Genomic DNA, 57,671 nt, shown 5'->3' with positions numbered 1-57,671 from the left:
CAACAGCCCGAGCCGGAAGACCTGACCGGCACCGAATACGTTTCGGAATTACTGGAAGATCTTTCCGTGTTCCCCAACCCGGCCCAGGGCCAGTTTTGGGTCTCCTTCGCCACCGAAGAATCGGTACATTCCGTTAGCCTGGAGGCCGTGGACCTCACGGGGCGCACGATTTTACGGCGAGCGCAGGTGCCGCGGATATCCGGCCCCATTCCGGTATCCACCAGAGCCTGGCCCGCGGGGATCTACCTGGTCCGTTTACGGGCTCCCTCCGGGCAGTTGCTGGGCAGCACGAAGGTGATGGTTCAATAAGGTTCGGGGAGGATACGGGGAGAATCGCGTCTAAAATCATGGCGGGTTGTCCCATATTTTTGGTAGTCTTGCTTACCAAATATTGTCCAAATGCCCCGTATCCTCTCCTTTCTTCTCCTTGTACTCCTTGCCCAATCCTGCCGGCAGGCGCCCGACATTTCTTCCCTCGCCGAAGCGGAACGCCGGGAAGCCCAGGCCGCCAACGTAGAAATTATCCGCGATGATTTTGGCGTGCCGCACATTTACGGGAAAACGGACGCCGATGCGGTTTTCGGACTCCTCTACGCGCAGTGCGAAGATGACTTTGCCCGGGTAGAACAGAACTACATCTGGGCCACCGGACGCCTGGCGGAAGTGGAAGGAGAATCGGCAATCTACAGCGATCTTCGGGCCAATCTCTACATGACGGAAGCGGAGGCGATTGCCGCTTACGAGGTTAGCCCGAAGTGGCTCCGGGAATTATGCGTAGCCTTTGCCGACGGCGTCAATTACTACCTGGAAACGCATCCGGAGGTTAAACCCCGGTTGTTGACCCACTTCGAACCCTGGTTTCCCATGATGTTCAGCGAGGGGTCGATCGGGGGAGACATCGAACGCGTTTCCACCCGTGCCATCGCGGAGTTATACGGTGGCGCGGGGCGCCCCCAGTTGTCGGACATCCACGACGGCCTGATCCGCCTGCGGGATGAGGAGCCCCGGGGATCGAACGGTTTCGCCATTGCCGGTGAGCGTACCGCTTCGGGAAACGCCATGCTGCTCATCAATCCGCACACCTCCTTTTATTTTCGGGGCGAAGTGCACGTCGTCAGCGAAGAGGGGCTCAATGCTTACGGAGCGGTAACCTGGGGACAATTCTTCGTCTACCAGGGTTTCAACGAAAAAACCGGCTGGATGCACACTTCCACCGGCACGGACATCATCGATGAATTCGCCGAGGACATCGTCTCCGACGCGGGCGCCCTGAGCTACCGCTACGGGAAGGAACTGCGTCCCGTGGACAGCCTCCCCGTTACCCTTAGCTACCGAACGGACGCCGGCATGGAGGAACGCACCTTCATGATGTACCGCACCCACCACGGGCCCATCACCCACCGGGAGGACGGCAAGTGGATCGCCACGGCCCTGATGTGGGACCCGGAAACGGCCCTGATCCAGTCCTACACCCGGACCAAGACCAGTGGGCACGAGGAATTCCGGGAAATGATGAATCTGCGCCGGAACTCCTCCAACAACACCGTGTTCGCCGATGCTCAGGGGAACATCGCCTACTATCACGGTAACTTTATTCCGAAGCGGGACACCAGCTTCGACTACACCGAACCGGTGGATGGCAGCAATCCGGCCACCGACTGGCAGGGACTGCATACCGTAGACGAAAACATCCTCATCGTGAATCCGCCCAATGGCTGGATTCAAAACTGCAATTCAACCCCCTTCACGGCGGCCGACGAATACTCGCCCAAGGCGAGTAATTATCCCCGTTACATGACGTCCTTTCCGGAAAATTTTCGGGGCGTGCACGCCATCCCCCTGCTCCGGGAAGCGGACGACCTTACCCTCGATGGCCTGCTCGACCTGGCCTACGATACCTACCTGCCCCCGATGAAGCCCGCCATCGATGGCCTGCTGACGGCCTGGAAGGTGCACACGGATAGTGATCCCGCCCTCTTTACCGTGATGGACTCCCTGGAGCGCTGGGACCACCGGGTAGGCATCAATTCGGTAGCGATGACCGTAATGCATTTCTACTTCGAAAGCTACGTCCGCTCCGGCTACCTCCCCCGCCGGCGGATCAATCTGGAGACCCTGGAGTACATCAGTAAAGACAGTGAACTAGAAGAAAGGATTACCGTGCTCAATCAGGCGCTGGAACGCTTAGTGGAAGACTTTGGGCGCTGGGAAGTCCCCTGGGGCGAATTCAACCGTTTTCAGCGGCTGGATGGAGCCATCCGGCAACGATTTGACGACGCCAAGCCAAGCATCCCCGTGGGGATGGCTTCCGGCAGAGTAGGGGCCCTGGCGTCCTATGGTGCCCGCCGTGGGGAAGGCACCGTCCGGCAGTACGGGGTGGCCGGCAACAGTTTTGTGGCCGTCGTGGAGTTTGGTGAGCGGGTGCGGGCGAAGACCATGCTGGCCGGAGGCCAAAGCGGTGACCCGGATTCTCCTCACTTCGCGGACCAGTCCCAGCGGTACGCCGATCGGGCCTTCAAGGACGCTGCTTACTACCGCGAAGACGTGGAGGCCCGGGCCAGGAAACGGTACCGCCCGGGGCAATCCAATGAATAATTACTTCCAGTCGAGCTGGACGTATACGGGGAGATGATCGGAAACCCAGCGGCCGTTCTTACGTCGGTCGTCGATGTGTCGGTACCGACTGGCCTTCAGGTTTAGGGTGAAAATGTAGTCGATCCGTCGGTCCAGGGAAGCATCCAGTTGAAAGCCACTGAAGGTGCCGACCGGCCCGTAAATACCTTCGGGCCCGGGCGTAGCGGCGTCGTCCAGTTTCTGTTGCAGTAGGGTAATGGGCGGCGAATCGGGGGTGCTGTTCAGGTCGCCCATGACGATGACCGGTAGCCCTTCCCGGTTTTCCTCTTTGATGATTTGAAGGATCAGCCGGGAGCTGTTCTCGCGGGCGGCCTTGCCGACGTGATCGTAGTGGGCGTTGAGGACGAAGATCTGGTTACCGGAGGACAGTTGACGAAATACGCCGTAGGTGGCAATTCTTTCCATGGCCGCATCCCATCCGACTGAGGCCGTGTCCCGACTGGCCGACAACCAGGTGGTGGCCTGCCGTTCGGGGGTGAATTGACTGGCGTCGTAGTAGATGGCCGCAAACTCTCCACCCGCCTTACCGTCGGCGCGCCCGACGCCGATGCGCCGGTAGCCGGGGAGTTGCTCGTCCAGGTCCAGTAGCTGGTGCTCGAGTCCCTCCTGAATGCCCAAAAAGCCCGGGCGGTAGTGCCGGATGAGGTCCGCAACCGCTTCCCGGCGAAATTCCCAGCGGTCTTCTCCGTCATTCGGACTGGCGTAGCGGATGTTGTAGGACATGGCCGAGAAGGACTGGCCAGTGGCCAGTCCGTTCAGGAACAGGACGAGCAGCAACAATAGTGGGAGTCGGATGTGAGGGATGATTGGCACGGCGGAACGGGTTTCGATTTGGTGGTTAAAATAAATAATACAGTAGCGTAGGTAAGAATTTTGGCAAAATCGACATAGTAAATTGTTTTCTCGGGACACCAATCGATACGCCGAAGGTATCTCTAGAAGATATTTACTTTATTGGGCATCAAAAGAATACCTTCCTGCGGACGGCCCGACCTCCTTCCGGAAAGAAGGATAACTCCGTAAAGGGAATGCGAAATTTTTGACCATACATGAAAATCAAAACGAAAGCTGACGTGATGGCGCTGGATAATAAAATCCAGCAGGAACTTGGCGTTGACATCGGCAAGTACCGCGATGAAGAAGTCGTCGCTCGGGTAGGGGAGCTCATGGTTTTTCCGGTATACGTCATCCAGTGGGTGCTGCGTCCCCCGATCATCGCTCTGGTCCTTTTCATCGCCAGTTTTTTTGTGCTGGATCTTTCCCTGGTGGACTACGTTTTCTACGGAATCCTGGGGCTGGTGTTGTGGCTGATTGGTGGGCTGTTATCCGGGGTGCTACTGCTCACCTACCGGTTTCGGGAAGACCTTTCGGCCTTGTTAGCCTATTCCACCTCGATCCTGCGGGACGTGGTCACGGACGTGGATACCCTGAATGCGGGTACCACCAAGGAAAACCGGGGGGAGCGCCTGCTGTTGCTCTACCGCGGTGTATTACACCTGGTCACGATTCCGGTGGCGGCGGACGTCATCGGGAACAAGGTTCCTCTGGTCGGGGGAGTAATCGCCGGTGTGGTCCGGTGGGTGCTCACCGTGGCGGCCAATACCTTTGCGTCGAAGAAAAACGGTTTTACGGTGACCCCGACCGAAAGTGATGATCAGGAACCGGGAAAAATCCTTCCCGTCTACGTCAACTCCGTAAACCGCTTCAACACCGTCATTCAGCGGGCACTGGAAATCGGTATTCAGTTGGTGCAATTTCCCTTCAAGGTGGGACTGATAATGTTGGCCGCATTGCTCATGCTGTTAATCTACCTGGTGAATTAGCCCTTATGCCCACCGTAATTACTACCGACCGGATCATCCTGCGTACCTGGCGACCCGAAGATCTGGACGAAATGGCCGCCATTAATGATGACTCCAGGGTCATGCGCTACTTCCCCTCCCGGCGAACCCGCCAGGAAACCCTCACCTTCCTTGAGCAACAGAACCAGCAATTCGCGGAGCGGAACCATGCCTACTTTGCTGCCGAACGGATTACGGATGGCCGCTTGCTGGGTTTTGTCGGGTTGAGCCATCAGTCCTACGAAGCACCCTTCACACCCTGCGTCGATATCGGGTGGCGCCTGCACCCGGATGCCTGGGGCAAGGGATACGCCACAGAGGGCGCGCTCGCCTGCCTGCAATTTGCCCGGGAGGAGCTGAAACTGAAAAAGGTAGTGGCCGTAACGCCCCACAGCAACCTGCCTTCTGTAGCCGTCATGCGGCGGATTGGCATGAAGGAAGCCGGACTCTTTGATCATCCAGGTATTTCCGGGGAGAGTCCACTCAACCCCTGCGTCTGGTGGAGCATCGAGTGGTAGACCTTACTCCACCACCAAAACACCCCGCATCGTCTGGTAGTGACCGGGAACGGTGCAGACGAATTCGTACAGTCCCTTTTTGGTGGGCGCTTCAAAGTAAATGACGTCCTCCGATTCCGGTTCCACGAGCGCGGTGTGCACCAGCACTTCCTCGATGTCGGGGACGTAGTCCCTGGCCAGACCCTGAAGGCCAAGGTCGGCGGCGGCCCGTCCGACCTTATCGCCCATCTTGCCGCTCGTGAGGATGAAGTTGTGCTGCATGTCGTCGGGGTTACGGAAGGTCAGGCGGACCTTCGCCCCCGCCTTTACGGTGATGTAGGTTTGCTTGTACTTCATGCCCGGCTCGGTTTCTAGGGCGAGGTCTTCGTCGACCTGGCCGCCCCAGGCGGCCGGCATGGTGGTGGGCCGCTTGGGGGAGGCCCCCGGTGCCGTCACGGCCGCACCGGCGGCCACGGCATCCTGCGCGCCGTCGCCCGCACCACCTCCCGGCAGGGCGTTGAGCGTGTAGTAGCCAAAATCATGCAGCAGGGCCTTGCCCGCCGCACTACGCAGTCCACCAAGTTTGACCTCGAAGATGTACCCCGGTCGCATTCCCTCCACCGTCAACCGAACGGTCTTCCCGTCCGGCAGTAGTTCGGTATCTATGATGGCATTGGGTTGAATGTCCACCACCGGACTGCCGTAGTTGTGGTGGTAGAGATAAGTGAAATTTTGCAGGGTGAAATTGCTGGGCTTCACGGTTTCCAGGGCGACGGCTTCGGTGAAGGTAACGTCAAAGCCATCCTTTCGGGCGGTAATGGCGTACATCTCAAAGGGGACTTCCCCCGTCCACCGCAGCCGTTCCAGGGCAAATTCCTCTCCTCCCGTGGCCGCCCACCCACGGGCGGTCTGGCCGGCATACAGGGCATTGTCGCTGCCGTACTCCAGTCGGAGCAGCCCACTGGAAAACCCCTCCCGGAAGGGAAACACGGCCCCCTGGTACTCTCCGTCTACCTTCTCCAGGGATACCCGCATGATCTTGCTTTGCCCCTGGTCACTGACGAAAAGCTGGCCCGCAAAGGGACCAAAGGCGCCCTCGGTCCGGTCGGTGATGATGGCGGCCGTGGAAATGCCCAGGATACCGTGGGGAAACCATACGGCCGGGAGCTTGACGTTGCCCAGCGCCGCCCGGGCAGCATACATCGTCTTGAAGTCGTCGTGGATGTCTTCCTCCCGTAATTTGACCGGGGAACCCGGTTGGTCGGCCCAGCGGAGCCCCGCCGGGTGGCCGGCAAAATCACCCCGCTTCAGGTGGGTGATCCTACCGGATCCGATCCAGTCGCCCTGGTTCTCGGCTACAAAAATGTCGCCCTCCGCGTTGGTGCCAAAGCCCGCCGGAGACCGAAGGCCCACCGCGAAGGGAAGAAGTTCCTTTTCGTCGGGATCGTACTGCATCATCCAGCCCCGCCATTTGGAGTTGCTCACGCCCTTGCCTTCCCAACCCAGATTAAGGGTGGTCATCATGGTGCCGTCGGGCAGGAACATGGGACCGTAGTGGTACTCGTGGTAATTGCCGGTCAGGGGTAAGTCGTAGACCGTCTCAAAGTAGTCCGCCCGACCGTCCTGGTTGCGGTCCCGGAGCAGGGTGACTTCCCCCCGCTGGGCGACGTAAATGTCTTCCCCTCGGCAGCTGAGCCCGAGGGGTTCGTGGAGTCCCCGGGCGAACAGGGAATAGGCCGCGTCCGGGCCGGGATTACTGATGAGCCAAACCTCACCCCGGCGAGTACAAACCACTAGACGGCCATCGGGGAGGAAATCCATTCCGCCGACTTCCAACTCAATGAAGGTGGGAATGGAAACCTGTTCCAGCTGATAGTAGTCCGCTTCGGATTGGCCGTTGAGGGGGAGGCTAAGGGCCGCCAGGGAAAGTAGCAAGAAGCAAAGGGGACGGAAACGGGGAAGAAATTTCATTTGTTGTCAGTTTTGGGTTAGGCGGAGATTACCACTGGATACTGTATTGGAGGGAACCACCCGGTCCCATCTTGCTCAGCAGTCGATCTCCCGCTGAGCCACGTTGCAAAATCAATTCTCCTTCCAGGTTTTCGAGGATGCTGATGGTGGCCCCGGGGCCACGTAGGGAAAAGTTTCCGGGGCTGGTCTCCGTGATGCTGCGGGCAAAGGCAATTTGGGTATAAATGTCCCGGTCGCCGGAGAGGTGTTCGAGCTGGCGATCCAGTCCGCCGCTGGTGGGCGTAATCCGGTCCTTGAGTTCGTGCCCCGCCAGCTCATAGAAGAAAGTTGGTCTTCCTCCATCATTCAGTTCGTGGCGCTGGTGGTGGAAATTAGTCAGGGAATCCGGCCAGAGGCTGCGGTCGTCCTCCAGCAGCGCCCACTGCGGTGAGCCGTCAAAATAAAGGGCGGGGGCCAGCGGCCGGGCCACCTGGGGCTCTCCGCGGCCGTCCCACATGTCGTGAATGTCGACGAATTTGCCGCGCCAGGCCTGCAAGAGGGCGCCACTTTTGAGGTCAACGGTATAGTGTGGCCCGTCCCCTTCCCCCACATTCATGGCGTGGGTACGCTTCCGGGCGGTAGCGTACATGCGTGGTGCCGGGAAGTAGACGAAGCTTCGGAGCAGATAGGGGTAGTCATCCGTCGCCAACTCATTGGGGGTGGTGGCTCCGGGAGTAGCGACCTTTCCGTTCCCGCTCAGGGTGTTTAAGCGGCCCTCGGCCCCGCTGGGGCCGCGGTAACCGATTTCCACCCGGTTCCATCCGGTATTTTGTACGTAGTCGAGTCGGAAGCTGTGGGTGCCCTCACTCAACACCAGGCTGTCGGCTACGGAGCGCCCACCGTGCTTGCCACCGTTATCCAGCACCAAAATGTCATCAATATACATGCGGGCGGAGGCCGGGGAGAAGGTCCAGAAACGGTATTCTCCCCTCCGCGGAATCTCCAGGTCGCCGGAGAACCGCAGGGCGTAGTCGCGGGGCTTTTCCCGCAGGTAATTCAGGTCGATCACGGGGTGGAATCCTTCCTTGTCGGGCGTCAGTACCCCGAAATTCCTCACGTCACTGATGCCTTCCTCAAGATCATAGTAGGCGTAGCGCAGCTGGGGAATGTTCAGCACTTCTTCCCCTTCGTCGGAAAGGTAGGACGACTGTCCCGCCCGCGGACTGCTCGAAACATCGGCGAGGTCCACCGTTCCCGCTTCGGTGCTGAGGATCAGGGGGCCATTGGCGTAGCCGGTGCCGAGGGCTTCCTGGTAATACAGCAGGTTGCCGTTCAGGTAAAGGGCCGAAAGCAGGGCGGGGGTGCTCGAGGCGGCGGCCTGATAAACCAGTTCAACTTCCTGCCAGACCCCGGGACTCAAGCGGACTTCCCGCAGTGGCGTCAGCCCCTCCACTTCGAGGCCCGGCAGCCCGATGGCGTAGGCATTATTGAGCCGAACGCTGGCCTTGGCGTCGGCACTGGCCCGAAAGGCAAACCGCAGGGTCAGGTCTTCGTGGGTGCCGAGCAATTCCGTTCTTTTCGGCAGGGGCGCCTCCGGCAGATCAATGGCGGTAAATTCTACGGCTTCAACTTGCCCGTCTTCGATCTCCACCACGCTAAGGTCGAGGGGATCGGAGGAACAGGCACAGATCGTCAGCAACAGCAGGACGTAAGTAAGTTTTCTCATGGCAATCATATTCCGCAAACGCAGTGTACGTTGGGTGCTTTCAACAAGACGGGCGCGGACGCAGGATGCCATGAATGACGGTAGGGCCAGGCTTATGGGATTTTTCCCCGGACAGTTTTACCTTCACTTCAGCGGCCCGACTCCCACCTGCCGCAACCGGTTGTCCAATTCATCGATGGCGCTTTTGATGGCACTGTACTCCTGGTCATAGGGCTTCCAGCTGCTTTCCAGCGCTTCCCACCGTTCCTTCATGGCCTCCGTTACGTTCGGTACGTTGGTGCCCATCTGTCCGTTGAGGAAGAAGTAATCTGCCGTCAGCCCGTTGGGGAAATTGATGACGTCATCGTAACTCTGACTCTTCCGCTGGACCATCTTGGCGTCCCAGCTTTCGATGCGGTCCAGTAAATCCTGCGCACTTTTCTGAATGGATTCCTCCTCCACTTCGGGAAGCCGGTCCTGTAATCGTTCCGTGGTGGACTGCAGTTGATTGACCTTGCCGTGAATGTCGTTGATGCGTTCGGCGATTTTTTTCATCCAGGTGTCCTGTTCCCGGTAGGCTGCGGGAGCGGCGTCCACATCGGGGTGGGGGAGCACCCGTAACTCGGAGGTGCTGGACGTCGTTTTGTCGCCCAGGGTGTGGCGGAGCGTAAGCGTGTACCGTCCGGGGACTACCCGGCGACCGCGGTAGCTGCCCTCGATGTACACTTTTGGGGCACCCAGTAGGGTCGGATGTCGGAGGTCCCAGACAAACCGGTTTAGGCCGTCCTGACCGGAAAGGGTGGGGTCCGGCCCCGGGCCTCCCGGGTAAGCGGCAAAACCACTTTTCCCTTCGGAGAAGAATTCCCGGACAAGCTCACCGTCTTCATCGGTAATGGTCATCGTCAGGGTTCCGTCTTCGGCGGCCGGGGGCAGGTGATAATAAACTACCGCACCCCCCGCCGGGTTAACGCCACTCAGGGCCTGCGCCCCGTCAAACTTGTCGGTGTTGCCGTCCAGCGGACTGCCGGAGGCCGTCCGGTAGACCGCCGCTGGATCATACAGGGTTAGTTCGGTAGGTTCTCCTCCGTATTGCCGGATCGTTTCCAGATCGTCCAGCACCCAGAAGGAACGGCCGCTGGTGGCTGCGATCAGATCACCCCGATGTATGCGCAGGTCGGTGATGGGCGTAACGGGAAGATTGAGTTGAAAGGGCTCCCACGACGATCCACCATCGGTGGATAGGTAAAGTCCGGTTTCCGTTCCGGCAAAAAGGAGGGAGGCTCGTGCGGGGTCCTCCCGCACCACGCGGGTGAAGGCGTCGTGGGGAATGCCGCTATTGATGGCTTCCCAGCTTTTGCCATAATTGTCGGTGCGGTAGAGGCCGGGGCGGAAGTCGTCGAATTTGTACCGGGTAGTAGCCAGGTAGGCCCGGCCGGGTTGGGTTGGGGAGAGTTCAATGGCGTTAATGAGGCATTCCGGTAAACCCTTTGGGGTAATGTTGACCCAGCTTTTTCCACCATCACGGGTGAGGTGCACTAGGCCGTCGTCACTTCCCGCCCAGATTTCCCCGGGAGTTTTTTTGGACGCTACCACGTAACTCAGGGTACCGTAGTTTTCTCCTCCGGCTCCCTCGTTGGTGAAGGGCGCTCCACCAAGTCCCTGCTTTTGGTCCTCGTTCCGGGTAAGGTCCGGGGATACTTCCTCCCAGCTAAGGCCGAGGTCCCGGGTCCGCAGCAATTTGTTGCCGCCGTGGTAGAAGGTATTTGCTTGGTGGGGGTCGCGGATGATGGGAGCGTTCCAGTTGAAGCGGTAGCGCATATCGCGGGAGGGCATCGCGAGATATTGATTCGGGGAGGCCATGATCTGCCGGCTCTGCCCGGTTTTGGTGTCCAGTGCCTCAATGGTGCCCTGGTAGCTGCCCCCGAGTACGATGCGCGGATCGTCCGGGTCGAAGGCAAGGAAGGCGCTCTCTCCGCCAGCGCTGGCCTCCCAGTCGCGGTCGGTGATGCGGTAGCCATTTGGGTTGCGGTGGTTGATCCGTACGGAACTGTTGTCCTGCTGCCCGGCGTAAATGCGGTAGGGAAAGTGATTGTCTACGTTGATCCGGTAGAATTGGGCGGTGGGCATGTTGTCCTGGCGGGACCAGGTATCTCCCTGGTCAAAGCTGATGGCGGCACCGCCGTCGTTACTCAGTACCAGATGATTGCCGTTGTTGGGGTTGATCCACAGGTCGTGGTGGTCGCCGTGGGTGCCGGTCATGGGGCGCCAGCTCTTGCCGCCGTCAATGGACTTCAGCGCCGGAGCGTTCAGTACGTAAACGGTGTGCTCGTCCGTGGGGTCCGCAAATACTTCGGTGTAGTACCAGGCGCGCTGCACCAGGCGATGCTCCTTGCTCACCCGCGTCCAGCTGGCGCCGGCATTCTCACTCACGTAGAGACCTCCTTTTTCTTGCTGGCTGTCTCCCTCCACGAGGGCGTACACCCTGTCGGGATTGGCACCGCTAACGGAAACGCTCATCTTCCCAAGGCCGTCGGGCAGGCCCTCCTCAATCTTCTTCCAGGTCTTGCCCGCATCGGTACTCTTGTACAGGCCACTACCGGGACCACCGCTGATGACCTGCCAGGGTAACCGCCGGTGGTCCCACATGGCGGCGTAGAGCACCCGCGGATTCGTGGGGTCCATGGACAGGTGGGCCGCCCCCGTGTTCTGGTCTACGTACAACAGTTTTTCCCAGTGCTCTCCGCCGTCCATGCTCTTGTACACCCCGCGTTCCTTTGACGGACCGTGCAGTGCTCCCTGGGCGGCCACGTAAACGACTTCGGGATCGTTGGGGTGAATGATTACCCGACTGATGTGTTTGGTGGCCGCCAGCCCGAGGTGTTTCCAGCTGCGGCCGGCGTCGGTGGATTTGTACACCCCGTCGCCGTGGCTGGTCATCACGCCCCGCGGGGCGTGCTCGCCCATGCCTACGTACAGGACGTTGACGTCGCTGGGCGCCACGGCTACGGCTCCGACGGAGCCGGTCTTGAAGTACCCGTCCGAGACGTTGACCCAGTGCTGTCCGGCGTCGGTCGTTTTCCAGAGACCTCCCCCGGTGGTGCCCATGTAGGCCGTCAGCGGATCGTTGGGGAGGCCACAGGAGGCCACCGAACGGCCGCCCCGGAAGGGCCCGATGCTGCGCCACTTGAGGGGCGAAAAGTATTCCTCCGCCGGGGGTGCTGAAGGGGAGTTGGCATTTTGGGCGGACAAAACCTGACCGCCGAGAATCAGGAACACGAAAAGCAGAAGGCTGCGGTGCATAACGGAAGGGATTGAATGGACCCAAGGTAGTAAGAATCAGCAGTTTTGCGGCCTCCGCCTTGTCGGATAGGGGAGGTGGATCGGACTCGGTCTGGAAAGCAAAAAAAGCGAGAACTGATGAACCAACCCCACCGTTCACTACTTTCGCCCCTATGAGAATCGGAGCCGTTTTTTTCTGCTTATTGTTTTTCCCGGGATTTCTGGCTAGCCAGATCGAGGAGACCGTACTGGATACGCTGCCGGTAGCCACCGTGTCTTCCCAGAAAGACGTGACCATTGACCGCCTCCGGGCCATCGCCCCCCTGCAGACGATTGAGGCAGCCGAACTCAACCGCTACGATAATACTACCCTGCTTGCGGGGATGAATCGGGTGCCGGGAGTGCGCTTCGAAGAGCGCGCCCCGGGCAGCTACCGCATTAATATCCGCGGGGGGAGCCTGCGCGCACCCTTTGGGGTGCGCAACGTGCCGGTTTACTGGAACGGAATTCCCCTGGGCGAGCCGGGCGGCGACGTGCCCCTGAATTTCCTGGACGCCAGCAACATCGACCGGGTCGAGGTACTCCGCGGTCCCACCGGTGGCGATTACGGACCGGGCTCCAGCGGGGCGGTCTTGCTGCGAACGGAGCAACCGCTAGCCCAGCGGGGGATAAGTGACGTGGAGCTCCGCTCCGGTTCCTTCGGGCTGTTCCGGGCCCAGGGAAGGTATACCGGAGCGTTGGCGAAGAATCAGCTCCTTCAGGTGCGGTCGGGCTACCAACGCACGGACGGGCACCGGGACCACAGCGCCTTTTCACGGCTCACCCTCCAGTCCACTTTGCACCTGCGGGGACGCCCAAACGAAAATGACGGCAAGACCTCGTCGACCAACCTCCACGCCCTGTACACTAAGCTGGATTACGAGCTCCCCGGGGGGCTCAACCCGGAGCAATACGCCGAGGATCCCACCCAGGCGCGTCCGGGAAGCGCCGACAAGAACGCCTCCATTCACTACCATAACCTGCTGCTGGGACTGAATCACGTGGCCGAAAAAGATCGGTTGAGTAACGAAAGCACGGTGTACGCCACGGGCTTCTACTTTGACCATCCCTTCAATTTTGACTACAAGCGGGAGGCCAACCTTGGCGCCGGAGCACGGACGCGCTACCGCTACGCACTGTCCGATCGTTGGCGCATCGGCCTGGGCGGAGAACTTCGCCTGCAGTACCGAAACGGACAGAATTTTGAGAATCCCGACGCCAGTCCGGGCGCACTCAACTTTAGTGACGAGACCTACTCCCGCCTGGCCTTCGGCTTTGTGGAGGCGGCCTACGCCTACGCTGGCTGGACGCTGGACCTAACGGCCAGCACCAGCGGCCTGCGATACGCCGTGGACCGCACCTTTTCGGCGGACGGCAACACCGGGCTCACCGATTTCGAGGTACGCGGGACGGTGGCCAGACTGCGGCTCGGTCGCCAGCTGAACGAGCGGCATTCCGTAGCCATTTCGTTGGGCGAGGGCTTCAGTCCGCCCACCCTCGATGAATTTCGTACGAACGAAGGTAGTCTTAACGTAACACTACAGCCAGAGCGGGGTAATAACCTGGAAATCAATTACGGATACGCGGTGAATGAGGCGTTCTTGCTGCAGGTCAACGCCTACCAGTACCGACTCCGGGAATCCATTTCCAGTTTCCGCGACGAACGCGGAACCCAATTGTTCCGCAACGCCGGAAGAACCGTACAAAACGGATTGGAAGTCGCCGCCGACTGGACGATTCGGGAAACCTTTCCGAAGGTGAATCTCTTCACCAGCTACGCCTACACGGATTTCAGCTACAAGGAATACGAGCGGGACGGAGAGGACTTCAGCGGGCAGGCGATCCCGGGCGTAGCGCCCCATACCCTGAACCTGGAGTTAGGCACCCAGCTGAGGGGTGGTTTATACGCCTTTCTGATGCACACCTACGTGGATGAGATTCCGCTGAACGACGCGAATGACGTCTTCGGGGAGGCCTATCATTTGCTACGATTGACCCTTGGGTGCCGGACGGGGCGCTTCAACCTCTTCCTCAGCGGCAACAATCTGCTGGACGAGCGGATGAGCTTTGGCAACGACCTCAATCCACAATTCGGGCGTCGATTCTTTCAGCCCGCGCCGGGTCGCAACTGGCAGTTTGGGGTGCGGTTTCGGTAGGGAGAAAAGTTTAGGAGAAGGCTGAGGCTAAGGCTGAGGTTAGGGAAATATATCCGGAGGAGGCTTGCTCCGCAAGCCGGTCGTAAACGCTTTGGAGAAGGCTAAGGCGTGACGAAGGAGCTGACTGGTCGGCCGACCGGGGGGAGGGTGAAGAAGGAAGGGTGAAGAAGGAAGAGTGAAGAAGGAAGTAGCAAGCGAATGGATTTCCTGAGAAAAAGCCGTCAATCTAGGGCAAGCTTCACCTCCATTGAATCATTTGAACTTTGATCGCATCGCCGAACCTGAAGGCGCCGGTCCCAAGTTCCGCAACTCGTCGCGATCGCTGCTTCAAATTGAAGACAGCGAGGCGTGCCGCGAAGCGGGATTTTCGGGTCAGCGAGTGCGGGTGCCGGGTCATTCCGAAAAGCATAAATTTCCGGTTGCCGATCTTCCACTTATCTTACCCGACATGAAGAAGATTCTCTTTCCCCTCATTGCCCTGGGACTGTTTTTGAGTACCCTGACGTTTACCGCCGTGACCCCTTCCCCCGCCGTGGCGCGCTACGACGTGTACGTAGGGACCTACACCCGTACGGAGGGCCACGTAGATGGCAAGGCCGACGGCATTTACCGGATGCAGATTGACGAAGCAACGGGCCAGATTAAAAAGCATGAGCTGGTAGCGGAACTCGTCAACCCTTCCTTCCTTGAGAAAGTAGGGAATAACCTGTACGCCGTCAGTGAACTGGCGCAGGCGGGAGAAAAGACCGGTTACGTTCATGCTTACGCCATCCGGGGTAAGAAATTGAAATCCCTGGGCAAGCTCCCCACCAATGGCCGGGCACCCTGCCACGTCAGCCTGGACCGGACCGGGCAGCTGGTGTTCGTGGCCAACTACCTCGATGGGGTGGCGATGGTTTACCGTCGGGATGCATCGGGACAACTCTCCGTATCCGACCAGGTGACCATTCCCCACGCGGTCAACCAACCGGACCGGCAGCCGTGGCTGCATTCGGTAAACGTCTCCCCGGACAATCAACTGGTGGCCATCGCGGATAAGGGGCTGGATAAAGTATGGCTGTTCCAACTGGACGTGGCGACCGGAAGGCTACGCCCGCACGCTCAGGCCTTCATCGCGCTGCCCGCGGGCAGCGGGCCCCGGCACGCCACCTGGAGCGAGGACGGCCAGTTCCTCTACGTGATCAACGAACTGAGCAATACCGTTTCGGTGGTGCACAACCGCGAGAACAAGGAATTCAGGGTCCTGCAGGACATCAGCACCCTACCGGAAGACTTTGACGGAGCCAGCTACTGTGCTGATCTTCACTTATCGCCGTCCGGCCGCTACCTCTACGGTTCCAACCGGGGGCACAACAGCATCGTGCAGTATCGGGTAAATCCCATCTCTGGCGGACTCACGACCGTGGGTTGGACCTCCACCAAAGGTGATTACCCCCGCAACTTCGGGTTGGATCCTCATGGCCGCGTGCTCTACGCCGCCAACCAGAATACGGGAAATATCGCCGTCTACGAAATTGACGAAACGTCCGGCGTGCCGGGGAAGCTGCTGCAGGAGTACCAGATTCCGACGCCGGTGTGTTTGGAGTTTTGAGACTAGGATTACAGCGGCAATAAAACAACAACGTGCTGAATGTGGAATTAATTTACCGATGTCCTGACGGCTCACAAACTACTCCTTTACGGGTGAAAGCATTAGATCGAGCGGAGTTACAGCGGCGGTTTCCTGAAGGAGTTCCAGTTCAATGTGGCAAGAGTAGTTCTTCTCACCTTGTATCACCAAATGAAATATTTGCCGTTGAAAGCAAGATGTTTTTTCTAGTAGGACCTGTTGGAGTTATTCTTTCATTCTTGTCGGGTGGTGTGTTTGTTTATTCAAATTGGTCTAATGTTTTAGGCGATGATTTAGCTTTTTTGTTTTTGGTACCGATTATCATCCTAATTCCATGGCTTATTGCGTATACATTCATTAAAAATGAAAGAGCCAGAATCTCACTTTTTAATCGCCATTATATTTAGACTTTTCTACCAATGATTCATGATTTGACAGTCCCTTAATTCCCAAAGGTTCGCGCAACTTTACCCCCTTCCGCTACCGTTTCCTTCCCGTTATGCACAAGAAAAAGCTACGCACCAAGGATCTGGTTAAGCGGGGGTGGCCCAAACGGGCCGCAGGCCTGGCCATCAACGTTTTGCTGACCCACTTTCGGCGGGAGTCCGAGGAGTGGCGCACGGCGATCCTGGCCAACCTGTTGGCGAATCCCGACAATTTCGTCGAGGACGAAGCCTGGGGTGCCGTAGCCCTATCCCTCGGCGGGCAACCGAAGCTCGAAGAGGGAGACGTCATTTACCCGGAAATCCGCAAGTCGCCCGGTGACTTCACCATATTTGATTCCGAGGCCGGCATCGCGCCGAACGCCGTCCAACAGCTTTACGACGCCATGCGGCTGCCCGTCGCGGCGGCGGGTGCCCTCATGCCCGATGCGCATCACGGCTACGGACTCCCCATCGGCGGCGTACTGGCCACCGAAGGCTGCGTCATCCCCTACGGCGTTGGCGTAGACATTGGCTGCCGGATGTGTCTGTCCGTTTTTGACCTGCCCGGAAAGCTGGCCGACGAAGATCAGTCCCGGCTGTCCGATATCCTTTTGAAAAACACGGCCTTCGGCTTTGGAGCGCACAGGAACCCCGGCGATCACGAAGTGCTGGAAGACGAAACCTTTCGACTGCTACCGATGGCCAAAAAGCTGCGGCCCAAGGCCGCTGCCCAGCTCGGCTCTAGCGGAGGGGGAAATCACTTCGTGGAATTTGGGATCGTGCGGCTTAGCGAGGGTAACGCCTTTGACCGACCGGAAGGGGAATACCTGGCGCTGCTGTCCCATTCCGGCTCGCGTGGACTGGGCGCCGCACTGGCCAATCACTACACGCAATTGGCGATGCGGGAGTGTCGCCTGCCGAAGGAACTCAAACACCTGGCCTGGCTGAGCCTCGACCGGGATTCCGGGCGGGAGTACTGGGCGGCCATGAGCCTGGCCGGGGACTACGCCAGTGCCTGCCACGACGATATTCACCGGCGTATCACCCGAGCCCTGGGTGAGTCGGCCATGATCCGCGTGGAGAACCACCACAATTTCGCCTGGAAGGATCAGCTGCCCGATGGCCGGGAAGTAATCGTCCACCGCAAGGGGGCTACCCCCGCCGCAGAGGGTGAACTGGGCATCATCCCCGGATCGATGGCCAGTCCGGGCTACATCGTACGCGGACGCGGGAACCCCGCCTCCCTGAAGTCGGCCAGCCACGGTGCCGGTCGCAAATTGTCCCGTTCCCAGGCCAAGAAAACCCTGACGGGGTCCTCCATGCGCTCCCTGCTGATCGAGCGCAACGTCCACCTCATTGGCGGCGCGCTGGACGAGGCCCCCCACGCCTACAAAGACATCCGCGCGGTGATGGCGGGGCAGTCGGAGCTCGTGGACATCCTGGGAACCTTTCACCCGAAGGTCGTGCGGATGGCGTAGGGCTGGGGCCTGTGGCCTGAGGATTTAGGCTTCAGGATTTAGGTGCCAGGTTGAGGCTGAGGAAGAAGGAAAGAAGCTCGTCCGCCCAGGCGCGAGGTTCGAGCTGGCTGGCCGGCCGAGCGGTTTGGTAAAGAGGAGAAGGGCAGCTGACCAGCACCCTTAATCCTTTTCCGATAGCACTTTTCGGCTGTCGTTAATCTCGATCCAGTAGCCATCCAGGTCTTTGAAGTACACTTGGGTTACGCCATCCGGTCGACCGTTAGTTTGCATGGGGAGGCCCTGCCAGCTGTAGAATTGCAGGTTGATGTCACGCAGGTGCTGTACGAATTCCTCGAAGTTGTACACGGAAATGGAAAGGTGTACCCCCTTTTGCAGCCGGACCGCCTCGTTATCGGCTTCAATAACGTGGAGGGACATGCCGTTGCCCAGGCTGAGCCAGCGGATATTGTCTTTTTCGGTACCGTCGTAAATCTCCTCCAGGCCAAGGACCTTCTGGTAGAAGTCAACGCTCTGATCAACGTCATCGACGTTGATGGCGTAGTGGTCAAAGCTGGCCCGGAAGGGGCCGGTGGGGCTACCGAATGCCGATACTTTGGGGGTACAGGACGGGAGGATTAGTATTAAGGTTCCCAGCAGTAGGATGCTGGAGAAGGAACAACGGCTTTGCATGGATAGATGGTAAAAGGTAAAGAATGAGTTATACGTGGTAGTGTGGCGAGCGGAAGGGCAATATTAAAGTTGACTTAAGGCCAACATAATCTGGGATCGGGGGAAGGAAAGGGCATTACCTTCAAAGGTATAAAACACCCGTTGCCCATGACAAAAAGAATACTCCTGCTCCTACTAATCACGGCCACCGGCCTTCGGGCCGGGGCACAAGACACGACCCCGTTGCGGGGCAGAATACTGGATGAAGCGGACGGTACTCCCGTTTCCTTTGCCACCATTTATTGCCGCAGTTGTGCCTACGGTGGTAGCGTAACCAACGAAGAGGGATATTTCACTCTACGTGGAGGCGCTCCCGGCGATACGCTCCAGATTAACCATATCATGTATGGCCAACGATACCTTAGCTGGCCCGACGGGAGCACCACACTGGAGATTAAGTTAGAGCAGCTCGCCAGAAGCCTGCCGACCATCGTCGTTGACCCTACGGAGGCAGAAAAACTCATCCGCAGGGCCTACCAAAAACTAAGGGAAGGAAGTGACAAAGCTTTTTTGGGAGAAGCTTTCTACCGTCAGGTCACCGCAGTTGACGGGCAACCGAACGAAATCCTGGAGTCCTTTGCGGAAATCGGCCAGACCACCCAGGGCATCAATCGCTGGGAGCCCATCACGGGGCGTTACGGAATCGATCCCGCCTATGCCGGGTTTACGGCCAGGAATTTTTCCTGGCTCAGTCGGGGCTGGAAGGTATTTCGCGATGAGCACCGTAAGGGGGCTGACCGTCTCCTCCTCCCGCTTTACCCCCCGGACTTAGAGTATTTCGAGTTCGCCGTACGGGAGAAAATCAGCGACGGCCTCGGTGGAGATATTGCCGTGATCGAATTTTCTACCATTACCAATCCCCCGGGTGTCGGGACTGCCGGCAAGCTGTACATCCAGACCCGGGAGGCCACCATCAGAAAACTGGAAATCACTTACGATGCCCGGAAAAAAACCAATGTGGGCAAACGAATTAAATTAGAAAGCGCCGAGGTTAGCCTGACCATTGACTTTCACCTGGTCAACGGGATTCCGCTGGTCAGTCTCATGCGGGGTAAGCAGAGTATGCGGATGAACGTCAAGCGCGCGGGTACCTATAACATGACCATGAGTTCCATCATGCGTCCCCTGCAAATGGTACCCACGGAGACCTCCGCCGGGCGAAATTCGCACCGGATGAAGGACCTCAAGGAAGTGAAAAAGGCCGATTACGACCCGAGTTGGTGGGAAAAGTACCGCATCATGGTGGATACTCCCCTGGAAGCCGCGTTACTGGAAAAATTTACCGCTCAGGGAATCATGGGTAATTTCAACCAGTGAGTTGTCGTTAGCAGCCTACTTTGGTGGTGCTTTTGGATCCCCTGGTGCTCCCCACGAATCAATGCGGTATGCGAAAACTGATCTGGCTGTTGTTCTTTTCCCTGTTGGTGGCTGCCGTGGCCGGCGGCTAGTTGTACCACGCCCTGCATACGGAAGTGGCGCACGATGAAAATGACTACGTCACCATTGACTACGGTGCCTCGCCGAATAAAATAATCGCCACCCTGACGGAGCGGGGCATCATCCAGTCCCCCCGGGCGACCAAACTATACCTCCGGTTCATCAACCGTTCCGTCACGCTGCAGGCGGGGGATTACGTTTTTCCCTCCCCGGTGAGTCCGCTCGGGGTGATTGATATCCTGGGACAAGGAAGGAAAAGGACCGAGAACCTAACCATTCTGGAGGGATGGACCCGATTTGAAATCGCCGAAGCCATCGCGAAAAAGTTCCCCGATGAAACTGCTGCCGATCCGGCAGCGGTACTGGAACTGATGAATGACGCTACCCTCATCCGCGACCTTGACCCTAAGGCTACCTCCCTCGAAGGATACCTGTATCCAGACACCTACGCCATCGAAGTGGGCTCATCTCCGCGCGAGGTGATCAGGCGTTTGGTCCGGCAGTTCCGGGAGGTTTGGCAACCCGCCTGGAACGACCGCGCCCGGGAGTTGGGGAGAAGTCCCCGGGAAATCCTGATCATCGCCAGCCTGATCGAGAATGAATCCAAAGTGGATCGGGAACGCCCAGCGGTGGCCTCCGTGATCTACAATCGTTTACGTCAACAAATGCCCCTCGGCATCGACGCCACGAACGTCTACCTGGCCAAAATGCTGGGTCGCTGGGATGGCATCCTGCACCGGAGTGACCTAGAAATTGACCACCCCTACAACACCCGGAAAGTCCGGGGGCTTCCCCCGGGCCCCATCAGTTCCCCGAGTAAATCGTCCATCGAAGCGGCCCTCTATCCCGCCGAAACGGACTATCTGTATTACGTCCTCAACGTCGATACGGGAGACGGAACCCACCATTTCTACGCCACCGAAGAAGGTTTTTTTCGGGGGAAAGCCCGCTACCAGCAGTGGCTGCGGGAGCAGTAATTTACGGGTATTCAATTGCTCTTCATCGCTGAAATTCCTCACCTTAACCAGCATACCCCCGGTCGAGGAGTTCCACTCCGAGCCACGACCAGCTTGCGCTTGCCCGACCAATATCAATGGGGAGGGAAGCAAGCCTTTTCTGCACTCTTTCCTCAGCCTTAGCCAATGCCTTAACGACCAGCTTGCGCTTGCCCGACCAATCATCGATGGGGCGGGGAGCAAGCCTTTTCCATCCTGCACCCTTAGCCTTAGCCTCCGCCTTCTCCTTCTCACCGGTCGGCGGATGAGCCAGTTCGTTCCTCACGTCTCGGCCGGCGACCTGACATGCAACCAGGAACGAGCAACCAGCAACCACCGCTCCTTACCCAGATTTTTGCACCTGCGCTGTGGCGCCATTCGGGTCACCACAAACTTCTTGTTTACCTTCGCCCCATGCGCGGCTCTTCCATCGCATTGCTGGTTTGTTACGCCCTGATTGCCCTGGTGCATTTCGGCTACTATCCGAAATGGCAACAGGCCGGGGCGGAAGCCACCATCAGCTATGATGTCAGCGGATATTATATGTACCTGCCGGCGATCTTCATCTACGGCGACGTAAAACGCGTGGCCTTTCTGGAAGACGTCATCGAGCAATACCGACCTACTTCCGATCCCTACCAGGTCTTCACCCACGAAAGTGGAAATCGGGTGATGAAGTACAGCATTGGCCAGGCGGTGATGTACACGCCTTTTTTTCTGGTGGCCCACGGCTGGGCCAGTCTTTCGGCAAGCCATCCGGCCGATGGTTTTTCCCTGCCCTATCAGTTCATGATTTCCCTCGGGAGCCTCGTAGTGAGTTTCCTTGGATTGTACTGGCTCATGGTGCTGCTGCGATCCTACTTTCGCGACGGGGTGGTGGCGCTCACCCTGCTCCTCATCGCCTTCGGGACCAACTACCTAAACTATTCGGCGATCGACGGGGCGATGACCCACAACAACGTCTTTACGCTCTACGCCCTGCTGCTCCTCACCACGCACCGGTTTTACGCCAGTCCCTCTCTGGGGAAGGCACTCCTTATTGGGGCGTGCATCGGTCTGGCGGCCCTCACCCGTCCGACGGAAATCATCTCTGCCCTGATTCCGCTACTGTGGATGCTTGAAGTGCGCAGCCGACGGGCCACCTCCCTGCGGCTGCGGTTCTTCGCCGAGCACAAGTGGAAGCTGCTGGCCGCCATGCTGGTCACCCTGAGCATCGGGTCCATCCAGTTATTGTACTGGAAGTACGTAAGTGGCGACTGGCTGGTGTACAGTTACCAGGACCAGGGATTCGACTGGCTGAAGGCCCACATTCACTCCGGCCTGTTCAGTTACAAGGCGGGATGGCTGGTCTATACGCCACTGATGATCTTTGGCGTGCTGGGCTTTGTTCCCCTATTCTGGCGGCGACCCCGGATCGCCCCGGCATTGTTCCTGCACGCGGTGCTGTTCGTCTACGTGGCCTTCGCCTGGAGCGTGTGGTGGTACGGCGGCAGTCTCGGACAGCGGACGATGGTCCAGGCCTACGTCGTGCTCGCCTTCCCCCTGGCGGCCTTTATGGAGTGGGCGTTTTGGGCGCGGACGCAGGTGCCGAGCGATACGGTAAAGGAGCCAGGCCAGACGCCCGTATGGGTTAAGGTGGGACGGTTAGTACTCGCCGGGGTAGTGGGACTGTTCATTTACCACAACCTCTGGTTTACCCACCAGGCGCACCGTGGCGGACTCTTCCTCACCGAGCAAATGACCGAAGCCTACTACTGGCGGACACTCTACACCTACGGCAAGAATTACGACGACCGTCTGGCGCTGGATACCCCGGAGTTTTTCCCCGGCAGCCCCGCCAGGCGAGTCCTGCTGCGCGAAGAAGGCTTCGACAACCGATCCACGGACGCCTGCGGTATGGGCCCAATTTCGGGATCGGGAGCCCTGTGCCTGAAGGATAAGGAGCAGAATAGTCCCGACCTTGCGGTAGACATTGACCTGCCCCCCGGAACCTGGGTGCGGGCCACCGTGGCGGCCAAGGTGGATGCCCGCAGGAATAACCGGGACAACTTCGCCCAGATGCTGATCATCTTCCGCCGCAACGGGGAGGAGGTGAAACGACGCCTGATCCGGATGCACCGGGTGCTCAATCACGACTGGCGGCGGGACGTGCACATCGATGCCACCGTTCCCGACGAGGGAGCCGATCAGGTGGTGGTGAGCTTCTGGAACGGTGGCAACAGCCAGCCGGCCCTGGTGCTGGATGACCTGCGCATCGAGGCATTATACAAGTGATGCGCTAGCCTAGCGAATTTTCGCTCGCGCCTGCTTATCTTCACGGCCCTAAACCGTCGTGACATCATGCAATACATCTCAACCCGCAACATCCGTTTCGTCCTCAACGAAGTACTTGACCTGGATAAACTGCGCTCCTTTGAGCAGTTTCAGGACTTTGACGCCGAGGCCACCGAGATGAGCCTGGACGCGGCCAAGCAATTGGCGGACCAGTACCTTTTCCCCATGTACCGGGAAATGGACAAGCGTAAGGCCTACTATAAAGACGGCGAGGTACACGTGCTGCCCGAGGTGGGGGAGAGCATGCGGGCCATGGGCGAAAGTGGCTGGCTCAGTGCCGCCTGGCCCTACGAATACAACGGTCAGCAGATGCCCCTGACGGTACTTAACGCCGGTAGCCTGGTCTTCCAGGCGGCTAACGGTAACATGGCGGCCTACAGCTTCCTCACCACCGGAGCGGCCAACCTGATCCTGGCTTTTGGTTCCGATGAACTGAAGGCCACCTACCTGGATAAAATGGCCCGCGGGGAATGGCAGGGCACCATGGCCCTGACCGAACCGCAGGCCGGCTCCTCGTTGTCCGATATCTCCACCCACTACGAGGAGGTAGGCGACGGCAGCTACCGTATCAAGGGCCAGAAAATTTACATCAGCGGGGGAGACCATAACTCCACCGAAAACGTGGTGCACCTGCTGTTGGCCCGCAAGAAAGACGGGCCGAAGGGCATGAAGGGCGTCAGTCTCTTCGTGGTGCCCAAGCACCTCCCCACCGAGGGTGGGGAATTACGGGATAACCACGTCACTACCGCCGGCATTTATGGCAAAATGGGGCAGAAGGGCTACGTGGCCGCCCACCTGATGTTCGGGGAGCAGGGAGAAACCCGCGGCTATCTGGTCGGGGAAGAATTCCGCGGACTGAACAACATGTTTCAAATGATGAACGAGGCCCGCATCGGTACGGGGGTAATGGCCACCGGCACGGCTTCTGCGGCCTACTACGCGAGCCTCCAGTACGCCAAGGAGCGGCCGCAGGGCCGCCACCCGGGCAACAAGGACGTCAATGCCCCCCAGGTGATCATCGCCGAGCACGCCGACGTCCGCCGCATGCTCCTGTTCCAGAAGGCCGTCGTGGAGAGCAGCGTTTCCCTGCTCCTGCAGTGCTGCTTCTGGGAGGATGTGTCCAAGGCCAGTCCCGACGCCGCCGAGCGCGAGCGGGCTCACCTGTTACTGGAGTTGCTGACGCCCATCGCGAAGTCCTTCCCGAGCGAGTACGGCAATGAGTCCGTGAGCATCGGCATGCAGGTGCTGGGCGGTGCCGGGTACACGGATGACTTTCCCCTGGAGCAGTACTTCCGCGATATTCGGGTGAACTCCATTTACGAAGGCACCACGACCATCCACGGCCTGGACCTCCTGGGCCGGAAGGTGCTGATGAAGAACGGGCAGGCCGTGCAGTACCTCACGGAGGAGATGCAAAAAACCATGGCCGCGGCCATGGCCCACGACACCACCAAGCCTCTGGCGGAAACGCTGGGTAAAAGCCTGGCTGGGGTGCAACAGGTGATGGGCCACCTCCTGGGACTGGCAAAATCCGAAGACCCCAAGGTCTTCCTGGCCGACGCCACCATCTTCCTGGACTACTTCGCCCTCCACGTCATGGCCTGGATCATGCTGCGGGACGCCCTGGTGGCCACCCAAAACCTCCCCAACGCGGAAGGCAGCGAGGAAACCAATTTTTATCGCTCCAAAATCCAGACGGTCCGCTTCTACTTCAACTACATCTTCCCCAAAGTGTCCGCCCACAAGCGGACCCTGCTCAGTACGGATCGCGTAACCCTCAATACGGACGCGGATTTGTTGATTTAGGCTGGTTAGGTCGCCGGCCGAGACGTGAGGCACGAACTGGCTCGTCCGCCGACCGGTGATGTAGTAGAAGGCTAAGGCTAAGGAGAAGGTGGAGGAAGCAGGATGGATTAGGCTTGCTCCCCGCCCCATCGATGATTGGTCGGGCAAGCGCAAGCCGGTCGTAAAGGCGAAGAAAGCTAGTCGGTCGTTTAATGTCCATCCTTACCTACTTTGCGGGTGAGGTCGTCTTTCGGGGAAAGACGACACCAGGTGTTTGCTTTGGTTGCGGGGTGCTGGTTTGGACTCGGAGTGGAACTTCTCGACCGGGGGGTGTCCGGAAGAGGCTTGCTCCGCAAGCCGGTCGTGAAAGAAAGCTCGTGGGTCGTTTAATGTCCATCCTTACCCACTTTGCGGGCGTGGTCGCCTTTCGGGGAAAGACGACACCAGGTGTTTGCTTTGGTTGCGGGGTGCTGGTTTGGACTCGGAGTGGAACTCCTCGACCGGAGGCTGTCCGGAAGAGGTTTGCTCCGCAAACCGGTCGTAGCTCGGAGCGAAACGCCTCGACCGGAATCAAATTAAGGCAGGTCCGGTTGGCCAAAAATATCCGGTCGGGCGTAGTGCCCGACGACGTCAAAGTCCAGCTTGGCCCTGACGATGTCCTCCAGGTCCAGCTCGGCGAACAGGGCGCCCGCCTCGCCGAAGAGCGGTCCGGCCAGGATTTCGCCCAGCGGGGAGACAATGACACTCCCGCCGGGACAAATCTCCTCCGCCTCATCGACCACCTCACTGCGGAAGCGCTCCGGATACATGGATTTGGTGAAGTACTGGTTGCTGCCCAGCACGAAACACCGTCCCTCGAGGGCAATGTGGCGCATGGTGGACGTCCAAACCTCCCGGGAATCGGCGGTCGGGGCCAGGTAGAGTTGCACCCCCTGGGCGTACATGGCCAGGCGGGCCTGCGGCACGTAATTTTCCCAGCAGATCAGTCCGCCCATCCGCCCCAGGGGCGTGGCAAAACTCACCAGACTCTCCGCGCCCGCTTCGGCCCAGATGAGGCGTTCGGTACCCGTGGGCTTGATTTTTCGGTGGACTCCCAGCAGACCCTTCGTGGGGGAGAAATAGGCCATGGAACAATACAGGCTGCCATTTTCCGGCACCCGCTCGGTGATGCCCACCACCAGGTACACGCCGTGATTGCTGGCGATCTCCGCCAGCCACCTGCCGTCGGGACCGCTCAGATCCACGCTCTCCCGGTAGTATTCGGCGAACAGGTCACGGCCGGCGGCGGTGCGCCGCCCGATGGTCGCCCCGAATGAGAATCCCCGCGGATAACCCGGAATAAAGGACTCCGGGAAGAGCACCAGCTCGGCACCCCGACGGGCATATTCGGCCGTGAGATCGGAGACCTTCTGCAAGGTTTTCTCCTTGTCGAAAAAAACGGGACTGTCCTGGACGACGCAGACGGTAGGCATTGGCAAAAGTTTATGCTCGTAAAGATGAAAAGCTGACACCCAAAAGACAACTCTTCGGGAATCGGATGTTTTACAATTCTGCTAGTTTTACGGCTCCCTCGTGCGTCCCCGGCACCTGCGGTCACGCCACCACTTAATTTCTTATCCCACGCTATGTACGCTTCCCTCCGTGATGCCGCTAATGACCTCGAAAGAACCGGACAACTCGTTCGGGTTAAGGAGGAGGTTGACCCCAATCTGGAAATGGCGGAGCTGCACCGTCGGGTATTTGCCGCCGGTGGACCCGCACTGCTGTTTGAGCGGGTGAAGGGGAGTCCGTTTCAGGCGCTGTCCAATTTGTACGGTACGTTTAAACGCACCGAATACTTGTTCCGGGACACCCTCCCGAAGGTGAAGAAGGTGGTGGAACTCAAGGCCGATCCGGCCAATTTTGCCAAGAACCCGCTGCGGTACGCCGGGGCTCCCTTTACCGCCCTGAGTGCCCTGCCCCGGAAGCACTTTCGTCCGGCGGTGAAGTACGGTCAGACCACCATCGATCAACTACCCCTGGTCAAGAGCTGGCCGATGGACGGCGGTGCCTTCGTCACCCTGCCCCAGGTTATGACCCTGCCCCCCGGCAGCCGCAAGCCGATGGACAGTAACATCGGTATGTACCGGATTCAGTTGAGCGGGAACGATTACGCGCTGAACCAGGAAATCGGCCTCCATTATCAGCTGCACCGTGGGATTGGCGTACACCACACGGAGTACAATACCTCCGATGAGCCCTTCCGTTGCTCCATTTTCGTGGGTGGCCCACCGAGCCACGCCTTCTGTGCGATTATGCCACTGCCCGAAGGACTGAGCGAGATGACCTTCGCCGGGATGCTCGCCGGAAGACGCTTCGGCTACGCCTGGGACCGCGATTGGCTGCTGTCGGCCGACGCTGATTTCGTCATCACGGGCACCATCCGCAAGGGAGAGAAAATGCCCGAAGGTCCCTTCGGGGATCACCTGGGCTACTACAGCCTGCAGCACGACTTCCCGGTCATGGACGTCGAAACGGTCTGGCACCGCAAGGACCCGATCTGGCACTTTACCGTGGTGGGCCGGCCCCCGGCGGAGGACAGCAGCTTCGGCTACCTGATCCACGAGATCGTCAAGGACCTCACCCCCGGGGAATTTCCCGGTATCCGGGAGATCAATGCCGTGGACGAAGCGGGTGTGCACCCGCTCTTGTTGGCCATCGGTTCGGAGCGATACATGCCCTTCCGGGAGCGGGTACCCGAAGAAATCATCACCCAGGCCAACCGCATTCTGGGCAGCGGGCAAACCAGCCTGGCCAAGTACTGCATCATCGCGGCCGACGAAGACAACCCCGCCCTGACGGCCAAGGATCAGCCGGCCTTTTTCCGCCACGTGCTCGAGCGCTTTGATCCCACCCGTGACCTGCACTTCCAGACGCGGACGACCATCGATACGCTCGACTACAGCGGCAGCGGCTGGAATGCCGGCAGCAAACTGATCTGGGCCTGTCGCGGCGATCAGCAGCGGGAGCTGAAGACGGAAATCCCCGAGCAGCTGCAAATACCCAGTGGCTTTCGTAACCCCAAAAACGTGATGCCGGGTATCCTGGCCGTAGAGTCTCCGGCCTTCACGGGCAACGACAGTTATGCGGACGTAGCTCGCTTCACGGAGGCTAACGAGGCCCTGGGCGATGCCGCGGGGGCCATGCCCCACGGTACGGCACTGATCGTGCTTTGCGACGACGCTGATTTCCTGGCGCAACAATTCTCCAATTTTGTCTGGGCCACCTTCACCCGTTCCAACCCCAGCCACGACGTGCACGGCATCGGTGCCTTCACCGAGCACAAGCACTGGGGCTGTACCGGTCCCGTGGTGATCGACGCCCGGGTAAAACCCTGGCACGCCCCCGGACTGGTGGAAGACCCCGACGTGAGTAAGCGGGCCGACCGATTTTTCACGAAGGGAGCCAGTTTGTACGGGTTGGATCGCTAATTCTCCTTCGGGAAAAAAGTAGGGGGATATTCACTTCTTTGCGTCTTAGGTTTACGCGTTTTGGTGATGGACCGACCGATCACCTGGTCCAGTCACCGCAGAGCGCTTTTTTACCGCCCCTGAACCCCGGAATTGTCTGCAATTCTTTCGATATTTGTCCGACTTTGCCCACCTTAATTCACCATCCCGCCACCCCCCTGCAGCCCTCCGAGTTGGATCGGTATCTCTTTGCGGGTTGGCGGCCCACGGGGCAGTCCATTTACACCTCTGATTTTTTGAGAACGGAAGACGATGAACTCCGGGGATGCATTCAGCTGCGGTTACCCCTGGCGGGACACCAATTCCGAAAAAGTCACCGAAAGTTGCTGCGTCGTAACGGCGCCCGCTTTCGGTGGACTACCGCTCCGGCCGGAGCACCCGACGAGGCCATGCTGGAAGTCAATCGGCGCTACATGGTCGTGCACCCCACGAAAACCCGGGAGGACATTGCCTACCACATTACCGGAGAATTTGACCGGAAGGTACTGCCGACGCACGTCCTGAAGGTGTTTGATGGCGATCAATTAGTGGCCTTCAGTTTCTACGACCTGGGGGAAAACATTACCTACTCCAAGGCCGGAATTTACGACCCGGCCTACGCCCGGCACAGTCTGGGTATCTATACCATGCTGCTGGAGGTGCAGCAGGCCATGGACCGGGAAGACCAGTATTATTACCCCGGCTACTTCGCCCCGGCCTACCCGCTGTTCGATTACAAAATTGAGCTGGGCAAAATGGAATACCGGGACATTTTATCCGGACGCTGGCTTCTACTGCCGGACAACCGCGGCGACTACCCCGAAGACCCCAAGGCCGCCAACCAGCGCGCCCTGGAAAACATGGCCGAAGCGCTGCGGGAAAACGGTATTGCCGTACGCTACCGGGAGTATCCTTCCTTTACCGGGAGGTTCCGCTATCCCCAAGATGGCGGGGGCATGGTGGATGCGCCCATGCTGCTCGTGCTGGGCCGCCGGTTGCCACTGGGACGCTTCCGCATCATCACCTACGAGAACCATACGGGGCAGTACCGCTATTCCATCGTTGGCGGGGCGAACCTCTACGACGTAAAGGTCCGGCAAATCAGCCAGGACGGAGTCCCCCGTTTTACTACTCCGGTCCGGGAGCTGCGCGTGCTGGCCCATCACCCCTCCGTCAGTGAAATAATCGGCGCGGTGAAGGGGTGGGGCCTGCCGGAATCAGGAGTTGGCGTAAAAAATGAACAGCAGGACCAGTAGTACCACCACGCAGATGGCGGTGATCATAAAGAATCTTTTGGTGTTCTGAGCGTCTTCGGCACTGACTTTCTTTACTCTTTTGCGACGTGCTTTTGCCATGGTTATTGGTTTATCCGGCGCCGTCTGGTCGCCGGGATGATCGACTCTTATTACGTTATTTAGGCCACCCGGGCGATGACCTACCGAGCCCTAAGATAATCGGTTCGGCCAATTTTGCGGGTCGGAATGATCCTGGAATGAGTGAGGGGATTTCGTGCAGCGACTAGAGGACTGAAAATGAAGCAGATGTGCCCATGGGGCGCTGGCCGGGGTGGGAGTGGGGGCATGGAGTAATAATTCCGTTCTATCTTTGCGCACCACCAAAAGAGAATCCATGGCTAATCAACTTCTTGCCGGCAAGCGCGGCGTTATTTTCGGAGCCCTTGATGATCAATCCATTGCCTGGCACGTGGCCGAGGTTTGTGCCGAAATGGGCGCGAAGTTCACCCTGACCAACGCTCCGGTTGCCCTCCGCTTCGGTCAGTTGCAGGAACTTGGAGATCGCCTCGGTGCCGAAATCATCCCGGCGGACGCGACGAGCATGGAAGACCTGGAAAACCTCTTTCAGCGTTCCGAAGAAGTACTTGGCGGCAAGATTGATTTCGTGCTGCACGCCATCGGAATGTCCCTCAACGTACGCAAGAAGAAGACCTACACGGACCTGAACCACGACTGGATGCTGAAGACCTTCGACATCAGCGCGGTGAGTTTCCACAAAATGTGCCAGGTGCTCTATAATGGTGACCACATGGCGGACTGGGGCAGCATCCTCGGCCTGACCTACATCGCCGCCCAGCGGACCTTCCCCGACTACAGCGAAATGGCCGAAAGTAAGGCGCTGCTGGAAAGCTTTGCCCGTAGCTTCGGCTACCACTTCGGGGAAAAGAACCACGTGCGGGTGAACACCATCAGTCAGTCGCCCACCATGACCACGGCCGGAAAGGGCGTGAAGGGCTTCGATGAGTTCTTCGGCTACGCCGATAAGATGTCTCCCCTCGGCAATGCACCCGCCCGGGACTGCGCCACCTACTGCGCCACGCTCTTTAGCGACCTGACGCGCTACGTGACCATGCAGAACCTCTTCCACGACGGTGGTTTCTCCAACATGGGCATGAACCCCAAGCTGCTGGAAGGCTAGCCTCCTGGCCGTCGTTAACTTTTCGTTGGAACATTATGACCCCGCCCGGGAGTACTTTCGGGGCATGGTACGCCCGTTTATCCTGATTCTACTGGTGCCGCTGCTATTCGGTGGCCTGAACGCACAACGGCAATCGCCGGAAATCGGCGGGAAGCCTGATCCGCAGTCCGTATACCTGGACAGTCTCTTTGACGCCCATCAATACTTCCGGGACCAGGAGAGTGGGATCCTGCTGCGGTCCGGCTACCATTCACCGGAACACCTGGCGCTGCTGGATTCCATCCGGCAGCGGGACCGGGAATTGCGGGAGGACGTGGAGGCCTTTCTGGTGACCTACGGGTTTCCGGCGGCGCCGCCCCCGCGAAAGATGGACGCCAATTACCGGGAGTTGATGATGGAATTCGTCAAGACCCCACCGGGAGACAGCCTGCGCCGGGATTCGCTGCTGCGGGTGATGCAGTCGCGCTACCAAAGGCCACCCCGAAGGCTGGATCACCGCAACACCATCCTGTTGATCCTGGACACGGAACCGGATTTTTCGCTGCGTTGCCAGATGATCTCCTACCTCAAGGAAGAATGGAATCTGGGGCACCTGCCAACTGCCGCATTGCTCATTTACCTGCGCCACACCTACCGGATGCAGTGGGGAGAGGAATTGCCCATCGCCGAAGGAAGCTCCGAGGAGGAGCGGTTACTGATGTATGCCCGGGAGCTGTCGGGCTGCTGGTGAAGCCTTCAGAGCTCTTAAAATATCCCTAATTCACGGGGGGACAAGCAACGTTTTGTTTGGGTGTCGTTTCTTTGCGGTGCATGGCAGAAGAAATCGAGCAACGTACTTGCGGAATTGCAGCTTCCGACCTCCGGGAAGCGAAGGTTATGGCCGGGACGGCAGGTGCCAGGTTTTTTCCCGGTGAGCGGCAATGGCCCCGGGAAACTTCCGGGAGTGGCCGCAAATTCCTGAAGTTTCCGGACCAGCTTCGGGGGCTCCGGTTAAGTTGCCGGGAGTCGGTTCTGCGGGCCGCAACCTTGCTTCTGCTGGTCTTACTGGGCACCTGCGCCAGCGCCCAAATTCTGGACCCCTCCTCCAGCGGACGCCCCGTCATCGGCGACCCCGATTTTGACGCCAGTACCGACCGGCGGGCCACCCCCCAGGAGCAGCGGGAAGAGCTGCCGGATACCTTCGGGATCTTCGTCTACCAGGTCGAAAACCCCAACGACGAGGCCGCCTGGCGCGACAGCCTGCTCGATCAGTTCCAGCGCTACGAACCCGCCCGGAAAGTCGATTTTGATTTTGCCACCATCGGTCAGCTCGGGGGTGCCGCCTATCCCCTGATGTACCGTCCGATCCTGCGGCGCGGAACGGAGCTTGGCTTCCGGCAGTTCGATCTCTACCAGGTCGACGGCGAAAACCTCGATTACTATCGCCTGGAGCGCCCCTTTACCTACCTGGCTCACGTGCGGGAAAACCAGCAGGAGGATACCTGGACGACGGCCAAGTTCAGCCGCAACTTCGCCGACGGCGTGAACCTGCTCCTGGACTACAGCCGGATCGCCCAGCTGAGCCGGCAGGGGCAATATCCGAGTCAGTCGCTGCGCAATACCCACGTGGCGACCGCCTTCAGCATCCGCCCACCCGGAAGCCGCTACACCGGCTACTTCAGCTTCGCCGCTAATACCTACGAGCAGTTGCAAAACGGGGGCATCGTACCGGCTTCCATTGAGGCGGCGAACGAAAATGAGGGGGAGGTCAACAACCTGCAGAACCTGCAGCCCTTCCTGGAAAATACCCGCCTGCGGCACAGCTACCGGCAGTGGATGGCCACCCAGTCCCTGCAGTTCGGGGGCACCAGGGATACGCTTTCCGGTGAAGAGAAGCGCGCCTTCACCCTGACGCACCGGCTGCGGCTGGATAACCGGCGGTATCGCCTGTCGTCGGAATTTGCGGCCCAGGACACGAATTACTTTAATCGCTACCCGGAGGTGCTGCTGGACCCGCGGGGCGTGCGCAACCAGATTGAGCACAACATTCTGGAAAACAGCATCAATCTGTCCACCTTCCGCCGGGGCAAGTCGGGGGAACGGGCTACGGTGCAGAAGGACCTGCTGGAAGTCGGCGTCTCCCACCTCCTGCACCAGTTGGACCAGGAACCGGGTGACTCCACCATCAACAACCTGCTGCTGACGGGCAAGCTGGGCCTGCGGCCCAGCGATCGGCTACGGCTGCTGATTTCCGGTCAGCTCAACGTCGTCGGACAAACGGGCGATTATCGCATCTCCGGCGAAGGGGAACTGGACCTCGGCCGCGCCGGCAAACTGGAACTACGGGCCCTCAATCAACTCTACGCCCCGGATGTGGTGCAGCAAACCTATCGCCTCAACGGACTGGATTTCTGGGATAATGACTTCGCCAAAACCCTGGAACTACGCCTGGAGGGCGCCTACACCTTGCCCGTCGTGAAAATCCGCGCCGGACTGGCCTACAGCCTGCTGACGAACTACGTCTACTTCGGCCCCGAGGGCCGACCCCTCCAGGCCGATGGCGTCAACAGCATCCTCCAACTCACCGCCGAGCGCCGACTCGACTTCGGCAAATGGCGCCTGGATAATCGCTTGCTGCTCCAGCAGGCCGATCAGGCGGTCTTTCGCTTACCCCAGGTTTACGGGGAACACAGCCTGTATTTTTCGGGTAAGTGGTTCAAGGTACTGAACGTCAACCTCGGCCTGGACCTCCGCTTCGCCACGGGTTTCCGTCCTTATTACTACAACCCCATCCTCCAGCAATTCCACCTACAGGAGGAGCAGGAGACCGGTTTTCAGTATCAAGTCGATCCCTTCTTCAGCATGCGGGTTACCCGCTTCCGTTTCTTCCTCAAATACGTGCAGTTGCAGTCCCTCTGGAACGGTGGCCAACTGGTCTACCTCACTGCGGAACATCCCTTCCCGAACCAGTCGCTCCGGTTTGGGGTGAGCTGGCGGTTGTTGGATTAATTATTAGGATTAAGGATTCAGGATCAAGGATTTAGGAAGTAGCGGGTGGCGGGTAGCGGGTAGGTAGTGGGTAGTACTTTTTCGGGAGGAGGCGACCGGTTGATTGAAGGTGATGGCTTCCCAGTGAGGGAAAACTAAGGTAAGCATGAGTAAAACGAAGCGTAAGGGATTTCTGAAGGTTACTTTCCTCCTTACGGTTTCCTTTTTTACCCTGGTCATATACCGAGCTACCCATTACGGAGATATTGAGACGAAGAGCAAGGATGCCCTGAGAATTGGCTACGTCAACCTCAATAAGTCGAGTGTTCGGGAAGCAGACATGGAAATGATGGCCAATGCTGACTGCGATATCTGGCTGTTGGCCGAATGGAATGGGGATAATTTGCCCCAGCGTTTTGTGGAGGAAGGTGGCTACGCCATTGTGTACGAGTACGTTGACGACTTTACCTACGGTTTTTTGGTGCTAGCTAAGCCGGAACGTATGCTCGCGTCCAAACTTTTCGACGAAGATGGCGGGCCCTACGCCTGCAATTACCAGAAAGTCGCGGTGCATCACCCAGACTACCTTATCGGATTTTTGCACGCCCCTCCGCCAGTGCCTTCCTGTAATTACGAAACTGACAACTATATCAAAGATGCCCTTGATGCCTTCCGCGAAACGGCCAATAATCAGATTTTGATCGGGGATTTTAATGCGCTACCCTTCGGTAAATCCTACGAAATGATCGTAGCGGAAGAATTTGCTGATGCCTTTGCGGGCGCAAAAATCGGAGAGGGAACCTTTGGCTTTTGTCCCATTCTTCCCAAATTGCTGCGGGTGGATTATTGCTTCATCAAGGGAAACATCACGGTAGAAAGAAAGTACCGCTTCCCTCTGCGCTCGTCGGATCATGGTGGCCTCATTGTAGACTTAATGATCAACGATTAAGTACCACACTACCCGCTACCAACTACCCGCTACCTCCTGAATCCTTGATCCTAAATCCTCAATCCTCCCCCTCACTCCAACGGCCGCCGCTTGATCATACCGCCCCGGGTATCGTTGATGCTGTTCATCACGACGAAAGCATCGGGGTCGATTTCTTCAATGGCCAGGGTGAGCTTCCGGATTTCCAATCGGGTAATGACGGTGTAGAGGATGTCGAAATTCTGGCGAGTTTCCTTTTGCCCGTAGCCTCCCTTTCCCTGGAAGATCGTTACGCCCCTTCCCATTTTTTCAATAATCGTTTTGCGGATTTCTTCACTATGATCACTGATGATGGTAATGCCGGTGTATTCCTCGATGCCGTCCACCACGAAGTCCATGGCTTTGGAGGCGACGATGTAGGTGAGCATGGAATAGAGGGCCGATTCGATGGAGAGCAGGTAGGCCGCAGCCAGGAAGATGAAGACGTTAATGAAAATGATGAGGTCGCTGATTTTCAGTCCCCACTTCCGGCTAAGGTAAATGGCCAGGATTTCCGTACCGTCCAGCACGGAACCACCCCGAATGGACAAGCCGATGCCGGTACCGAGGAAGAAGCCGCCGAACACGGCGACCAGCACCTTGTCGTCGGTCAATTCCGGAAACTGAAAGGCCGCCAGCAGGGTGACCAGCAGGGCAATGGCGGCGGTCGTTTTCCAGGCAAACCTCCGGCCAACCACGAACCTCCCCAGGATGAGAAAGGGAATGCTGATGACGAAGAGCAAAATGGGCAGCGGTAGCTTGGTGGTTTCGGCCAAGAGCAGGGCAATACCCGTTACGCCCCCATCAATGAAGGCATTCGGTAACAGGAAGCTCTCCAGCCCGAAGGCAGCGAGCACCACGCCGGGAATGATGTAGAAGGCATCGCGTACGAGTGGGGCAAAAAGACGGTGTAGCGGTGAGGACATTAAAGCTGGGTTTGGGAACGGAGGTGGGCAAATAAAAGCAGTAAACACCTCCGCACCGGAGATGGCTGACCAAAGTACCCGACTACTTCACCTAATTTTTTCTTGACGTCCACCAAGCCAGAATCCCGCCAAAAATCATCAGCAAAAGGTAGGCACCGTTGAGCGTCCAATGCTCGGTTGCGGCGGGCATCACGGTCAGGGGAGGGTAGGCCACAAATCCGCCACTGAAGGGGGCGATACTGCCCATTTGCACCCCGAAAATAGCGGCTATGGACGCCAGCAGTAGACCTGACCGACCCCACCAAAGCTTGGGCCACGAAGGGTTCGACCTAAAATGTCGCAGCACGCCCAGCACGAGAAAAATGAATCCGGTGAAGCTAAGGGTACTCCCCCAAAAAAACATCATCCGCAGGGGAGGGAGGTCCGACGCTAGAGCGATCGCCAGATAAATTTCCAGGAACTGTATCCACCCCAGCACCCCCAACCCGAAAGCCAGGTAACGCGTAAGGAAATGGTGCCGAATCCGTTGGATCATCCCAGACTAGCCCTTCGGCTTCAGGATAACCGTCGCCAGCGGGGGAAGCGTCAACTCAATGTGGTAGGGGCGTCCGTTCCATTCGGACTCTACGGCCTTGAAGGTTTTGTCGGCGTAGTTACCCGTTCCGCCGTACTGATCTTCGTCGCTATTGATGAGCACCTCGTAAGTGCCGTCAGCGGGGACACCCACGCGGTAGTGGTGACGAGGAGCGGGCGTGAAGTTATTCACCACCACCACAAAGTCATCGGCCTTTTTACCCCGGCGGAGGTAGGTCAGTACGCTGTTTTGGTGGTCTCCCACGTCGATCCACTCAAAGCCCTTCGGGTCGTAAGCCAGTTGGAACAGGGCCGTGGTTTCCCGGTAGAGCTTGTTCAGGTCCGCTACGAAGGTTTGCAGACTCGCGTGGGGCGTGAATTCGGTGAGGCTCCAGTCGATGCCGCGTTCGATGCTCCACTCCGAGGTTTGCCCGAATTCGCCGCCCATGAACAGCAACTGGCTGCCGGGGTGGGTAAACATGTAGCCGTACATGGCCCGCATGTTGGCAAAGCGTTGCCATTCGTCTCCGGGCATCCGGTCAATCAGCGGCCCCTTGCCGTGCACCACCTCATCGTGGCTCAGCGGGAGCATGAAGTTCTCGCTGAAGGCGTAGACGAGGCTGAAGGTAACTTCTCCGTGGTGGTAGCTGCGGTGGATGGGGTCGTGCTTGAAGTACCCCAGGGTGTCGTGCATCCAGCCCATCATCCATTTTTGGCCGAAGCCCAGTCCGCCGACGTAGGTCGGGCGGGAAACGCCACTGAAGGCGGTGGATTCCTCAGCGATGGTCATGGTGTCGGGGTATTCCCGGAAGACCGTTTCGTTGAATTCCCGCAGGAAGGAAATGGCCTCCAGGTTTTCGTTGCCGCCGTACTGGTTGGGGATCCACTCACCCTCCTTACGGCTGTAGTCCAGGTAGAGCATGGAGGCGACCGCGTCCACGCGCAGTCCGTCGATGTGGTAGCGATCCAGCCAGAACAGGGCGTTGGAGATCAGGAAGGACCGGACCTCATTGCGGCCATAGTTGAAGATGGCAGATTTCCAGTCGGGGTGGAAACCCTTGCGCGGATCGGCGTGGTCGTAGAGGTGGGTACCGTCGAAGTCCGCCAGACCGTGGGCGTCGTTGGGGAAGTGGCTGGGCACCCAGTCGAGGATGATCCCGATGCCGGCCTGGTGGAGTTTGTCGCAGAGGTACATGAAGTCCTGCGGGCCACCGAAGCGGCTGGAAGGAGCGAAGTACCCCGTGATCTGGTAGCCCCAACTCGGAAAGTAGGGATGCTCCATGACGGGCAGGAACTCCACGTGGGTGAAGTTCATTTTCTTGACGTAGTCGACCAGTTCCGTGGCCAGCTCCCGGTAACTCAGGCTCTCGTCTCCCTTGGGCTTCTTCCAGGAGCCGAGGTGTACCTCGTAGACGGAGTAGGGACGGTCGATGGCGTTGTGCTCGCCCCGTTTGTCCATCCAGTCCTTATCCTCCCATTCGTAATAGGTGTCCCAGACCACGCTGGCCGTTTTCGGCGGAGTTTCCCAGAGGCGGGCGTAGGGGTCACCCTTTTCCAGGGCGCGACCATCCTGAGCGTCAACGGCGTACTTGTAAACCGTGCCGTTTTCCAGTCCTTCAATAAAGCCTTCCCAGATACCACTGCTGTCCCAGCGGGCATTCAGGGGGTGGGCGCTGCGGTTCCAACCGTTGAAATCACCGATTACGCTCACCTTTTTTGCGCTGGGGGCCCAGACGGCAAAATAGGTGCCGCGCTTGCCGTCTACTTCAATGACGTGACTGCCCAGCTTGTCGTAGATCCGGAAGTTCTTTCCGGCGCGAAACAGGCTGATGTCGTAATCGGTGAAGAGGGAATGGGCGGTAACGGCGGTTGAGGCACTCATGGTGGGGACTTTAATTCTCATTGGCGGCAGCTGCCGCGTGGAATTGGTAAAAGTAACAAGCGTCGGCCTAAAATATGTTTCCTGGGGGGACAGAATTTTTAACACAAAAGTCCGACGTGATGGAGGACCGAAATTGGGGCTTGTTCACCAATTCACGGCATCCTCTGGCAAATGGGCATAAAAAAAGACGCCTCCCCGGAGAGCCGGGAAAGCGCCTTGATCGTTCATGGGGTAATTAGCGTACGCCGCCCTTCAGCTCGTCCTGGAGCTTCTTGAGTTCAGCGTCTTTTCCGGCAGCGGCCAGTTTGGCCTGCTCCTGCCAGGTGTCGGGCTTGGCCAGACGGAAACGGGCTCCGGCGGCCTGCAATACGTCGGCCAGCTTCTTGGGGGAAGCTTTGGCCAGCTGGGCGAAGGTGGAGATGCCCGCCTCGTTCAGCAGACCGGCAATCTTGGGTCCAATGCCTTCGATCTTCTTCAGATCGTCAGCTTTCTTGGCGGCCGCCTTCTTGGGGGCAGCTTTTTTGGCCGTGGCCTTCTTGGCGGCGGGCTTTTTAGCCGCAGCCTTCTTAGCAGCGGGCTTCTTGGCCGCAGCCTTTTTGGCGGGAGCCTGCTTCTTCTCGGGAGCCGCAACGGCGTCCAGGGCGAAGCAGCAGTTCAGCGTGCCGTAGCCGCTGTCGGTGTAGGCCTCGGCGTCCTCGTCGTTTTTCCAGTCCCAACCGTCAATGAGGTAACGGAACTGGTAGTGACCGGCGGGCAGCTCGGCGGTAGCCTTGTAGGTGCCTTTGCCGTTGGTCATGGCCAGACCACCGTCCCAGCTCCAGTTGTTAAAGTTGGCCAGCACGCGCACATCGCGGCCTTTTCCAACCATTTCGGTGGGCAGTTCAAAGGTGACCTTGTATTGCTTCTTGGTCTTGACGTATGACTTCTTGATCATAATATGTCGCTTGTGTGGTGAAAAGCAGTGTTTTGTTAGTGTGGATAATACACTAACGTAAAATGCTTACACAAAGTTAGGTCGAACCCACTGATTTTCAAATGTTTTGGGCGCAAGCGCAGGTGCCGGGTTTCTCGCGAAAGCCGGGTTCAAATGTTAAAATCCCGCAATTATTCCGTAGTAAACACCCCTGGGCAAAGAACTGATTTTTTGCCGTAGGGCGCCCCAAATATTCCTTCGTAGAAAAAAGTTCACTAAATCAGCTAAAATTTTCGAAAATTTCGGCTGCGTGTCGCAAATGCCGCTGAATTGTCTGATAATACCGTCCCAGGTCACTCCCGTCCACCACGGCGTGGTGGGCCTGTACGGCCAGGGGCATCATCACCCGGTCGCCAACCTTATGGTACTTGCCCCAGACCATCCGCGGGACGCTGTCTGCGGTCGGCGAATAGTGCATGGCGTGAAAGACGTTGGTGAAGGACGCCCACGGGAAGGCGGACAGAAACAAGTAGTTGTCCGCGTGCTCCTCGTCCTCCAAGCTGGGATTGTGCTTCATCTCCTCCATGATGGCCACGGCCCGGTCGTGAAAGATTTCGGGATCCTCGTCGTAATCAACCGTACAGAAACTGAAGACGTCCGACACGGCCGTGGGCACGGTGAAACTGGGGCGCACCATCTCGTGCTCCACCACTTCTTCGCCCCGAATCCGCCATCGGAAGGGGCGCAGTTCGTGGGCCGTACGTGAGATGAGGTACACGATGGCCGGCGTAAAGCGGAGCCGGGCGGATTGGCGGACGACGTCCAGAAACTCCGTGATGTCCACTTCGGCGGTGATGCCAAAGTGGGGTTGATCCATCCGACGGAAGAAATCAAAATGCTTGCGCCGGTGGCTGTCCTGAATGTCAATTTTTTTCACGGGGGAGATATTAACGTTATGCGGGTTACCAGAAGATTGGATACTGGTTGCGAGGTAGTAGTAGGTATTGCTCGATGGCTTCCTAATGGGGCAATTTTGGGTGAATGGCCAGTGGCGTGAGGCAGTATTGTCCTACTTTTGATCTTGAGCGAAGGTAAGCACTGATGCTTACCGTAAAGTTGCAATCCGGATAATGGGGAAAGTGGAGGCCAGGTAATTTTGTCCCGTCGGAATAAATTATTCCCTTCCCAAACTAGTAACACTACCGTATGATCACCCTTCACCGAACCAGTGCGGATGATCCGGCTTTCCGGCACCTGGTTAGTCAGCTCAACGCAGAGTTGGCCGGCCGGGACGGCCCCGATCACCCCCTGACGCGGTTTAACGATCCGACGGGTTTGCGCTACGTTCTTTTGGCCTACGCCGGAAAGGAGGTGGTTGGTTGCGGGGCATTGGCCCGCTACGGAGAAGCGAGCCTGGAGATCAAGCGGATGTTCGTGGTGCCCGGCCATCGCGGCCGGAGGGTCGGCGAGCAAATCCTGCGGGGGTTGGAGGACTGGTCGCGGGAACTGGGCGGGCGGCGCTGCCTGCTCTTCACGGGGCCCAACCAACCCGAAGCCCGCAAACTCTACGAAAGGAATGGCTACCGCAGGGTGGAACGGTACGGGCCACTGCGGGACATCCCGGATTGTCTTTGTTTCGCCAGGGACATTAGGCTCGATTGAACCGAAGAAGTCGGCTCCGGGCGACAACCCATTTCCCTGGCTCTTTTGCAATAACCCGGCACCTGCTGCCAAGCCAAAAAAAAGCCCCTCCGACGTAGCGAAGGGGCACACTTAAAGTCGATCATGCAAAAGTTCTTTGAGCTTGTTTGGATTTTAGTAATCGACCTCCATTTGGCCTTTTTTGGCGCTGGCTGCGTTGGAAATATCCTCATGTAGCGCTGCTAGACTCCGGTATTCCCGCCTTGCCAGCACCAAAAAATGCTCAAATCCGGCCAGAAGACCAAAGTCCAAACAAGCTCCTACTTCAGGGCGATGGCCTGCACGTAATTTTTGACGTCGCGGGAGGTGAGGGTCACCGTGTACTTAGCCGCGGGCAGTTGCTGGAGGTCGTACATTTTTTGTACGGAGTTTACTCCCTTAATGCGGTCGGCGAAGACTTCGTTACCCTCGTCGTCCTTTACGCTGATGGCTACCTGTTTGCCGGAGGGGTTGAGGTAATTGATGGTCAGTAAATTGGCGTCCTTCAGGCGAATGGACGGAAAAAAGTGGCGGGTAGCCTCCCGCGGATTGGCGACGACTACGTCGTTGGTAATTTCAATTGGCTGCACGGTACGGCCCACGGTATCCTCCACGACGAGCTGGTACTTTCCCTGGGGAAGGGTGGAGAGCTCGAAGCGCTTATTGAGGAAGTCCCCGGTGGCCAGGTTATCCACGTAGAGGGTTGCGCCCCGGGCGTCGATAATTTCAATGCGGGTCGGGTGCTCTACGTCGGTGGTCGTCCGGAGGATAACGGTTTTGCTGGTCCGGTCGGCCATGATGATCAAATCGATGGGGTTAACGGACGCAGAGGCGGTCGCGAAGGCAAAGAGGCAGAAAAGGGTTGTGAGAAAAGTTTTCATGGTTGTCAGTTTGTCGGGTTAAGCAATGGTGCATGTCCGACCTCGTTGCGATACAAAGAACGCGGCGGGTTCCGCCTTTTATCGTGCATATTTTGGCCAGCAATCGCCAAATTTTGACCAATTTTTTCTCCACGGTTAATATTTGCTGACCGGGGGTTAATTCCTGCGCAGTACGGGGGAAAATGCCCTCAACTTTAGACCGATTATGCCTCCCGAACGTTACCTTAATACCTCCTAGCCCGTCATTATTTCCCCCACTTATCCCTAATGACCATGGACATTAAGCAATCCCCGGTACTGGAAACAGTACTGCCCAATCCCGGTACGTCCTTTCTGGTGAAGCATTACGCTGATCCGTCCGTCCGGAGCAATAAAGTACCCAACTGGCATTATCACCCGGAACTGGAACTGGTGTACGTCCGCGGCGGCCACGGCCGCCGGCACGTGGGTAGCCACGTTTCTCATTTTCACGACGGTGAACTGATCCTCATCGGCTCCAACCTGCCCCACTGGGGCTTCACCGACCGGCAGACCCAGAACGAGAAAGAAACCGTGGTGCAGTTTGCCCCCCAGTTTCCGAACTACGAATTCCTTAACCTTCCCGAGATGCGGGAGGTGAAGGACCTGCTGCACCGGGCCCTCAACGGACTGAGTTTCCACGGCCGCACCCGGACGGTTCAGGGTGCCCGTATGGAACGACTCATTGAGCTGGATCCCCTCAGTCGGATGTTGCTGCTCATTGATATCCTTCAGCAGCTCGCTAAGTCCGACGAAGTCGAATCCCTCAACGCCGACGGTTTCCACCTCCAGGTGGAGGCCCACGGCTACGACCGCTTCAATGCGCTGCAGGAGTACCTGTCCGAGCACTTCCGCCGCGACATTACCCTCCCGGAAATTTCCAAGGTGGCGAACATGACCGTGCCGGCCTTCTGTCGGTACTTCAAAAAAGTGACCGGCAAGACCTTCGTTACCTACCTGACCAACTTCCGCATTGTCTTCGCCTGCAAGCTCCTCGGCGACAGCTCGGCGACCATCACCGAGGTGGCCTTCGAGAGCGGTTTTAATTCCTTGAGTCAGTTCAACCGGGCCTTCAAGAAGCACACCGGCCGCACGCCAAGTGAATACCGCGCTGCGCTGCGGCGCATCGCCTCGGCGCGGTTTGGAGACTAGGGGTTGGTTGCTGGCCGAGCAAGTTGGATGCCACAAATCTCTTTCCTGCGAGGAAAAGGGAACACGAGCGAGAAAGTTGGGGTTGCAACTGAAATGGTACTCCCATTCACCACCCCTGCATCCACCGCTAAACGATCTCCCCAGTGTTACGCCACCTGTCCCCGAAGCTGAAACAGCAGTACGACCGAATCAAGCATTACCTGTTCCGACATCCCCGGCTTGGCCGGGGTTTGTTGATTGGAGGGATCGCAACCAGCGTCCTGGGATTGGGAGTGATGCTGTTTCTCCTACTGGTCAGCGTTGGCTTCTTCGGCCACCTGCCCACCAAGGAAGAGCTCACGGAGATCAAGAACAACGTAGCCAGTGTTGCTCTGGACCGGAACGGCGAAAAAATCGGGCGGTACTTTGTGGAAGATCGTACGCTTTGCCCCTATGATTCCATTCCGCCGTTTCTGATCGAGGCCCTGGTGGCCACCGAAGACAGTCGCTTTTTTGAGCATTCTGGGGTGGACTACCGCGCCTACGCACTGGTATTATGGAAAAACCTCGTCCGGGGTGACCGGGATCAGGGGGGCGGATCAACGCTCCATCAGCAACTCATCAAAAACGTCTACGGTCGGGAGCCGCTGGGGTACGGGAGGGTGTTGGATCTTTGTCTGCACAAAGTGCGCGAGGGGATCGCCGCCCGCCGCCTGCACCGGGTGATGAGCAAAGAAGAAATACTGGAGCACTACCTGAATACCGTCAGCTTTCCCGGCAATTCCTACGGAGTGACCGCCGCCAGTCGGCGACTGTTCAACAAGCGGCCCGCGGCCCTCAGCCGTAAGGAAGCGGTGGCCCTGGTGGCGAGCCTCAAGGGAACGAGCCTTTACGATCCCATTCACCATCCCGGGAACAACGAAAAACGGAGTCAGCTGGTCCTGCAACGGATGATGGCCGAGGGGTACCTCAATCCGGACGAAGCCGTAGCCATTCAAAGAGACTCACTTACCCTCGATTTTCAAGCTCCCATCCGTTACCTGGAAGTTGCTCCCCACTTTACCAATGAGGTGTTGCGGGTGGCCCGGGACATTGTGGCGGAAATCCCGAGTCCGTGGGGAAGGCCTTACAACATCCTGACGGACAATCTGCGCATTTACACCACCCTGGACCTGCGGGTGCAGCAGCACGCGGAGGTGGCCCTGGAGGAGCACATGAGTAAACATCAGCGGCGCTTCGAGCGCCATCTGAATGGGCGCTCCCCCTGGGCGACCGATTATACCCTGACGGCGGCTATCCTAGCCAGCGATCGCTGGGCGTCCGGGATACGGGCCGGAAAAGACAGTTCGGCGATCCTCGCAGAATTTGAGCAACCTTATCCCATGGAGTTGTTGGTCCCCAACGGCGAGCCCCGGCGGGGAAACTTTACGCCCCTGGACAGTATTGCCCACTATCTGCGTTACCTGCGGGCCGGTTTTCTGGTCACGGACCACCAGACGGGAGGAGTAGTGGCCTGGGTTGGCGGACGGGACTACGGCTTCTCTCAGTACGATCATGTGACCAGCAGACGGCAAACGGGATCTACCTACAAGGCTTTCGTATACGCTGCGGCCCTGCGGGCCGGCTACAGCCCCTGCTTTGAGCTGGACAATGAGCTCAAAACTTACGGGGATGACGACGGCGCGTGGGTGCCAAGAAACGCTAGCGGTGAATACGGTGGCGCCTACACCATGCACGGGGCCCTGACCAATTCCATCAATACGGCGGCGGTGCAAATGACCCTGCAGGTTGGGGCACAACCCGTGGCCATGATGGCGGCCTCCCTCGGGGTGCCCCTGGACGACGAGGCGGTGCCGAGCATCGCCCTGGGTACCTCTTCGGCCAGTCTGTACAGTATGACGGGGGCCTACGCCGCCTTCGCAAACGGCGGTCAGTACGCCCCGCCACACCTCATCACCCGGATAGAAACCCGGAGCGGAGAGGTCATCTATCGGCATCGCCGCCGCCCCAAGCAGGCGCTGACGGAGGTGGAAGCCACGCTAATGCTGAAAATGCTCCGCAACGTAGTGGATGAGGGCACCGGCGCCCGGCTGCGCTGGGAACACAGAGTGAGCTTTCCCGCAGCGGGTAAAACGGGCACCACCCAAAACATGGCCGACGGTTGGTTCGTGGGCAGCACTCCCGGCCTCACGGCCGGCGCTTGGGTGGGCGGCGCCAGTACGGGCGTGCGGTTCCGCTACGGAAGGCAGGGGAACGGCTCCCGGGCGGCATTGCCCATTTGGGCGCAGTTCGTTCGGCGGATGGAGCGGGACTCGATAACCCGGCCTTATCTGGGAAGAAATTTTCCACCCCCACCAGCGCGCGTTAACCTGGAATTCTACTGCCCCCAATTCTACCCTCCAGAACCCGACTCCCTCATGGCACAGGACTCGATCAATTGGGAGCGGATCGATCCCGAGGTGGTCTCTTCCCGCTGAGCAATTTTGCGGAAAGCCAAGCAGGGATTTCACTTTAAAGAGTGGCCAGTGGTGATTAACCGGTCGGCTGCTCGTTGCTTGATCGATACTGGTGTGCTAACGGTACCAGAAGCCCGGGACCTGATTCTATTCGGGAGTTAGGCCAACCAGATGGATTGCGGTATCCGAAAGATTGGTGTTATAGATGCGTTCGAACTCCAGCTTTCTGGCCCCGAAGTTGATGAGCAGTCCGGATGGCAGCCCATACATCTGGCAGTAGTTCATGATTTGAATCCGGTGAATGTCTTCGAGTTCCCTGACGGCCTTTAGTTCCAGCATGAGTCGACCCTCCACGAAAAAGTCCACCCGCCGGTTGCCAATGTGCTCTCCGGCGTAATGAATCTGCATGGGCAGTTCCCGCTGAAAATCGATGTCCCTTCGGGCCATTTCAATGGCCAGTGCTCGCTGGTAAATTACTTCCTGATACCCAAACCCCAGGGTGGAATGCACGGTCATGGCACTGCCGATGACCGCGTAGGATAGTTCGTCCTTCATGTTTTTGTTTTAGGTGTATGGTAAAAGTAATAAAATGTTTTCAAAGTGTAATGCTGGTTGGCGAAGGTTTTGCTTTTGCTGCCGATGAAAGTTTTTTGGTGGGGTGGTGTCGGCTGCAATGGGATTGATGGGATTTGGTGTTGGTTGGTGGAGGTTTTGCTTTTGCTGCCGATGAAAGTTTTTTGGTGGGGTGGTGTTGGCTGCAGTGGGATTGATGGGATTTGGTGTTGGTTGGTGGAGGTTCTGTTTTTGCAGCCGATGGCGGTTTTTTGGGTGGGGTGGTGTTGGCTGCAGTGGGATGTTTGGGATGTGGTGCTGGTTGGTGGAGGTTCTGTTTTTGCTGCCGATGGTGGTTTCTTGGTGGGGTAGTATTGGCCGCAATGGGTGGTTGGTATGTGGTGCTGGTTGGCAATGAGCTCTAGTACGTTGGTTTCGGCCAGGTGAAGCGGTCTTCCCTTGGCAGAGATATTCTACTGGATAAGCCAATCCATTTGTCACTAATCCAACGGCTGGCCTTTTTTCTCAATCCTTGATTCGTGCTCAGTTGCCGTAATCGTGCCAGGAATAACAACCTGTTTTATCATTTCACCTATCCCTCAGATTGGCGGACAAAGTTTATTGAACTAGCCCGATTATTTGACAAAAAACAAGCAAAAAGTCGTTCCGACAATCAATGCCCTCCCATCCATCAAATCAAAATATTCCGCTTGCCCAAATCCCTTCAATCCAGGAAACAGGCTCTCGGCCGGTAAAAGAGCCAGACGTCCCATTCATCCTATTCTACTGGCCTTATTTCACCCATGTCATTCCCTTGCTGTACATCCCCTAATGGTAGGTTTCCCTCTCCGCCTTATCCTACCATCACTTCTTCCCCTTTTTCTTTCCCATAATCTCCTCGGCTTCCTTCATCAGGTCGTCGAGGGAGAGGTTGTCCATGCGACTGAAGTTGAGGGTTTCTTTGTACTGCTGGCGGTCGAGCTCGACGATCTTGATCTGGGTGCCGGTATAGCGTTCGATGGCTTCCAGTAACTTGTGCTCCTGGGGGGCGCAAAAGGAGTAGGCGACGCCGCGGCGGTCGCCGCGGCCGGTGCGGCCCACGCGGTGAACGTAGTTGTCGGCCTGCTCGGGGAGGTCGTAGTTGATGACGTGGGTGACGTCGGGGATATCGATGCCACGGGCACTGACGTCGGTGGCGATCATGACGCGCTCCTGGCGGGAGCGGAAGGCCTCCAGGGCGGCGTCGCGCTCGGCCTGCTCCATGTCGCCGTGGAGGGTAAGACTACCGATGCCGACCCGCTCCATGGCCTTCGTGACGCGCTCGGCGCGGACGCGGGTGCGGACGAAGACGAGTAGTTTCGCTTCGGGGTTCTCCTTGATGAAGCGCTCGAGGAAGAAGCGCTTGTCGTCCATCTCAATGAAGACAACGGAGTGGTCCACGTTCTTGGAGACGGGGTCCTTGGGCGAAATCTGAATTCGGATGGGTTTGCTCACCAGGCTGTAAGCGAGCTTTTTGATCTTCTCGTCGATGGTGGCGGAGAAGAAGAGGGTCTGACGCCGCTTGACGAGGTGACCGAGAACGCCCTGGATGTCCTTGATGAAGCCGAGGTCCAGCATCAGGTCGGCCTCGTCGATGATGAGGATTTCGACGCGTTCCAGGCGGAGAACCTGCTGGTTGAGGAGATCGAACATCCGGCCGGGGGTGGTGATGAGGATGTCAACGCCCCGGGTGAGGCGATCGATCTGGGGGTCCTGCTCGACGCCCCCGGTGAGGGCGAAGACCTTGACGCGGGTGCCGCTGGCCAGGGAGGAGAAAACCTCGTCCAGCTGGGTGGCCAGCTCGCGGGTGGGGGCCATAACGAGGCACTTGATACCGTCCTTGCGCCGCTGGTTTTCCTTGCGGGTGTGGATCATCTGCAGCACGGGAATGGCGAAAGCCGCCGTCTTGCCGGTGCCGGTCTGGGCTACGGCCAAAACGTCCTCACCCTTCAGAATGGGGCGAATGGCCTTATACTGGATGTCGGTGGGGCGCTTCCAGCCCAGTTTGGCGATGCTGCGCTTGATTTCCGGCGCCAGGGGGTAGTCGTTGAACTTCACGGGGCAAAGATAGGCAGGGAAAATATGCCGGCATTACTCGACAACACGGCACCCGCACTCCGTGCCCTGAACTATGCGGAAAATTGGGTTATCGATTTTTGCGGCGGTCCCGAGTTTTGCTGCGCAGTTACCTTCGATGGTCGTTCAGCTCGTCGGGATCGCTGATTGTAAGAAAATGTGGCGGTCCCGAGTTCCGTTCAGCTCGTCGGGATCGCAGATTTTAAGAAAATGCAGCGAGGCGCAGGTGCAGTGGAATTTGGGTTAGGCTTGAGGTTCAAGGATTAAGGATCTGCACTTCCCCGGATCCTTGAACCTGAATCCTCCAGCCTCACTCCTCACAACTTGGCACCTGCGTCCGCGACAAAAGGTCGGGACCCTCCCGCGCTGCCAGGATGCCATGTGATCCATTGGGGCGCAGGGTAGTCCTGTGCTCCGAAATCAGTTCCCCTTCGTTCAAGGCGGGCCTCCTGATTGGGGATTGCCACCCAAACCGCCCGGCAGGTTTCCTTTCCCGGTAGTACTTTGTGGACTCATCCACTTAAACAGACTACCATGAAACAGCTCTTTGACTTCACCAATTTAAAAGGCGACTTCACGGGGGGATTAGTTGCCGGCGTCGTGGCCCTGCCGCTGGCGCTCGCCTTTGGGGTGCAGTCGGGGATGGGCGCTACGGCGGGACTCTACGGCGCCATTGCGGTGGGAATTTTTGCCGCCCTCTTCGGCGGCACGGAAACCCAGGCCAGCGGTCCTACGGGACCCATGACGGTGGTTTCCGCCGCCCTGGTGGCGGCGGCCATCCAGCTGAACGGCAGCCTGGATGATGCGATGAGTATTATTCTGCTCACCTTTCTGTTGGGGGGAGCCTTTCAGGTCGTCTTCGGCTTTTTGAACATCGCCAATTACGTAAAGTACTTTCCCTATCCCGTGATCTCCGGTTTCATGAGTGGGGTAGGGCTGATCATCGTGATCCTACAGATCTTCCCCTTCGCGGGACTGGGCTCCGCCAAATCTACCGTAGCGGTGGTCCAAAACCTTCCGCAGCTGTTTTCCGAAGCCAACGTCCAGGCGCTCCTGCTGGGCGGGATTACCATCGCCGTTTATCAGTTCTTTCCCAAAATCACCAAGGCCATTCCGAGCGCCCTGGTAGCGCTGATCGTCGCCACCCTGGTGGCCTACTTCGCGAAGATGGACGTGCCCCTGATCGGAGAAATCCCCTCCGGATTGCCCAGCTTACAACTGGGCGGTATCCTGGAGGTGGATCCCAGCGTTTACGGTTTGGTGATCGAATACGCCCTGGTCCTGGCCGTGCTGGGCAGTATCGACTCCCTCCTGACCTCGGTCATTGCGGACAACATGACCAAGACCAAGCACAACAGCAACCGGGAGCTGATAGGGCAGGGTATCGGTAATATGTTGGCCGCGGCCATCGGGGGGATTCCCGGAGCGGGGGCTACGAAGGGCACCGTCGTCAACATCAATGCCGGGGGCAGAACCCGGCTGTCGGGCATCATTCACGGGCTGTTTCTGCTGGCGGTTCTCCTGGGACTCGGAAAATTAGCCGCCCACATCCCCCTCTGTGTTCTGGCGGGTTTGCTGATTCCCATCGGCTTTAAAATTATTGATTTTAAGGGACTGAAACACCTGACCAAAGTGCCCCGCTCGGATGCCGTGGTGCTGGTTTTGGTGCTGCTCATCACCACTTTCGGTAGTCTGATTAATGCGGTGGGCATTGGCATTGCGCTTGCCTGTCTGCTCTTCATGAAGAAATCCGGCGACATCAGTGAACGGGGGCTGGAAGTCGGGAAAATCGCGGATCTGGAAGACTCCAAACCCTGGCAGGATGAAAAAGAATTTTACGATAAGTACAAGGATAAAATCATCATCAAGCACCTCTACGGGCCCCTGTTTTTCGGGTTCACTTCCTACTTCAAGGATCAAATTAAATCCTTGCCGGACGACATCGAAGCCGTGATTTTACGCATGGACCGCGTGCCCTACATCGATCAATCGGGCCTGTACACCCTGGAGGACATTGTGTTCGACCTGCACGAGCAAAACGTCAAGGTCATCCTCGTGGGGCTCAAGGATCAGCCCTGTGATATGCTTAAGGCCATTGACGTCATCCCGGATCTGATCCCCGAAGAGGCGACGTTTGGGAATATTGAGGGCGGCTTTGCTTATTTGCGGAAGCAGTTGGATTAAGAGAAGGCTAAGGCTGAGGCTAAGGGGAAAACGCTGGATAAGGCTTGCTCCGCAAGCCGGTCGAGGGGGGCTTTGCTTATTTGCGGAAACAGTCAGATTAAGTGAGGGCTAAGGCTAAGGCTTAGGAGAAAACTCTGGACAAGGCTTGCTCCCCGCCCCATCGATGATTGGTCGGGCAGGTGCAAGCCGGTCAGCTAGACAGATGAGGAGGCTGAGGTATAAAGACTAGTTCATTTTTTACGAATGCCAGTATGAAGTTTCATCAAGAGTTAACGGATGACAATGAGTTTTACCTGTATTTGAACGGTAAGCTGATTTACAAGAAATGGCTGGATACCGGTGCGTCCAAAGTGTTCGACGTGATGGCTTACGACAAATACACTTACGCCAGTTATTCGGATCTGGATGTCGAGGATAGCCCCTTCGTAATCCGCGTGCGGGCAAAAGTGAGATTCTTGCCCCCTGACGAAGGGGGAAGAAGCATACCCGTTTATGATGGATACCGACCCAATCACGTCTTTGAGTATGACGATCAGCAGAATATGATTGAAGCATTCATGGGAGTGATTGACTTTAATTCTCCGGAACACCTTGAATTGGGCCAGGAATACGAGGTGAACATCCGTTTTGTGATGACCCGAGGACTGGAAAATCACCTCGAAGCAGGGAGAAAGTGGTGGATGCACGAGGGGCCATTCCTGGTCGGGGAGGCTGAGCTCTTATCAATTGAAAAGTAGGGAAGAGAAAGCGTAATTGGTATTTATATTTTGGCAACGGAGTGCAGGTGCAGGGGTCTTCGGAAAGAGCAAAGTTCCGATGCAGAAGGCCCAGGAAATTTTAGAGCCACAGAGATTTACCCTCAGGTGTCCGTAGGGGAAATTTACCGGCAGTACCCGATGGCTTGGCACCCGTACCGACTAAGCCGAGTATTCCGCTGCATTACACCCGCCGGGGCTGCTAACACACTTCCTAATCTTCCTTTAGCTCCATCAGGTACGTCCGGCCCTCGGGCGTGTCGAAGAACAGGGAGGTGGGGCTTTCTGGTGAATAGTGGTATTCGTATTCGTCGATCGTACCGTCGGGGTGTTCAACGACAAAGGTGAGGATCCCTCCGTTGCGGCGCCAGGTGAAATCGTCGTTGATGTTGTCGTACCAGATGCTGTGGCCGGTGCCGTCTTCGTTCAGGATGAAGCCGTCCGAATACTCAAATTCCAGGAGGGCGTAGGGGTTTTCGAAGTCCCGGGTGCCGTCTTCCCGGAGTTCGTAGACGTACACCCACTTGCCGAGGCTGATTACTTCGGGATCCGTCATCCGTTCCTTTTCGCAGGAGATCAGGAGGAGGAGCGTGGCGAGCAGGATAAGGGCTTTAACTATCGGTTTCATGCGGTACGGAGGTTGGGGTAGGGCGGAGAGATGCCCTAAATTAGGGGTTTACCCGCCTACGGACCAGTTCCCATACATAAAATATTTTCTTGTATATTTCTACCCGCAATGCACCCGATTGCACCCTTATTGCCCGCACCTGAACCCCTTAAGTTGTCCCGACGCAAGGAGGGCGAAGCCGTGTTTTGGGGTCGTGAGAATGACCGGGGTGTTGTCTCCTTTTCCAGCCATAAGCGTGTACATCCGTATAAAAACGTAAGTAAACGTTTAAAAACGGCTATTGTGGCCAATAGTCCGGTGCTTTGGCGTAAAAATGGTACGAATTTGGATCACCCGCATGCACTGGCGGGGTAGGGAGGTGCTGGTCTTCAAGCCCCGGGGCTACCTCGAGAACTTTTACGAGCGCACCCGCGCGCTTCCGGGTGTTTCCTTTGATTCCACCCTGCGGTCGTGGACGATGCCCGTATCTGACGCAGTTGCCGGGAGGAGGGATCAGAAAGGGGGCGCCGTCGCGCAGGTGCAACGTCAGTTCGAAGCCATCTTCGGGCCGGGCTGTCTGGATTGGTCGTACCGTCCCCGCCAGTATGCCAGCAGCCGGGGAAGTTCCCCGCCACGTACGGTGGATCAGCGGAGCCAGCCACCGCAGCCTTCCGGGAGGGTATCCACCACTCCGTTGACCAAACACTGGGAGGAGGCCCTACACCGCACCGAAGAGCAGCTGCGGGTGCAGCGGTACAGTTGGCGGACGGTGAAGAGTTATCTGAGTTACTTACGTCGTTTTTTCCTGGACCATCCGCATCATGCGGTGGAGGAGGTCAACAATGAATTGATTCGTACTTACGTGATCTCCCGTGCGGCAGAGGGTAACTTTTCGGAGTCTACCCAAAACCAACTCCTGAATGCACTGAAGTTTTGGTTAGAGCAAATTGAAGGCAGGGAAAAGGTATTTTATCAGTTACGCCCAAAGAAACGTCGGTCCTTACCCAAGGTATTGAGCGTGGAGGAAATAGAGCGGTTATTCGGTGCCGTAGAGAACCTTAAACACCGTTGTATATTAAAAATTATTTACGGTGGAGGACTGCGTCTTTCGGAGGTAGTCAGTTTGCGGCTCGTAGATATCAATTCTGATCGGATGCAGATTTTCGTGCACGACGCAAAGGGGAAGAAAGACCGGTATACGACGCTGCCCAAGAGCCTATTGTCCGAGCTTAGACTCTATTATGCGGAATACCGTCCCGATTACTGGCTTTTTGAAGGCCAGCAGGGTGGTCAGTATTCGGTACGTAGTGTGCAGGCACTATTCAAACGTGCGGTGAAGAAAAGCGGAGTTAATCCCTATGCCACGGTCCATACCCTCAGGCACAGCTACGCCACGCATCTGCTGGAGCAGGGAGTGAGTTTACGACACATTCAGGAATTACTGGGTCACGCCAGTAGTGAGACTACCGAGATTTACACCCACGTTTCGAGTCGGGAGCGGAGCAGGATTGTTTCCCTGCTGGACCGGATATCAGAGTCTGATGACCACGATTGAGTTGCGTTGTTACCGGTGTATTTCAGCTAACTACGTCAATTCAAGGATGTGGCCCCGACGGTAACAACGCCAATTTATGAGGTACTACAGGGAGGAAATCGTGGTATTTATCCTATTTTTAACCGACAAAGTTGCGTTGTTACAATTACAGCCTTTTCAAGGAAGAGAGACACTTGGTGCATGCGCAATGCAGATGCAACTACGTTGGAGAGAAAGTCTCCGCTGCGCTCCGCCCTTCTCTCCAACGGTAAGGTGCTCTGCGCATGAAGTCAGCGGAAGAGCGCTGCTGCGCCCTTCCGCCAACACCATGCCTGCGGCAATTTCCAAATTCCAAAAATTTTTTTCGAGCTTCGCTCGACACAATTTCCGTAATTTCAAAACTGCGCAGAGCACCTTACCGTTCTGCGAAAAATTACATATATTAAGGCTAAATAATAGTAAATATGGCTAATCCGATAGAATTAAAAACAAAATATGGAACGATTTATGTTGAACCAGCAGATAGAATAAGGACTATGCGTTCTGGAGGTGATAAAATTCCAACAAAAACGCTGAATAGTGTTCTAGGACAAGTATCCACAATCGGTAATGAGTTCAACGATGTAATCAAATCATTTCAGATTGCACCATCTGAAGTTGATTTAGAGTTAGGAATTAAATTCTCTGCCGAAGGCGGTGTTATAATTTCTAAGGTGTCAACGGAGGCGACTTTTACGATTAAGATTAAGTGGGTAAATAATTCGAAAGAAACGAAAGAAGTAAGAAATGTTTAATACGAAAATTTTATTTTTTACCTCTAATCCAGCTGGGCATATTTCTATCAACTACGGTAAGGAATATCGTGAAGTAAAAGAAGGAATAAGTGCATCTGAAAAAAACGACTACAGTATTGAGGTAATGTTGGCTACAAAGCCTATTGATATTCAAAAAGCTATTTTAGATTTTAAACCTAATATTGTTCACTTCAGTGGTCACGGAGAAGAAGGTGGCGGTTTAGTATTAGAAGACGAACTAGGTAATCCTAAATCAATTAGCGCTAGAGCATTGGGCCAACTTTTTGATTTAGTTTCGGAACAAGTCAATTGCGTAGTCTTAAATTCTTGTTACTCGACAGATCAGATACTTCATATAGGTAAATATGTTGATCACGTAATTGGCATGGGAGATGAAATATCTGATGAGGCCTCAATAAAATTTTCCGTTGGTTTTTACGATGCACTTGTCAAAGGTAATACAGTTGAAGATTCATTTAAATTTGGTAAAACAGCAATTGCTATATACGGATTAGAAGAGGAATCAGTACCAATTTTATTTAACAAAGAAAGTGACAGTAATTCTTCAAGGTATGATTCAGCACAAATTGAATTTTCAAAAAAGCGAATAATCACAATAGGCTTCACGTACGATTCTCCAATGTTTTATTACGGAGAAAACGATAAAATAATGGGTTTTGGTTACGAACTAGCAAGAAAACTAGCACAAGAATTAAAAAAATCTGTTAAACCTAAAGTTATCAATTACTCAAATGTACAGGACAAACTTCTTTCGGGAGAAATAGACTTGGCTGTAGGTGGTTTTATTCCAGGCGATAAATATGGTAATAAATTAGATTTTTCTAAAGAGTATTTGAAAGCCAATTTTTGTTTAGTAGTAAGAAAGTCTAGTAACTACAAGACTATCGAGGATGTAAATGGTTTATCTGTAGGCGTTTATAATGAGCCATATGTTAAAGAGTGGTGTGAGAAGTATTTGCCGAAGTCGAAAATTACTGCTTATTCATATCCAAATTGGTTTGAATGTTTAGAAAAAGGCGAAATTGATGCAATTGTCAATGATTATCCATATGCTAGTATTAGTCTTAAAAATCATCAAGATTTAAAAATCACTAACTATCATCTTTCCTATTCAGATGTAGGGTATGCTATTTGCTTGCCAAAAGATAAGAAGGTAACTGAGGCAGTAAATTCGGCTTTAGATAGAGTACTTGGTGATCGATACTTCATGAGGTATATTCACAATAAATATATTGAATTTATCGAGAACGACAGTTCGCATTTAGTCGATAAGTTTAAGAGTATCGAATATAAGCATGTTTACGTTACTAAGAAAAATGATAATATTCATAAATTAGCAGAGAAATTTTTAAGAGACCGAGATCAATGGGCATCTATTTATAATCTGAACCGGCATATACTTCCAAATCCATGGGTGATGGAAGAAGGGCTCCCTATTTATATACCTGATTCACAAGCTGACATTGATAAATCGTTTATGCGAATGGCAATAGAGCATGCACGCAATGGAATGAATAGAAATGATGGAGGACCCTTCGGTGCGGTAATAGTGAAAAATGGAGAAATTGTTGGCTCAGGAAACAATATGGTCACTAGCATAAATGATCCAACAGCTCATGCAGAGGTGGTAGCTATTCGTGATGCATGTAAAAGGTTAGGGACATTTCAATTAGATGATTGCGTAATCTATACCTCTTGTGAGCCATGTCCTATGTGTATAGGCGCTATCTATTGGGCTCGACCGAATAGAGTTGTATATGGCTGTGATAGGTTTAACGCTGCTAGCATTGGCTTTGACGATGATTTCATATACAAGGAAATTGCTAAGGATAGAGATGCTAGAAAAATTCCAATGTCCCAAATTTTAGGAGAGGAGGCAAAAATTGTCTTTGATGAGTGGAGTAAAAAAATGGATAAATTAGAATATTAATTCGCAGAACACTGCGCCAGCGACAACCGCCGTTGAAGGTTTTTGGTTTCATATTGGTGTTGATGAAAAGGTGAAGAATAATACCTTTCAGAAAAGTTAGATGAACGGCGGCTGCGCCGGCGCTTCCGTTGGAGAGAAAGTCTCCGCTGCGCTCCGCCCTTCTCTCCAACGGTAAGGTGCTCTGCGCATGAAGTCAGCGGAAGAGCGCTGCTGCGCCCTTCCGCCAACACCATGCCTGCGGCAATTTCCAAATTCCAAAAATTTTTTTCGAGCTTCGCTCGACACAATTTCCGTAATTTCAAAACTGCGCAGAGCACCTTACCGTTCTGTGCAACGGATAAAAATATGAATTACTTCAAATCATAAATATTTGTACTTGTCGACTTTAGCTATTGAGTTCAAACTCAAAATGTACTTGAGCGTTACTCTAATATGAAAATTAGTATAGATATAGATGATTCGGCAAAAGGCAAGGAAATAGTGTCTCGACTTAGACAAGGTTTTAACTTTGTTGAAATTGATAATGAATTTGTAAGAGTCGATAATTTTCAATTAGATATACCTAAGCATGTTGATTTTCCCAAAGACTATCCGAATTGTTGTGACTTTCATAAAAAAATGATTGAAGGTGCAACGAATTGGTATCGACGGTTTCCACATTGTTGTGATTACCATAAGAAAATTGGAAATAAGTCTTGGTTTTCGAAGGATGACTATATAAATCTACCGCACGAGTCAGTAGGTAAACTAGTTTATATGAATGCCTTTATGGCTGAATCTTTTGATAAAGAAGATTGGTTTGAAAAAATAACAGAGTATATAGAGTACGTTATTTTGAGTTTTGGTAATCCACCTTTAGGTTTGACGATTTTTATAAGAGGATTGAATCAACTTCTTAGCATTGATGGTTTAATTACCTACAATATGTCTGACGACCAAAAACTTGAGTTACTAATTTGGCTAGAGAAATCTGAAGTTAAGGAAAATATCAACTTGAATCAATTGTACTTGGTTTTTCAAAAGTGGATTCAATCATTTCCTGATCTACCTGTTTTTAATCAATTGAAAAATAATTTTAGAACTACACTTCCTATGGATTTGGTCTTATATGACCAACAATATAACCGATACACCGGAATAACTAAAAGTCGTGTGAAGAACGAGCTTGAACTTATAGAAGTATTAGTACATCAAACTAAGCTATTACTTAGTAAGATAAACTTTAGAAAGATAGTTGCTGCCCAGAACATTGATAAAAGCCAAATCGAATATGATTTAATAGTAGCAAAGCATTCTGTAACTCAGAAAGCCCTATTATCAGATTATGATAATCATGAAGAAGAGTACATGAATATTCTAAAAAAATGGTTAGATAATGAAGCTGCTTTGTTTCAATCCCTTTCAAATCTATCTCATCAAAACGAGGTTTCAAGCAAACTAAAATTAATATCAGGTAAGCAAGATCAATTTGATTTAGCCATAACAGAGTTAAAAGATGGAACTTCGAAAGTTATTACAATTGTTGATAAGCTTACAAAAAAACAAAAAAAATATCATGACGAGCTAATCTCCGAAATTGAACGTCTTGAAGAGGGTTCGCCTTTAATAAAGGATATCAGTCAGAATATTGAGGATTTAAAATCAATAGCAATAAAAGGTTCTCAATCAGATGCAGATTTAGATACTTTTCTATCTGATGGTGATATATCAGCGAAGCACAAGTTTAAATTTATTATTCCGTTACTTATTTTTCGCTATGAAGCTGAAATCGAACTTGGGGCTAAACAAAAATTGCCTAAAAGTTGGAAAGACTTTAAACGGATTTTCATAAAGGATTAGAGAGAATAGATATTTAAAATGCAGAGAATCGAGTAGGGTAAGGAGCCACCCAATAGTGACTCCTTATCCCTCTCACACCACCGTACGTACGGTTCTCGTATACGGCGGTTCATGAACCATGGAAAAGTTGTTCGTAATATTTGGTGAAAGACC

The 57,671-nt window shown here is 56.1% G+C and carries 44 protein-coding genes and 1 pseudogene (1 of these 45 running past the window's edge); 29 read left to right on the top strand and 16 right to left on the bottom strand.

Going from position 1 to position 57,671, the window contains the following annotated elements:
* On the top strand, positions 1-309 hold the 3' portion of the coding sequence (locus E1J53_RS07425) for a T9SS type A sorting domain-containing protein (protein ID WP_173021392.1). The gene continues 201 nt to the left of window position 1, outside the view; 309 of the gene's 510 nt are visible here — the last part of the coding sequence; its start codon lies off the left edge, out of view; its stop codon occupies positions 307-309.
* Positions 310-399: 90 nt separating this feature from the next.
* Positions 400-2,595, top strand: coding sequence for a penicillin acylase family protein (locus E1J53_RS07420; protein WP_134272427.1), 2,196 nt, complete (start codon positions 400-402; stop codon positions 2,593-2,595).
* On the opposite strand, the gene E1J53_RS07415 is transcribed toward E1J53_RS07420, so the two are convergent.
* On the bottom strand, positions 2,596-3,447 hold the full coding sequence (locus E1J53_RS07415) for an endonuclease/exonuclease/phosphatase family protein (RefSeq protein WP_134272428.1): 852 nt from the start codon (positions 3,445-3,447) through the stop codon (positions 2,596-2,598).
* Between the two features lie 236 nt (positions 3,448-3,683).
* Between E1J53_RS07415 and E1J53_RS07410 the strand changes: the two genes are divergently transcribed.
* Together E1J53_RS07410 and E1J53_RS07405 are read left to right on the top strand one after the other, a co-directional pair.
* Positions 3,684-4,457, top strand: a complete 774-nt coding sequence (locus tag E1J53_RS07410; protein WP_134272429.1) for a hypothetical protein — start codon at positions 3,684-3,686, stop codon at positions 4,455-4,457.
* Positions 4,458-4,462: 5 nt separating this feature from the next.
* Positions 4,463-4,993 (top strand): GNAT family N-acetyltransferase, encoded by a 531-nt coding sequence (locus tag E1J53_RS07405; RefSeq protein ID WP_134272430.1) that lies wholly within the window; start codon positions 4,463-4,465, stop codon positions 4,991-4,993.
* A gap of 3 nt (positions 4,994-4,996) precedes the next feature.
* Here the strand turns inward: E1J53_RS07405 and E1J53_RS07400 are convergent, their stop codons facing one another.
* The 3 genes from E1J53_RS07400 to E1J53_RS07390 all read right to left on the bottom strand — a co-directional run bounded on the left by E1J53_RS07400 (position 4,997) and on the right by E1J53_RS07390 (position 11,927).
* Positions 4,997-6,943, bottom strand: coding sequence for a plastocyanin/azurin family copper-binding protein (locus E1J53_RS07400; RefSeq protein ID WP_134272431.1), 1,947 nt, complete (start codon positions 6,941-6,943; stop codon positions 4,997-4,999).
* Positions 6,944-6,971: 28 nt separating this feature from the next.
* Complete coding sequence (locus E1J53_RS07395; protein WP_173021391.1) at positions 6,972-8,648, bottom strand: PA14 domain-containing protein; 1,677 nt, start codon at positions 8,646-8,648, stop codon at positions 6,972-6,974.
* Between the two features lie 123 nt (positions 8,649-8,771).
* On the bottom strand, positions 8,772-11,927 hold the full coding sequence (locus E1J53_RS07390) for a glycosyl hydrolase (RefSeq protein WP_134272433.1): 3,156 nt from the start codon (positions 11,925-11,927) through the stop codon (positions 8,772-8,774).
* A 152-nt stretch (positions 11,928-12,079) separates the two neighbouring features.
* Here E1J53_RS07390 and E1J53_RS07385 point away from each other — a divergent pair, with 152 nt between their 5' ends.
* From E1J53_RS07385 to E1J53_RS07370, 4 genes are all read left to right on the top strand, one after another.
* Entirely contained in the window at positions 12,080-14,101 is a 2,022-nt protein-coding gene (locus E1J53_RS07385; RefSeq protein ID WP_134272434.1) for a TonB-dependent receptor, read from the top strand.
* A gap of 448 nt (positions 14,102-14,549) precedes the next feature.
* The gene (locus E1J53_RS07380; RefSeq protein WP_134272435.1) at positions 14,550-15,692 is read left to right on the top strand and encodes a lactonase family protein; all 1,143 of its coding nucleotides are present in this window, start codon (positions 14,550-14,552) and stop codon (positions 15,690-15,692) included.
* A gap of 92 nt (positions 15,693-15,784) precedes the next feature.
* Positions 15,785-16,117 (top strand): hypothetical protein, encoded by a 333-nt coding sequence (locus E1J53_RS07375; protein WP_145913040.1) that lies wholly within the window; start codon positions 15,785-15,787, stop codon positions 16,115-16,117.
* A gap of 92 nt (positions 16,118-16,209) precedes the next feature.
* A complete protein-coding gene (locus E1J53_RS07370) occupies positions 16,210-17,613 on the top strand; it encodes an RtcB family protein (RefSeq protein WP_134272437.1) in 1,404 nt (467 codons plus the stop codon).
* Positions 17,614-17,772: 159 nt separating this feature from the next.
* Here the strand turns inward: E1J53_RS07370 and E1J53_RS07365 are convergent, their stop codons facing one another.
* Complete coding sequence (locus E1J53_RS07365; RefSeq protein WP_134272438.1) at positions 17,773-18,282, bottom strand: VOC family protein; 510 nt, start codon at positions 18,280-18,282, stop codon at positions 17,773-17,775.
* Between the two features lie 147 nt (positions 18,283-18,429).
* Between E1J53_RS07365 and E1J53_RS07360 the strand changes: the two genes are divergently transcribed.
* From E1J53_RS07360 to E1J53_RS07345, 4 genes are all read left to right on the top strand, one after another.
* Positions 18,430-19,638 (top strand): hypothetical protein, encoded by a 1,209-nt coding sequence (locus E1J53_RS07360; RefSeq protein ID WP_134272439.1) that lies wholly within the window; start codon positions 18,430-18,432, stop codon positions 19,636-19,638.
* 131 nt (positions 19,639-19,769) lie between these two features.
* Positions 19,770-20,735 (top strand): endolytic transglycosylase MltG, encoded by a 966-nt coding sequence (gene mltG, locus E1J53_RS07355; protein WP_134272440.1) that lies wholly within the window; start codon positions 19,770-19,772, stop codon positions 20,733-20,735.
* Between the two features lie 432 nt (positions 20,736-21,167).
* The gene (locus E1J53_RS07350) at positions 21,168-23,027 is read left to right on the top strand and encodes a glycosyltransferase family 39 protein (RefSeq protein ID WP_134272441.1); all 1,860 of its coding nucleotides are present in this window, start codon (positions 21,168-21,170) and stop codon (positions 23,025-23,027) included.
* A 66-nt stretch (positions 23,028-23,093) separates the two neighbouring features.
* A complete protein-coding gene (locus tag E1J53_RS07345) occupies positions 23,094-24,893 on the top strand; it encodes an acyl-CoA dehydrogenase (RefSeq protein WP_134272442.1) in 1,800 nt (599 codons plus the stop codon).
* 554 nt (positions 24,894-25,447) lie between these two features.
* On the opposite strand, the gene E1J53_RS07340 is transcribed toward E1J53_RS07345, so the two are convergent.
* Positions 25,448-26,344 (bottom strand): carbon-nitrogen hydrolase family protein, encoded by an 897-nt coding sequence (locus E1J53_RS07340; RefSeq protein WP_134272443.1) that lies wholly within the window; start codon positions 26,342-26,344, stop codon positions 25,448-25,450.
* Positions 26,345-26,497: 153 nt separating this feature from the next.
* Here E1J53_RS07340 and E1J53_RS07335 point away from each other — a divergent pair, with 153 nt between their 5' ends.
* Together E1J53_RS07335 and E1J53_RS07330 are read left to right on the top strand one after the other, a co-directional pair.
* Positions 26,498-28,342, top strand: coding sequence for a UbiD family decarboxylase (locus E1J53_RS07335; RefSeq protein WP_134272444.1), 1,845 nt, complete (start codon positions 26,498-26,500; stop codon positions 28,340-28,342).
* Between the two features lie 164 nt (positions 28,343-28,506).
* Positions 28,507-29,616 carry a GNAT family N-acetyltransferase gene (locus E1J53_RS07330; RefSeq protein ID WP_173021390.1) on the top strand — a complete coding sequence of 370 codons (1,110 nt, stop codon included), beginning with the start codon at positions 28,507-28,509 and terminating at the stop codon, positions 29,614-29,616.
* Here the strand turns inward: E1J53_RS07330 and E1J53_RS07325 are convergent.
* A complete protein-coding gene (locus E1J53_RS07325) occupies positions 29,578-29,715 on the bottom strand; it encodes a hypothetical protein (protein WP_154640156.1) in 138 nt (45 codons plus the stop codon). The two genes, E1J53_RS07330 and E1J53_RS07325, sit on opposite strands and share 39 nt — an antisense overlap.
* Before the next feature lie 274 nt (positions 29,716-29,989).
* Here E1J53_RS07325 and E1J53_RS07320 point away from each other — a divergent pair, with 274 nt between their 5' ends.
* The 4 genes from E1J53_RS07320 to E1J53_RS07305 all read left to right on the top strand — a co-directional run bounded on the left by E1J53_RS07320 (position 29,990) and on the right by E1J53_RS07305 (position 34,709).
* On the top strand, positions 29,990-30,793 hold the full coding sequence (locus tag E1J53_RS07320; RefSeq protein WP_134272446.1) for an enoyl-ACP reductase: 804 nt from the start codon (positions 29,990-29,992) through the stop codon (positions 30,791-30,793).
* Positions 30,794-30,857: 64 nt separating this feature from the next.
* Positions 30,858-31,523 (top strand): hypothetical protein, encoded by a 666-nt coding sequence (locus E1J53_RS07315; protein ID WP_134272447.1) that lies wholly within the window; start codon positions 30,858-30,860, stop codon positions 31,521-31,523.
* Between the two features lie 80 nt (positions 31,524-31,603).
* Entirely contained in the window at positions 31,604-33,781 is a 2,178-nt protein-coding gene (locus E1J53_RS07310) for a putative porin (protein ID WP_134272448.1), read from the top strand.
* Positions 33,782-33,926: 145 nt separating this feature from the next.
* Positions 33,927-34,709: an endonuclease/exonuclease/phosphatase family protein gene (locus E1J53_RS07305; RefSeq protein WP_134272449.1), complete on the top strand. Its 783-nt coding sequence runs from the start codon at positions 33,927-33,929 to the stop codon at positions 34,707-34,709.
* Positions 34,710-34,780: 71 nt separating this feature from the next.
* Here the strand turns inward: E1J53_RS07305 and E1J53_RS07300 are convergent, their stop codons facing one another.
* From E1J53_RS07300 to E1J53_RS07280, 5 genes are all read right to left on the bottom strand, one after another.
* A complete protein-coding gene (locus E1J53_RS07300; protein ID WP_134272450.1) occupies positions 34,781-35,653 on the bottom strand; it encodes a YitT family protein in 873 nt (290 codons plus the stop codon).
* Between the two features lie 91 nt (positions 35,654-35,744).
* Positions 35,745-36,188, bottom strand: coding sequence for a hypothetical protein (locus E1J53_RS07295; RefSeq protein WP_134272451.1), 444 nt, complete (start codon positions 36,186-36,188; stop codon positions 35,745-35,747).
* Between the two features lie 6 nt (positions 36,189-36,194).
* Entirely contained in the window at positions 36,195-38,108 is a 1,914-nt protein-coding gene (gene glgB / locus E1J53_RS07290; protein ID WP_216650020.1) for a 1,4-alpha-glucan branching protein GlgB, read from the bottom strand.
* A gap of 235 nt (positions 38,109-38,343) precedes the next feature.
* On the bottom strand, positions 38,344-39,042 hold the full coding sequence (locus tag E1J53_RS07285; protein WP_145913039.1) for a DUF4332 domain-containing protein: 699 nt from the start codon (positions 39,040-39,042) through the stop codon (positions 38,344-38,346).
* Positions 39,043-39,301: 259 nt separating this feature from the next.
* Positions 39,302-39,958, bottom strand: a complete 657-nt coding sequence (locus E1J53_RS07280) for a CatA-like O-acetyltransferase (RefSeq protein WP_134272453.1) — start codon at positions 39,956-39,958, stop codon at positions 39,302-39,304.
* Between the two features lie 269 nt (positions 39,959-40,227).
* Here E1J53_RS07280 and E1J53_RS07275 point away from each other — a divergent pair, with 269 nt between their 5' ends.
* On the top strand, positions 40,228-40,683 hold the full coding sequence (locus tag E1J53_RS07275) for a GNAT family N-acetyltransferase (protein ID WP_134272454.1): 456 nt from the start codon (positions 40,228-40,230) through the stop codon (positions 40,681-40,683).
* 299 nt (positions 40,684-40,982) lie between these two features.
* Here E1J53_RS07275 and E1J53_RS07270 read toward each other — a convergent pair whose 3' ends face one another.
* A complete protein-coding gene (locus E1J53_RS07270; protein ID WP_134272455.1) occupies positions 40,983-41,582 on the bottom strand; it encodes a hypothetical protein in 600 nt (199 codons plus the stop codon).
* 273 nt (positions 41,583-41,855) lie between these two features.
* Here E1J53_RS07270 and E1J53_RS07265 point away from each other — a divergent pair, with 273 nt between their 5' ends.
* Entirely contained in the window at positions 41,856-42,752 is an 897-nt protein-coding gene (locus tag E1J53_RS07265) for an AraC family transcriptional regulator (protein ID WP_134272456.1), read from the top strand.
* A 143-nt stretch (positions 42,753-42,895) separates the two neighbouring features.
* A complete protein-coding gene (locus E1J53_RS07260; RefSeq protein WP_134272457.1) occupies positions 42,896-45,208 on the top strand; it encodes a transglycosylase domain-containing protein in 2,313 nt (770 codons plus the stop codon).
* Between the two features lie 126 nt (positions 45,209-45,334).
* On the opposite strand, the gene E1J53_RS07255 is transcribed toward E1J53_RS07260, so the two are convergent.
* Entirely contained in the window at positions 45,335-45,742 is a 408-nt protein-coding gene (locus E1J53_RS07255) for a GxxExxY protein (protein WP_134272458.1), read from the bottom strand.
* A gap of 57 nt (positions 45,743-45,799) precedes the next feature.
* Between E1J53_RS07255 and E1J53_RS07250 the strand changes: the two genes are divergently transcribed.
* A complete protein-coding gene (locus E1J53_RS07250) occupies positions 45,800-46,111 on the top strand; it encodes a hypothetical protein (RefSeq protein WP_145913038.1) in 312 nt (103 codons plus the stop codon).
* Positions 46,112-46,603: 492 nt separating this feature from the next.
* Here the strand turns inward: E1J53_RS07250 and E1J53_RS07245 are convergent, their stop codons facing one another.
* On the bottom strand, positions 46,604-47,836 hold the full coding sequence (locus E1J53_RS07245) for a DEAD/DEAH box helicase (protein WP_134272460.1): 1,233 nt from the start codon (positions 47,834-47,836) through the stop codon (positions 46,604-46,606).
* A gap of 552 nt (positions 47,837-48,388) precedes the next feature.
* Between E1J53_RS07245 and E1J53_RS07240 the strand changes: the two genes are divergently transcribed.
* Both E1J53_RS07240 and E1J53_RS07235 read left to right on the top strand, forming a co-directional pair.
* Positions 48,389-50,038, top strand: a complete 1,650-nt coding sequence (locus E1J53_RS07240) for a SulP family inorganic anion transporter (protein ID WP_134272461.1) — start codon at positions 48,389-48,391, stop codon at positions 50,036-50,038.
* A 251-nt stretch (positions 50,039-50,289) separates the two neighbouring features.
* Positions 50,290-50,775: a hypothetical protein gene (locus tag E1J53_RS07235; protein WP_134272462.1), complete on the top strand. Its 486-nt coding sequence runs from the start codon at positions 50,290-50,292 to the stop codon at positions 50,773-50,775.
* A gap of 232 nt (positions 50,776-51,007) precedes the next feature.
* On the opposite strand, the gene E1J53_RS07230 is transcribed toward E1J53_RS07235, so the two are convergent.
* A complete protein-coding gene (locus E1J53_RS07230; RefSeq protein WP_134272463.1) occupies positions 51,008-51,421 on the bottom strand; it encodes a hypothetical protein in 414 nt (137 codons plus the stop codon).
* 313 nt (positions 51,422-51,734) lie between these two features.
* Between E1J53_RS07230 and E1J53_RS07225 the strand changes: the two genes are divergently transcribed.
* The 5 genes and pseudogenes from E1J53_RS07225 to E1J53_RS07210 all read left to right on the top strand — a co-directional run bounded on the left by E1J53_RS07225 (position 51,735) and on the right by E1J53_RS07210 (position 57,518).
* Complete coding sequence (locus E1J53_RS07225) at positions 51,735-52,955, top strand: tyrosine-type recombinase/integrase (RefSeq protein ID WP_134272464.1); 1,221 nt, start codon at positions 51,735-51,737, stop codon at positions 52,953-52,955.
* Positions 52,956-53,398: 443 nt separating this feature from the next.
* Positions 53,399-53,728: a CU044_2847 family protein gene (locus tag E1J53_RS07220; RefSeq protein WP_134272465.1), complete on the top strand. Its 330-nt coding sequence runs from the start codon at positions 53,399-53,401 to the stop codon at positions 53,726-53,728.
* Positions 53,721-54,935: pseudogene (locus E1J53_RS24635) on the top strand (transporter substrate-binding domain-containing protein); the annotation flags it as partial. The gene E1J53_RS07220 and the pseudogene E1J53_RS24635, both read left to right, overlap by 8 nt.
* A 291-nt stretch (positions 54,936-55,226) precedes the next feature.
* Positions 55,227-55,679 carry a nucleoside deaminase gene (locus E1J53_RS24630; protein WP_368671738.1) on the top strand — a complete coding sequence of 151 codons (453 nt, stop codon included), beginning with the start codon at positions 55,227-55,229 and terminating at the stop codon, positions 55,677-55,679.
* A 432-nt stretch (positions 55,680-56,111) separates the two neighbouring features.
* On the top strand, positions 56,112-57,518 hold the full coding sequence (locus E1J53_RS07210) for a hypothetical protein (RefSeq protein WP_134272467.1): 1,407 nt from the start codon (positions 56,112-56,114) through the stop codon (positions 57,516-57,518).
* Positions 57,519-57,671 lie beyond the last annotated feature (153 nt).

It is taken from the genome of Lewinella sp. W8 (genome assembly GCF_004375085.3).
In the GTDB taxonomy this organism is placed as follows: Bacteria; Bacteroidota; Bacteroidia; order Chitinophagales; family Saprospiraceae; genus Neolewinella.
This window is presented reverse-complemented; position numbering and strand designations above follow the sequence as displayed.

Excerpts from the sequence above, each read along its gene's own strand:
- E1J53_RS07420 (WP_134272427.1), top strand. The coding sequence starts at position 400 with ATGCCCCGTATCCTCTCCTTTCTTCTCCTTGTACTCCTTGCCCAATCC.
- E1J53_RS07400 (WP_134272431.1), bottom strand. The coding sequence starts at position 6,943 with ATGAAATTTCTTCCCCGTTTCCGTCCCCTTTGCTTCTTGCTACTTTCC.
- E1J53_RS07235 (WP_134272462.1), top strand. The coding sequence starts at position 50,290 with ATGAAGTTTCATCAAGAGTTAACGGATGACAATGAGTTTTACCTGTAT.
- glgB (WP_216650020.1), bottom strand. The coding sequence starts at position 38,108 with ATGAGTGCCTCAACCGCCGTTACCGCCCATTCCCTCTTCACCGATTAC.
- E1J53_RS07310 (WP_134272448.1), top strand. The coding sequence starts at position 31,604 with ATGGCAGAAGAAATCGAGCAACGTACTTGCGGAATTGCAGCTTCCGAC.
- E1J53_RS07325 (WP_154640156.1), bottom strand. The coding sequence starts at position 29,715 with ATGGCAAAAGCACGTCGCAAAAGAGTAAAGAAAGTCAGTGCCGAAGAC.
- E1J53_RS07270 (WP_134272455.1), bottom strand. The coding sequence starts at position 41,582 with ATGAAAACTTTTCTCACAACCCTTTTCTGCCTCTTTGCCTTCGCGACC.
- E1J53_RS24630 (WP_368671738.1), top strand. The coding sequence starts at position 55,227 with ATGCGAATGGCAATAGAGCATGCACGCAATGGAATGAATAGAAATGAT.
- E1J53_RS07230 (WP_134272463.1), bottom strand. The coding sequence starts at position 51,421 with ATGAAACCGATAGTTAAAGCCCTTATCCTGCTCGCCACGCTCCTCCTC.
- E1J53_RS07320 (WP_134272446.1), top strand. The coding sequence starts at position 29,990 with ATGGCTAATCAACTTCTTGCCGGCAAGCGCGGCGTTATTTTCGGAGCC.
- E1J53_RS07220 (WP_134272465.1), top strand. The coding sequence starts at position 53,399 with ATGGCTAATCCGATAGAATTAAAAACAAAATATGGAACGATTTATGTT.
- E1J53_RS07410 (WP_134272429.1), top strand. The coding sequence starts at position 3,684 with ATGAAAATCAAAACGAAAGCTGACGTGATGGCGCTGGATAATAAAATC.
- E1J53_RS07300 (WP_134272450.1), bottom strand. The coding sequence starts at position 35,653 with ATGTCCTCACCGCTACACCGTCTTTTTGCCCCACTCGTACGCGATGCC.
- E1J53_RS07315 (WP_134272447.1), top strand. The coding sequence starts at position 30,858 with ATGGTACGCCCGTTTATCCTGATTCTACTGGTGCCGCTGCTATTCGGT.
- E1J53_RS07365 (WP_134272438.1), bottom strand. The coding sequence starts at position 18,282 with ATGCAAAGCCGTTGTTCCTTCTCCAGCATCCTACTGCTGGGAACCTTA.
- E1J53_RS07370 (WP_134272437.1), top strand. The coding sequence starts at position 16,210 with ATGCACAAGAAAAAGCTACGCACCAAGGATCTGGTTAAGCGGGGGTGG.
- E1J53_RS07335 (WP_134272444.1), top strand. The coding sequence starts at position 26,498 with ATGTACGCTTCCCTCCGTGATGCCGCTAATGACCTCGAAAGAACCGGA.
- E1J53_RS07305 (WP_134272449.1), top strand. The coding sequence starts at position 33,927 with ATGAGTAAAACGAAGCGTAAGGGATTTCTGAAGGTTACTTTCCTCCTT.
- E1J53_RS07385 (WP_134272434.1), top strand. The coding sequence starts at position 12,080 with ATGAGAATCGGAGCCGTTTTTTTCTGCTTATTGTTTTTCCCGGGATTT.
- E1J53_RS07210 (WP_134272467.1), top strand. The coding sequence starts at position 56,112 with ATGAAAATTAGTATAGATATAGATGATTCGGCAAAAGGCAAGGAAATA.
- E1J53_RS07225 (WP_134272464.1), top strand. The coding sequence starts at position 51,735 with ATGGTACGAATTTGGATCACCCGCATGCACTGGCGGGGTAGGGAGGTG.
- E1J53_RS07405 (WP_134272430.1), top strand. The coding sequence starts at position 4,463 with ATGCCCACCGTAATTACTACCGACCGGATCATCCTGCGTACCTGGCGA.
- E1J53_RS07360 (WP_134272439.1), top strand. The coding sequence starts at position 18,430 with ATGACAAAAAGAATACTCCTGCTCCTACTAATCACGGCCACCGGCCTT.
- E1J53_RS07390 (WP_134272433.1), bottom strand. The coding sequence starts at position 11,927 with ATGCACCGCAGCCTTCTGCTTTTCGTGTTCCTGATTCTCGGCGGTCAG.
- E1J53_RS07380 (WP_134272435.1), top strand. The coding sequence starts at position 14,550 with ATGAAGAAGATTCTCTTTCCCCTCATTGCCCTGGGACTGTTTTTGAGT.
- E1J53_RS07275 (WP_134272454.1), top strand. The coding sequence starts at position 40,228 with ATGATCACCCTTCACCGAACCAGTGCGGATGATCCGGCTTTCCGGCAC.
- E1J53_RS07395 (WP_173021391.1), bottom strand. The coding sequence starts at position 8,648 with ATGAGAAAACTTACTTACGTCCTGCTGTTGCTGACGATCTGTGCCTGT.
- E1J53_RS07265 (WP_134272456.1), top strand. The coding sequence starts at position 41,856 with ATGGACATTAAGCAATCCCCGGTACTGGAAACAGTACTGCCCAATCCC.
- E1J53_RS07255 (WP_134272458.1), bottom strand. The coding sequence starts at position 45,742 with ATGAAGGACGAACTATCCTACGCGGTCATCGGCAGTGCCATGACCGTG.
- E1J53_RS07240 (WP_134272461.1), top strand. The coding sequence starts at position 48,389 with ATGAAACAGCTCTTTGACTTCACCAATTTAAAAGGCGACTTCACGGGG.
- E1J53_RS07285 (WP_145913039.1), bottom strand. The coding sequence starts at position 39,042 with ATGATCAAGAAGTCATACGTCAAGACCAAGAAGCAATACAAGGTCACC.
- E1J53_RS07350 (WP_134272441.1), top strand. The coding sequence starts at position 21,168 with ATGCGCGGCTCTTCCATCGCATTGCTGGTTTGTTACGCCCTGATTGCC.
- E1J53_RS07295 (WP_134272451.1), bottom strand. The coding sequence starts at position 36,188 with ATGATCCAACGGATTCGGCACCATTTCCTTACGCGTTACCTGGCTTTC.
- E1J53_RS07340 (WP_134272443.1), bottom strand. The coding sequence starts at position 26,344 with ATGCCTACCGTCTGCGTCGTCCAGGACAGTCCCGTTTTTTTCGACAAG.
- E1J53_RS07345 (WP_134272442.1), top strand. The coding sequence starts at position 23,094 with ATGCAATACATCTCAACCCGCAACATCCGTTTCGTCCTCAACGAAGTA.